The following is a 57,120-nucleotide window of genomic DNA, read 5'->3' on the forward strand; positions in this document are numbered from 1 at the left end:
ACTCGGAAGCAACGAGATCGCAAGCATGAGCGAATCCGCCACTCAGGAGAACGAATGACAGCTATCTGGTGAACAGGCTGTCTCAAAGGGGTTGACGCGTTCCGCAGCGACTTCTCCGACTTCCTGCAGGGCCATCTGAACTACCAGATCGAACACCACGTCTGGCCCGATCTGCCCCTGCTGAAGTATCGACAGGCTGCGCCACGCCTGAAGGCGATCTGCCGGCGGCACGGCGTGTCCTATGTCGAAGAGAGCGTGTTCAAGCGCTTCGGCAAGCTGTGGGCGATCCTGATGGGCGACAGCAGCATGCAGCGCACGGATACGCGGACGATCGCGCCGGGCTGACTACTGCGCCGACAGCGCAGCGGCCTCGAAGCCATTCGCGAACACCGCATCGCGCGGCTCCTCCGTTTGGAGTGGCGATCAGGGTCGGCCTGATCAGCTCGGCGCGGAAGGTAGGGGTGGGCAGACGCTTACCAACCCACAACGACTGCCGAGGGCCATGGCTCGGTGTAGACCAAAGGCCGACGCAGGCAGCGTGAGCAGCTTCACAGCCTGGCCGCCGCACTGTAAAAGCGGGGGGTGTTGCGCCCCGCGCCCTTGGCTGCGTAAAGCGCTTCGTCAGCGCTTGCAATCAAGGCTGCAGCTGTGAGCCCGTCGCTGGGGTACAGCGCAATGCCCACCGAAGCACCCACGCCCACCGCATGGCCGTCAATAGTTCGCGGTAGCCCCAGCTTCGTGACCACGCTCTGGGCCAAGACTTCCACCTGCCCACGTGTGCCGGGCTTGTCGAGCGCGATGACAGATTCGTCGCCACCCAAGCGCGCCACCGTGACCACCTGTCGCACCAAGCGCGGCAGGTCGGCAGCCACCGCCTTGAGCAACTGGTCGCCTACGTCGTGGTCCAGCTGGTCGTTCACGGTTTTGAAGCGATCCAGGTCCAGGAACATCACTGCCACGCTGGGGTCTTCGCGCAGGGTCTAACCCAGCAGTTGCGCCAGCAGCTCCAGCAGCAGCGTCCGGTTGGGCAGCTCGGTCAGCGGGTCGTGAAAGGCGAGGTGGCGCAGGCGCTCGTTGTGGCGCCAGCGTTCAGTGATGTCGCTGAACACCTAGACCTGCAGCTGCGGCACCGAGGGGCCAGCACTGATCACCGTCACCGCCTGCCAAGCCAGGTAAACACTCCCGTCCGGGCGCCTTGCCCAAGTCTCGCCTGCCCAGGGCCGTGGGTGTCCAGTTCATGCTGAAAGCGGGTCTGGAAGGCCTGATCGTGGCGGCCTGCGTCCAGCAGGCTTGCGGGCTGGCCGATCGCCTGCGCTGCGGTGTAGCCCACGATGGAAGTGAACGCCGGGTTCACCTACAAGATGAGGCCCTGCTCGTCGGTGACCATGATGGCTTCAGCGGTCCATCAAGGTCCTCGCGCTCGAAGCCTCCTTGGTAGTGCGGCGGATCGTTCAGAAAGCAAGGCGACGGCCCCACCAACACCAGTCGGCCAAACGGCTGCGGCCTAGCGATGGACGCCAACAGCCCCACGCTGCAGTTCACCGAATGACCGACAAAGGTAACGCCCGGCTGCAGCCCCAGGGCATCGCACACCTCCAGCACGTCCTGCGCGTAGCCATGCAGGGAGCCGTAGCGCTGGCTGTCAAATGCCGTCAGGTCAGACTGCCCACTTCCGACGTAGTCAAAAAGCACTTGGCGGTGACTGGGCGCAAAGGCTGGAGTGATGGCCGAGCACATCTGCTGGCTGCAGCCAAAGCCGTGGGCGAAGAGCAGCACCGGGACTTCGGAGCCTGGAACCTGGATGTTGTTGCGTTTGGCGGCGTTCATTGGGAGGCTCCCTGAAGCATAGGAAACGCAATCGTCCCTTCCTGGCTGTCTGTCGAGTAGGCGGCGGCCGAGCAAGCGCTGGCTTGCGCAAGAGTCGGACCAGCACGACTGCGATTTCGGCATCACGCGGGCGCTCAGCCTGGCCCCTCGTGGCCGTCTGTCACTGAATGCCGGGATCGGGCCAAGCGCGCGCCTGCGCAATCGTCGCCGCATCTGAGGGCTGTTGGTCTCGCAATTGGGGCGTGGCAGATCTTGCGACTACGGGGCCGTGGCCGGTGGCCCTCGCGCTGGGGGCCGGTCGTGCGCTTGCTCGTTGTCGCCTTCGGCGTTGTGGCCGTCGGAACGTCACGCGGCCACGGCGGGCGCCACCGAGGTGACCCCGGCGCTCTGAAGCCTGTCCAACCCCGGCTGCAGATGAGCTAGCGCCAGCTCCGCTGTCGCTTCCAGGCGCACTGCGCGACCCACAGTACCAAGACGTGCTCGGCACCCTGTTGGCGCCCACTGAAACCAGCGCTGCCGAACACTTGATCACCTGCGGCAAAGACCTGCTGGCCCTTCTCATGTCCTGCAGCAGCGGGAGGCGGAGATGACACCGTACGCAGCGATCGAACTGCGTTCCAACCACGGGATGCAGTCCGTCATCGACGAACAGGACCATGTTGTGTTCGAGCGGCGTTTGCCGAGCACCCTGGAGCCGGTCTTGCAGGCGCTTGCGCCCTTTCTGAAAGCGCTGAAGGCGCTGGCGGTGGAGTCCACCTGTAACGGGTACTGGCGGGTCGATGGCCTGTTGGACGCGGGCGTGGCTGTTCGGCTGGTGAACACCGCGGCGATTCCGCGTACGCGCACGTGAACACAGGCTGCAACGGTCAAGCCAAGAGCGGATCAGCAGGAAAAGTGAGAAGCCCGGGTCTCAGGAGGAGTCTCGTCGGCCCTGTTGGCACGGGCGGCGCAAGGGTGACCCCTCTGTGCACGCCTCCACCGGCAGCTGCCGTGGATGCCACGCGGATGAGCGAATCCGGAGGCACGCTGTCACTGCTCATGAATTCGTTGGATGGAAAGCGTCAATCTCACTTGTAGGGCAGAGAAGCGCAGCGCATCGACCCGCACGTCCCAGCCCGTGGATCATCGTGGCGGAACCCGAACGCTAACCGACCACTTCCGCCTGAAATCCGCCGAGTAAATGCGCCCACAGCCCCAACACCGCCAGAAAGTTCAGCGTGAATACCAGCCCGCGCAGGCGGACGTTGCCGGTGAAGACCTGCACGATGCTGTGCAGCAGGCGACCCGCGATGAACAGCCAGGCAAGCGTGAGCGCGGCGCTGGAGGCCACGGGCAGCAGAAGGCAGGCCAGATGGAAGAACAGCCGCCACTCGAACTGGTTCGACAAGTTGGCGCTGATACGCGGCTCCACCGTTGCGAACGGGTTCAAGCCGTCAGCACGACGACCGATGCCCCAGACCTTGGGCGCACGCACCACCGTCAACGCGGCGTAAAGCGCGGCAGCCAAGGCGACATGCGCGGCCATAGGCAGGATCAGTTCGTTCGTCATAAGGCGTTTGCTCCCAAGAACAACCCGGCGATCCTGGCCAACCATGCAAGCAGAAGCAGAAGCGCCAGAAGCACCACATGCCCGATCAGGGCGGGCTGCAGCAGGACGTAGTACGCGAGCTCCAGCGCTTCCGGAATCGACCGTTCGCGAAGGCTACTGCAAACAACGCCGCCAGCTCTGCTGCTGCCTCCGGCCCATAGACGACCCTGCCCATGACATGCAAAGAGGTAACGAAACTCACCTACCCTCCTGCTGCGCCCCATGCTGAAATGGCGACTTGAAGCGCGCAAGCCGACCTGCCAGCGCGCACGTTAGACAGGATGTCCCGACATGCGCCCCATTGCACTGGCAACGCCAGCCCTTTCGCTGGCCCTGTTTCTGTTCGCGCTGAGCGCAGCGCCTGCCTTCGCACAGACCGATGCACAGTCTGCGCCTTCCGCTGCGCCACCCACGATTGAGCTGCGGGCGGTCGAAGACGTCGCCCTGCCCGACCGACACAGCGCCAGCGCGTCCGTACTGGCGCCGAACGATGCGGTGATCGCGGCCGAAATCTCCGCGACGGTGTCCGAGGTGCAGATCGAAGCCGGCCGCAGCGTCGCCCGCGGCGAGCTGCTGGTGAGCCTGGACGAACGCGACGCGCGGCTTGCGCTGCAGCAGGCCGAAGCGCAGCTCACAGCGGCCCAGGCGCGGCTGACACTGGCGACCCAGCGCGCGCAGCGCGGACGCAGCCTGCGCGCCGATCGACACATCAGCGAAGACGAACTGCTCGCGCTTGAAACAGGCCTGGATGCCGGCGGGGCCGACGTCGCACTGGCCCGCGCAGGCCGTGATGCCGCCGCCCGCCAACTGGACAAATGCCGAGTGCGCGCGCCGTTCGATGGCGTAGTGCTGGAACGCCAGGCCCAGGTCGGCGCGCTGGCAGCGCCTGGCACCCCGCTGCTGCGACTGGTGTCCACTGCCGCGCCCGAAGTCGAAGCGCAGATACCGCCTGAGTTTGCGCAGGACCTCGCCTACGCTCTGGAGGTCCACTTCGAAACCCGCGGCCAGCGCCATGCGCTCGCCTTGGTCGCGCTGTCCCCGGTGCTGGAGCGCGCGGCGCGCACCCAGCTCGCGCGCTTCTCGTTCCAGAACCCCGCAGCGGCGGCCGGCAGCACCGGTCAGATCACGTGGACAGGCCCGCGCCTGTTGCTGCCCGCCGAACTGATGGTCAAGCGCAACGCCCAGCTCGGCGCGTTCATTGAGGAAGACGGTGTCGCACGCTTCGTCCTGGCGTCTGACGCGCAGGAAGGTCGCCCGTTCCGCCTGCAGCTGGCGCCGGGTACACGCGTGGTCAGCCGCGGCCAGCAGGGCCTGAACGACGGTGATGCGCTGCCGGCGGTGGAGCAATGAGCCTGCTGGAACGCCTGATCACCCACCATCCGCTGGCGAACATCGCTTTTGTGGTCGTGCTGGTGATGGGCGCATTGGCCTACGTTTCGATGCCACGCGAGCAGGACCCGGAGATCAACTTCAACTGGCTGAACATCAGCACCGCGCTGCCGGGCGCCTCAGCCGAGGATGTCGAAGCCAAGATCACCAATCCGCTGGAGGACGCGCTGCGCAATGTGCAGGACGTGCGCTGGGTGATCAGCAGCTCGCGCGAGGGCGTCAGCAACATCCTGGTGCGCTTCCGCGAGATCGACGAGCGCACGTTCGACAAGCGCGTCAACGATGTGCGTCGCGAGATCCAGAACAAAGCCAATGCCGAACTGCCGGTCGAGGCGCTCGACCCGGACATCCTGGAGATCACCTCGGCGAACGGGTTTCCCACCGCCATGGTGGTGCTGCGCGGCCAGGCCGATGACGAGCATCTGCGCTTCGCTGCCCGCAGCGTGCGCGAGGACATCGAGCGCATCAGCGGGGTTGACCGCGTGCTGGCGCTGGGCTTCCGCGACCCGGAGCTGCGCGTCGAGTTCGACCCCCAGCAGTTGGCGGCGCGTGGTGTGAACGCCGTGCAGCTGGCGGACGCCCTGCGCGGCTGGTTCCGCGACGTGTTCGCTGGCAAGCAGGACGCCAGCGATGCCGAATGGCTGGTGCGTGTGGCCGGTGCCGTGCCCGACGTGGAGCGCCTCGCGGGCTTTGAACTGCCGCTGGATGGCGGCAGCTCGGTGCGGCTCGACACCTTGGCCGAGGTGCGCCGGGTCAGCCAGCGCCCGCGCCAGCTGGTCGGCACCGACGGCCAGCCGGCGGTGCTGATGTCGATTACCAAGATCGGCGGCAGCAACACCCTGGAACTGGTCGACCGGCTGCGCGAGTACGTCGAGCGGAAGAACGCGGTGCTGGCCAGCACGGGGCTGTCGCTGGTGCTGAGCGACGACCAGTCGCTGCCGACCCGCGACGCGCTGGCGATCATGCAGGACAACGCTCTGGTCGGCCTGATCCTGGTGCTGGGGGTGTGCTGGCTGTTCCTCGGCTCGCGCATCTCGGCGATGGTGGCGCTGGGCGTGGTGTTCTCGATCGCTGGAACCTTCATTCTTCTGGATGTCACCGGCAACTCGCTCAACGTCTCGGTGCTGCTCGGCATCGTCATCGTGCTGGGCATGCTGGTCGACGACGCCGTGGTGGTGGTCGAAGCCATGTACTACCGCATGCAGCGCGGAACCGACGCACTTCAGGCCGCGCTCGAAAGCCTACGCGAGGTCGGACTGCCGGTGCTGGCCGCGGTGACCACCACCGTGGCGGCCTTCCTGCCGCTGATGCTGCTGCCGGGCATCCTTGGCCAGTTCATGTTCGTCATTCCCTTCGTGGTGACGGTGGGGCTGACGGTGAGCTTGATCGAGGCCGTGTGGATGCTGCCCGCACACGTCGTCGCATTGGGCCCCAAGGCACTCAGCGGCTCGCGCAGCCAGGCCTGGCGTGAGCGCTGGACGCATGCGCTGCGGGTCAAGTACACGCGTGCGCTGATCCACGTCATGCGCCGACCGGCGCGGTATCTCAGCGGTGCCTTCGCCCTGTTTCTCGGAACCATGGGTCTGATCGTGCTGGGCGCGGCCTTCAACAGCGGCCCGGTGCGCTTCAACTTCTTCGCCTTCGATCCGATCCGGCTGTTCTACGTCAACGTCGACCTGCCGCCGACCACGCCGATCGAGGAGAGCATCCAGCACACGCTGACGGTGGAGCAGATCGTGCGACGGCACCTGCGCGCGGGCGAGGCCCGCTCGGTGGTGTCGATGGCAGGCATCAAGTTCACCCCGGACGAAGCGGTGTTTGGCGATCGCTACGGCCAGATCGCGGTGTCGCTCAATCCCGCGACCGACGACTCGCGTCTGATCGACGACATCATCGAAGCCATGCGCGAGGACGTCGAGTCCGCCCCGGTGCCTGCAGCGCTGTCCTTCCTCAAGCTGAGCGGCGGCCCGCCCACCGGCAAAGCCATCAGCGTCAAGGTGCGCGCCGACGATCCCGCAGAGCTGGCGGCCGCCGCCGAGCGGGTGAAGCAGATCGTCAAGGGTATCGAGGGCGCACGCGACATCAGCGACGATGCCAGCCCCGGACGCAGCGAGCTGACCCTCGAAGTCGACGTGGCCGCCGCCCGCGAGGCCGGGCTGGACCCGGCCGCGGTGGCACGTCTGGTGCGGCTGCATGTCGACGGCGAAGTGGTGGCCGACCTGCGCGACCGCGGCGAGAAGGTCGAACTGCGCGTGCAGGCGCGGCCGCAGCGGCTGGATCGGGTCGAGGCCCTGTTGGCGCAGCCGGTGGCCTTGCCCGGCGGCGGCAGCACCGTCCTGGGCGCCCTGGTGAAGGCTGAGACGCGCACCAGTGCCGACCTGATCAAGCACTGGAACTTCCGCCGCGCGATCACCGTCGAGGCCGATCTCGATCTCGACCTGAACAATGCGGTGGCGGCGGCGCAGACCCTGCGCGAGCAATGGGAGACCGTGCGCGCGGAGTATCCGAACGCGGACCTCGACTTCTCCGGCCAGCTCGACGACATCAACGAATCGCTGGCGGCGATGGGGCCGCTGAGCCTGCTGGGCATCGGCCTGATCTATCTGATCCTGGCCGCACAGTTCCGCAGCTACTGGCAGCCCTTGCTGATCCTCGTCACCGTGCCCTTGGCCCTGGTCGGCGTGACCCTGGGCGTGGTCGTCTCGGGCAACCCCGTCTCGCTGTACACCCTGTACGGCGCCATCGCTCTGATCGGCATCTCGGTGAACGGTGCGATCGTACTGATCGATGCCGCCAACCAGCGCCGCGCCGCCGGCATGCGCACCCTGCATGCGGCCATCTACGCCGCGCGCCGCCGCGTGATCGCCATCGCGATGACCACCGGCACCACCATCGCCGGTCTGTTCTCGCTGGCCATGGGCTTTGCGGGCGAGAGCCTGCTGTGGGGCCCGGTGGCCTCGGCCATCGTCTGGGGTCTGGCCTTCTCCAGCGTGCTGACCCTGTTCGTGGTGCCGGTGCTGTACCGGCAGTTCATGAAGGGCCGGGCGCCGGGCACGATGGGCCTGGTTGAACCGGTGGCCATCGGAGGCTAGTTGGATTGCGCTGGACGGCTCGCGTAGTCCGCTCAGCGCACTCCCCGCGCACTGCTGTCGCACGCGGCGCCACCGCGACCGCAGTCCTCGGCGCCGCGCCGCAGAGCAGGCAAGTTCAAGCCGTGGCCTGTGCCAGCAGCCAGTCGACCATGGTCCGTGCCGCCGGCCGCAGCCGCCGGTGCTCCGCGTACACCACGTGATAGCTGTAGCGACCCGGCAGCTCCGGGCCGGGCAACTGAACCAGGCTGCGTTCCCTCAGCCAGGGACCGAGGATACTGGAGCGCGCCAGCGCTGCGCCGAGGCCCTGCTCGGCGGCTGCGAGCATGTCGGTGCTGTCGCTGAACACGTAGCGCTCGTCCAGCCCCGAAAGGCGCAGGCCGGCGATGCGGCACCAGTCGCGCCAGCCCTGTACGGCGAGGTCGGAGATCAAGGGCAGCCGCGCGACCTGCGCCGGAGTCTTGATGCCCTTGGCCATCGCTGGTGAAGCCACCGGGAACAGGCTGTCCTGCAGCAAGGGATGCGCGACCAGCCCCGGCCAACGGCCTGGCCCATAACGAATGCCGAAATCGGGCCCGCTGTCGTCGAAGCGGGTGAGTGCGCTGCCGGTGTCAATCGACAGTCGGACCTCCGGATGGGCGCGCGCGAACTCGGGCAGCCTCGGAATCAACCAGCTGGACGCGAACGAATGCAGGGTGGTGATGCGCACCGGCGCATCCGCCGCGCTGCTGCGCTTCAAGCCGCTGATCACCCCGTCGATGTCGGCGATCGCGCCGGAGGCGGCATCCGCCAGCTGACGCCCCTCGGCCGTGAGCCGCACGCCGCGTGCGTGGCGTCGGAACAGAGGCAGGCCCAGCCGCGCCTCCAGCCGACGCACATGGTGGCTGACTGCGCTGGCCGTGAGATGCAGCTCCTCGGCAGCATGGGCGAAGTTCTGATGGCGCGCGGCGGCCTCGAACGCGGCGAGTGCGGACAGCCAATCGCTGTGCAGGGCCATCTCAGTGCAGCGCCCTGTCGCGACACTCACCCGGCAGTCGCGGGCATCGGCATGCGGCGCCGTCGAGCACGCTGGGGTCGGCGATGCGTGTGGTGACGGCCCGCGCTACAGGAGAACTCGGCACCGCGATGCCGTGCGCCGGGCACATCTGATCCTGCAGATCGCGATTCATTCAAAACTCCATGAGGCTGACCGCCGGGCGGCTTAGCCACAAACAAGGCTTGTGGCTCGACCAAGCATAAATCGCTTGTGGCTTGGCACGCGGCGCGGACAATCCGGGATCGCTGCAGTGGTGCGAATCAGCGCTGTCCGAATCCGGCCAGCGCGCCGGTCTTCGGCCCGGCATGCTCCCGGCCACGCAGCGTGTTTGCGGCTCTCCCTCCCCCGAGTTCGCCCACCGAGTACGCCCATGTCCGTTTCCGCGAGTGCTGTTGCTGTGCCCGACGCTTCCACCGCCAGCGCACGCTGGCTGACCCCGGTCGAGCTCGGTGTGCTCGGTGCGATCTGGGGTGCGTCCTTCCTGTTCATGCGCGTCGCCGCCCCGCACTTCGGCGCTTTGGCCCTGGTCGAGATCCGGCTCGCCGCCGGTGCGCTGGTGCTGCTGCCCTTCCTGTGGCTGGCGCGAGCGAGGTTCCCGCTGCGCCTGTGGCCCTTGCTGGCCTTGATCGCTGCGATCAACTCGGCCGTACCGTTCACCTTGTTCGCGTGGGCAGCAGAGCGCGCGCCGGCCGGCATCGGTGCGATCACCAATGCCATGACCGTGCCCTTCACCGCCCTGGTCGGTTTTTTGTTCTTCAGCGAGAAGATCGGCACACGCCGTGCGCTGGCGCTGGCGGCAGGCTTCGTCGGCGTGCTGGTGCTGGCCAGTGGCCGCAGCGCCGGTGCAAGCGTCGGCATGGCCGCGGCAGCCGGCACGCTGGCGGCATTCATGTACGGCTTGGGCATCAATCTGGTGCGGCGGCATCTTTCGGGGCTGCCGCCCGCTGCAGTCGCCGCGGCCACGCTGAGCTGTGCGGCCCTGCTCGCCCTGCCCTTCGCCATCGCGACCTGGCCTGCGTCGAACCCGCCGCCGCTGGCCTGGGCCGCGGCGCTCGCGCTGGGCGTGCTGTGCACGGGTATCGCGATGGTCGGCTACTACCGGCTGATCGCCCGCATCGGGCCCAGCCGCGCTTCAACGGTGACCTACCTGGTTCCGCTGTTTGGCGTCAGCTGGGCCTGGTGGTTGCTGGATGAGCCGGTCACCCTGCCGATGGTTCTGGCGGGTGCGCTGATTCTGGGCAGCGTGGCGATCAGCCAGCGCGCGCCGCGCTGAGTGAACGCTAGGCACGTCGATCGCAAACCGCGATCGACGTACACATGGCGCACAGGCATGGCTTGGCGCGATGCGCGACCACATTGGTCAAATGAGTCCTGAGCGGACACGGCGGCGCAATGTCGCTCTGTTCGACGTGGCGGACCCGCAGGCCGAGCGCCGATAACGTTCAGGCACCGAACCGGATCACCACCCCGCTCAAGTGCCCGGCTGCACGTAGGGCACTTTGGCGAACAGCCGTCGCTCCCGGCCGCGGTCGTCTTCGACCACGCGCAGCGTGCTGTCGAAGATCAGCGCGGGGCGCGCGGGTACTTCGAACTTTGGCCACGTCGGCAGGCCAGCGTCGTTTGGGTCACCGCTGCGCGCGAACGCGATCAGCGCCGTGCTCATCGCATCGGCCAGGGCTTGCGCGGGTGCGCCGCCGTCGCGAGTCCAGTCATCAGCGGCGATGTTGTCGAACACCAGCGGGATGTCCAGCGTGTGCGGCGCGCCGTAGCGGCCTCCGTCCAGCGGCGATCGCCAGTGCAGGTAGTAGATCCAGGTCGGTGCGCCCTGTTCGGCGCGACGCTCGCTTGCAATCACCATTCCTTTCCACGAGCGCGCCGCTGTGGTTGCCGAGAAGAACACCTGGGCCGGCGTGTAGTCCGGATACCAGCGCCGATAGCGATTGACGATTCCGGCCGGGTCGAGCTCACCGATGAACGGCGCAACATGCCGCTGCAGTGCCACCGGCACACCGTCCCAGTCGAGTTCGAACAGGCCGGGCTCGGCGCGTCCGATCAGGCTGGTGGTCTCGTCGTGGGTGTTGCCGAGGACCATCGGCAGGGCCGCCGACTGCGGCGGGGCATCGGGCGTGAGCGGATCGCGCGGCAGGCTGCGGCCATCGACCACCGGCGTCCAGGTGCCACCGCGCATCGCTTGCATCAGCTCCAGCATCGACGCTGACTGCAGCACAGCGAGCGGATCTTCGGCGCTGCCAGTGGCCGCGCCCAGCCGCTGCAGCACTTCGCGCGCGGTCGCCACGGCATTGGCGCGGATGCGCCCGGTGATCTGCTGCCCGCTCATGGTCCACGCGCGGTGGAACAATCCCCGCGCCGCCGGCATCGCCATCAGGGTGGCGATCTTGGCGCCGCCACCGGACTGCCCGAACACAGTGATGTTGCCAGGGTCACCGCCGAAGGCCGCGATGTTGTCGCGCACCCACTGCAGGGCCAGTAGCAGATCGAGCTGGCCGACATTGCCGGAGTCGGCGTAGCGCGCGGGGTCCTGCACGCCGAGGTACAGATAGCCGAAACCGTTGAGGCGATGATTCACCGTCACTACAACCACATCGCCACGCCGACTGAGCCGGGCGCCGTCGTAGACCGGCTCATTGACGCTGCCGTTGGCATAGCCGCCACCGTGGAAATACACCAGCACCGGCCGCTGCGCACCCGCACCGATCGAGGGCGTCCACACGTTGAGACTGAGGCAGTCCTCGCTCATCTCGCTGAGGTCAGCTTCTCCATCGCCATTCAACACCTGCGGGCAGCGCGGCGCATGCGCCAGCGCTTCGCGCACGCCCGTCCACGCGGGCTCGGGCAGCGCTGGCTGGAACCGGCGTGGACGCGTGTCCTCGCCGTAGTGAATGCCGCGGAACGCCGCCACGCCTTCGGACTGCAGCCCCCGCAGGCGGCCGGCGACAGTGTCGACTTCGATGCTCGGCACGGCAGGCGCATCCTGAGCCGAGGCACCGCTGGCGAACATCACCAACAGCAGGCCGGCCAGGGCGCGCGCACGGTGCACGTTGAACAACAGGGGGGCTTGAGCGTGGCGCATGCAGACGGGCTCTTCGTGCGGGACCCGCAGCCTAGCGCGGGCTCGCAACCGCGCATACGGACCCCGATCACCGAAAGCGCGCGCGCCCGCATGGCAAACTCCAAGGCCACGAACCACCGAGCAGCACCGCATGCCCACCACCCTGCGCATCGACTTCGTTTCCGATATCGCCTGCCCCTGGTGCGCGGTCGGCCTGCACGCCCTGCAGATCGCGCTGATGCGGCTCGGTGATGCCGTCAGCACCGAGCTCCACTTCCAGCCCTTCGAGCTCAATCCGCAGATGGTCGCCGAGGGCGAAGACACCGAGGAGCATCTGGCGCGCAAGTATGGCGGCGGGCCCGAAAAGCGCGCGCAGATGCGCGAACTGCTGCGTCAGCGTGGCGCCGAGGTCGGCTTCGAGTTCCGGCTGGATCAGCGCTCACGCATCTACAACACCTTTGATGCCCATCGGCTGCTGCACTGGGCCGGCACCGAGTCAGCCGCTGGGCAATTGGCGCTGAAACAGGCCCTGCTGCGCGCGTACTTCACCGAAGGCAGAAACCCTTCTGATGCAGCAGTGCTGACCGACTGCGCGCACCAGGCAGGGCTCGATGCCGCCGCTGCTGCGCAGGTGCTGGCGCGTGGCGAGTATGCAGCGGACGTTCGCACGGCCGAGCAGCGCTTTCTGCAGCAGGGCATCCAATCAGTACCCGCGACGATCATCAATGGCCAGTACCTGATCTCGGGCGGCCAGCCTGCCGACGCTTATGAAGGCGCGCTGCGAGAAATCCTGGGCAAGAACTCCGGCGCCTGACACCTCTCGGCAATACTGCGCCCGCGACAAGTCCGACGCCTTTGGTTAGCCTGCCGACTCGATCCACTCGAATCTCGGACGCCCGCATGCTCGCCACCTCCCTGCTGCTCTCCGCCGCTCTTGGTGCCTCGATCGAAACCGCCGCGGTTGAACCGGTGCTGGTGGTCTGGCGCGAGCAGGCCGAACTGGGCGACATGGCCGACCTGCGCGGCGATGCACGCGCCCTGGCCGCGTGGGAACGGCTGCAGGAAGTGGCGACGAAGCAACACGCCCAGGCTGAGCAACTGGCCCGCACACACGACGGTCGCGTCCTGCGTCATTACACGGTGGTCAATGCCAGCCTGATGCAGCTGCCTCCGTCGGCTCGCCAAGCCCTGCGCGCTGACGCATCGGTTGCAGCCGTGGTGGCCGACCGCAGCTTCAAGCTGCAGCTGCCCGACACCGAAGCCGTCCCCGCCACGCTGACACCACAGGCGGTTGAAGCCAGCCTCACCCTGATCAAGGCGCCCGAGGTGTGGGCGCTGGGCCACCTGGGACAGGGGATCACGGTCGCCAGCGCCGACACCGGCGTGCAGTGGAACCACCCTGCCCTGATCAGCCAATACCGCGGCAACCAGGGCGGCAGCGTGACCCATGCCTACCACTGGCATGACGCCGTCCACGCCACCGGCAGCAGCTGTGGCGCTGATAGCGCCGTTCCCTGCGATGACAATTCGCACGGCAGCCACACCGTCGGCACCATGGTCGGTCTGGATGGCGTCAACCAGATCGGTGTCGCGCCACAGGCGCGCTGGATCGGCTGCCGCAACATGAATGCCGGCGACGGCTCGCCTTCGACCTATCTCGAGTGCATGGATTTCTTTCTGGCCCCGACCGACGCCAGCGGCCAGAACCCGCAGCCGCTGTTGGCGCCGCATGTGATCAACAACTCCTGGGGCTGCCCGCCCAGCGAAGGCTGCACCCCGGAACAAAGCGCCCTGCTGGAGACAGCGGTCAACACCCTGCGCGCTGCCGGCATTCTGTTCGTGGCCGCGGCTGGCAATTCCGGCTCGGCCTGCAGCTCAATCACCGATCCGCCGGCCTACTTCGCCGGCTCACTGACGGTGGCGAACGCGCGCATCGACAACACCATGAACGCGAGCAGCTCACGCGGGCCGATCACCGTTGACGGCAGCGGCCGCATGAAGCCCGACCTCAGCGCACCGGGCACCTCGATCCGCTCCAGCCTCAACAACGGTGGCTATGGCAACAAGACCGGCACCAGCATGGCGGCTCCGCACATCGCTGGCGTGGCCGCCCTGGTGATGTCAGCCGAGCCGTTCTACCAGCGCAATCCCGAAGCCCTGGAGCTGCTTCTGACCCAGGCCGTGGTGCCGATGACGCTGACCCAGACCTGCGGCGGTATCGCCCCGAGCGTCTACCCGAACCCCGTGGCCGGCTATGGCCGCATCGACGCGCTGCGGGCGATCGAGCTGATCCCGAGTCCGCTGCTGAGCGACGGATTCGAGGGTGAAGGCATCCGCTGAGTCGTGCGGTGCCGGCGCACGGGCTCCGCTTCCTGCCGCTGTTCTGGCAAGCTTTCCCGCTTTCCCCCGCTTTGAAGGACATCGTCATGGGTCGAGGCCCGAGCATTGAAGGTCGCAAGAACGCCGAGGACGCCCGCAAGGCGAAGATTTTCACCAAGCTGATCCGCGAGATCGCGATCGCCGCCCGCGGTGGTGCCGACCCCGCCATCAACTCGCGTCTGCGCCTCGGCATCGACAAGGCACTGGCCGCCAACATGACCAAGGACACCATCGAGCGCGCGGTCAAACGTGGCTCGGGTGCCGATGGCGCCGACAACATGGAGGAGATCCGCTACGAAGGCTATGGGCCCGGCGGCGTCGCCATCATCATCGACACCATGACCGACAACAGCGTGCGCACGGTTGCCGATGTTCGACACGCGCTGTCAAAGCACGGCGGCAACCTTGGCACCACCGGCTCGGTGGCGTTCCAGTTCCAGCGCCGCGGCGAGCTGATGTTCGACACCCCCGACAGCGCCGCCGAAGACCGCCTGATGGAAGTCGCGCTGGATGCGGGCGCCGATGATGTGCAGAGCGCGGATGGCCAGAGCACGGTGATCTGCGAGCCCAACAGCTTTGAATCGGTCAAGCAGGCGCTGGTCGCGGCCGGCCTGAAGCCGGTGCAGGCCGACATCCTGCTGGTGCCGGACAACCGCATCGAGGTCAGCGGCGAGGCGCTGGAAGATCTTCAGGACATGCTCGATCGTCTGGAATCGCTGGACGATGTGCAGGACGTTTTCCACAACGCGATCCTGCCGGAAGACTGAGCACGCAGCGGCGAAACGCGCGACACCGTGGCCAAATCACACCGCGGTAGCGCCGCTGCAATGCCGGCCGATCAGGGAGCACGATCGGGCCAACACAAACATGCTCAGGCGCGGATATCCAGCAGGTTGCCGAGCAGGCTGTCTTGAGTCTTCAACATTTTGAGATTCGCGGCGAAAGATTGCTTGGCCTCCAGGCTGTTGACCAAGTCGGTGGTCAGCCCATCGCCCTGCTGCACTTCGCTGGCGCGGCGCAGCTCGGCGCTCACGCCGCCGCCCATCTGCTCGCGGCTTTCGACCTCGAAACGCCGGAAACCGGTGCTTTCGCGATTGGCGATGTTGCTCGCACTGGCGGTCAGGCGTGCCTGCGCGGCGGCCATACCGGAGCGGGCGATACCGAAAATGTCGCTCATGAAGGCTTGCCCCTGCAGCGGGCGGACCTTCCGCCCTGAAGCACCATATCGACCGGCGCAGCGCGAACTGTAGGCTCGCGCCGCGCTTTTCGAGCACTCGGGATTCAGAGGCTGGTTTCGAACCCGTTGGCGAAGATCGCGTTTGGATCGGAGCGCAGGCCATTGAGCCGCAGCAGATTGCCATTGCTGCGCACCAAGTACAGCTCACCGGCTTCGTCCTCGCCAAAGCCGGTGATTCCCGAGCCAACGTTCTGCACCGCGCTGGCCGGGTGACTGAAGGTAGTGGAGCTGAGCTGGTTGGCCGCCCACACGTTGCCGCTGCAGAAGTCACCGTAGAAATAGCGGCCCGCGGCAGCGTTCACCGGCCCGCGGTAGCGGAAACCACCCGTGACCGAGCACTCATTGCCTGAGCGTGCGTAGTCGAACGCCGGTGGGGTGTAGGCGACCACGGCGGTCGGGCAACTGTTGGAAGTGGTGGAGGTGCCCTCACGACAGCGCCAGCCATAGTTGCGGCCGCCCACGCCCGAAGGTTCGAAGTTGATCTCTTCACGCGAACCCTGACCGACATCACCGATCCACAGATCGCCGGTGGCGCGATCAAAGCTGAACATCCACGGGTTGCGCAGGCCATAGGCCCAGACTTCGTCACAGGCTGCATCCAGCGCGCCGCCCACGCCGGGCTGGCTGGGGGGAATCGCATAGGCGGCCGCGTCGGTGGTGCGTGGCCGGCCGCACAGCTGGCCACTACCGACTGCCGTAGTTCCATCGATATCCAGCCGCACCATCTTGCCCAGCAGGGCGCGTGAATCGGCATTGCCGCCATTGCTGGTGAAGTTGGTGTCGACCGCGCAAGAGCCGGCATTGTTCAAGCTGGACGGCGCCAGGTTCTGCGCGCGCTCACAGGGGTCGTCTCCGCTCCCACCGTCGCCCAGGCCAAGGTACAGATAGCCGTCGGGACCGAAGCTGAGATGGCCGCCATTGTGGTTGGTGAAATCCTGATCGACCCGCAGCACCACCGTGCAGGTCGCGAGATCGGCCGGACTCAAGACATCCGCCGCCGGATTGGACGCGGTATAGCGCAGCAGCATGGTGTCGCCATTGACGTCGGTCATGCTGACGAACAGCCGCCCGTTATTGGCGAACATCGGATGAAAGGCGACGCCAAGCAGGCCGCGCTCACCGCCCGAAGTAAAGCCGACGGTGACGGCGCTGGCAGCGCCGGGATAGGTGCACTGGGTATTGCTGTTCAGCGTGAGGTAGCCAGGGGCTAGCAGGCTGCCGTTGCGCACGACGCGCACTATTCCTGGCAGCCCCTGCTGCTGGTTGCCCTGCTGGTTGACGAACAGCCGACCGCTGCCGTCACCCGCATGAGTCAGCCCGATCGGCGAGGTGAATCCTCCGAGGAACTGCTGGAACACCGGCGGATCCGGCGGGGTGCCGGCGAGGGCGAAGGGACTGCAGGCGAGCGCAAGTGCCCCGCTGATGCAGCGGCTGAGAACTGGATTCATGAGAGTGCTCCGCTGGAATGGATCGGCCTACGCCATGAAGCCGAGGTTTGGGCCGCCAATCGACAGCGGCGCGCCGGCCATGTACTGCAGGTTCGGGAAGATGGTAGCGCGGTCGGCATCCGACAAACCGTACCAGCGCGCGAGCGTCGCCGCGTACTGGTCGGCCGACAGCGTTGGAATGACCTGGCCCCAGCCTGCATCGTCCGGATTGCTGGCCGAGGCAAGCAGGCTGGGCATGCGCCCGTAGATGCGCTGGCCGTTGACCGCTCCACCGAACACCAGGTGATGCCCGCCCCAGCCGTGGTCGGTGCCGTCGCCGTTGATGCTGAGGGTGCGACCGAACTCCGAGGCGGTGAAGGTCGTCACCGAACTGCCCAGCCCCATTGATGCGTGATCGAGCACGTCATAGAAGGCCTTGACCGCCTGCGATAGCTGGCGCAGCAGGTCCGGGTGGTCTGCCAGCTGGCTGTTGTGGGTGTCGAACCCTCCCAGGCCGGCGTAGAAGAGCTGCCGGTTCATGGTCAGCGTGCCGCGGGCGCGGATCATCCGCGCGATCATCAGGAGCTGTGCCGCCAGACGTGGCAGCTCGACCAGACTGGACGGGTTCCACGCCAAGCCGAACGCATCCCAGAACGGGCGGAACATCACGTCATTGGCCGGTACGGTGGCGAGCGCAGCACTCACCTGCTCGCTGGTCTCGAGCGTGCGCAGGGTTTTGCCGGCGTAGGCGCGCTCGAACGGATGCGTCTGCTGCTGCCCCATCAGCCCGTTGAACGCGAGACAACGGCGGCGATTCCAGCCTTGGCCACCATCCGCGCAGTTCGGCGCACCGGTCTGGATGAAGCTCACCTGCTCCACGCCCTGCGAAGACATGAAGTAGGGCGCCACCTGCACACCGGACTGGAACACATTGTCGCCGTCCAGCGACACGTTCATCGACAGCACCTGATTCGGATTGCTGGCAGCGAAGATGTCGGCCAGACGCCCGCCCCAGCCGGTGCGGCTGGGATCATCCGCACGCGGCGACTGCCAAACGACGGTCTGGTCCGAGTGCGAGAACAGCTGCGGCGGAAGCATCGCCCCCGGCTGTTGGTAGGTCGGCTTGGTCATCGGCCGCACCAGCGGGCCGACGTTGGCAACGACCGCTGCACGCCCGCTGTTGAACATCTGCTGGGCGCCGGTCATCACCGGATGCAGACCGTACTGCCCACCGTCCAGCGGCGCCACACTCGGGTTGAGCGCCAGCAGCTGCGCCTGCGGCACGGCAAGCCCGCCGCGGCGAGCGCTGTAGTCGCTGTAGCGCGCGTCACGCGGCACCACCATGTTGAAGCAGTCGTTGCCGCCATGCAGATAGATGCACACCAGGGCGCGGTAGCCGCCGCCCAGCAGCTGCGGTGTGGCAGCCTGGGCCAACTCCAGTTTGCCGAGCATCGAGCCAAACGCGGCGCTTGCGGCCGTGGTCTTCAGCGCGCGGTGCAAAAATTCGCGACGGTGCAGGGTGCTCATATCACTTCTCCACCACGTATTCGGGCGATATCAGGATCAGCCACAGAGCGTCCTGCACGCGCTGCCTGCGTTGCTCGGCGTTGCTTGATCCCATCCCGTTCAGATGATTGATCAGCAGGGTACGCATCTGCGTACTCATGCGTCCGCCCATGAACAGCAGGCTGTAGCGATCGACCAGTGCAGCGCTGTCGTGGGCGATGGCACTATCGCGATTGAGATCAACCTTGACCGGATCCCAGGTGCCGGTATTGGAACCCTGCCAGGCCCAGAAGATCTTGGCGCCGATCTCATTGGTCATGCGGGTGATGTAGGTGTCAGTGGTGATCTGGAACTCCGGCGAGTACAGCCCGGCGCTGGCGATCTCGCCCGGCAGCTGGTAGCTCGGCAGGTAGAAATTGAACACGGTCGGCGAGCTCAGCACAGCTTGTGAGCCGTACTGGTCCGGCCCCTCGCGAATCGCGCCGTCGCTGGAGCGCGCATCCAGCGCCCGCCACAGCTGGGTGACCCGCAGAAGTGGCTCGCGCAGCTTGCCGAAGTGGGCCGGCGCCTGCGCCGGATTGCGTGCTTCGACGTCCATCAGGATGGCGCGCATGACGGCGCGCAAGTCGCCACGCACCCCGCTACCGTTGTTGTTGAAGGCCGCAGCAACCCGCCCTACATAGGCCGGCGACGGATTGCTGGTGGTGAAACGCTGGATCAGCAGGCGGCCCAGAAAGGGGCCGACGTTCGGGTGGTTGAACACATTGTCGAGCGCGGCCGTCATGTTGGCGCGCGCCTGCCCACCCGCAGGCAGCACGCCGCCAGATAGGCTGACGCCGGGGTAGTTCAGCAGCTGCTTGGTTCCCGCCGAGGCGTGATAGATCGAACCGAACTGGGTGCCCTCTCCCCAGGGCTTGAGCGGCTGCCGCCAACCTTGCTGCAGTCGCCAATCGGTGCCGCCGGGCCCGGGGCCGCAGTACAGCCAGTCCCACCAGTTGAAGTTGCCGGCGGTTTCAGTCGCGGCCGGCGGAATGCAGGTGCTCCAGTTCCAGCCGGTGAACACATGCGCGAAACCGCGGATGGTGTCCTGAGTGTAGGTCGGAATAGGCTGGATGCCCGGCGTGGACAAGTTGCCATCGACCACGCTGCCATCGGCATTCAGACGCACCAGGCCCACGCTGAACAGCTGCATGATCTCGCGGGCGTAGTTCTCGTCCGGGCGGATGTTCAGCAGCTCATCCGGCTTGCGGTTCTTGAACATCGACAGGTAATGACCCATCACCGGGTGCAGGGTGACGCTCTCCAGCAGGGTGCGGTAGTTGCCGAAGGCCGATGTGCTGAGCATGTCGTGGTAGTGGGCCAGCGCATTGGGATTGCCCTCGACCGCGCCGTTCTGATCCGACACCACCAGAATCTGCGACAGCGCGAACGCAAGCCGCTGGCGCAGCTGATCGTTACCGCTCAGCACATTGCGAAACCAGATGTCATTGCGCTTGTCCTGCCAGACCACACTCGGATCAACCTGCATCAGTTGATCGAGGTGCGGCAGCTGCAGCGAGGCGGGTGCGGCGAACTGCTGATTCAGCCAAGCCGTGTAGCCGAGTGTTCGCAGCCGGGTGATCTCCGGCAGGGTCGCTCCGAAGGTGGCTTGGTTCAGAAAACGCGCGGCTTCGGCATCGGTCAGCGGCCCTTCTGGCGGCGACTCGAAGCTATCGCGAAACACGGATTGGGCGGATACCGATCCAGCGCTGCCCAACACACAGGCGATCAGCAACAGACTGCGGACGAAACGTTTCGGGGCGACCATGGACGGCTCTAGCGACTAAGCGCAACATTGCAAACAATCTCAAAACAACCGCTGCGGTGTCCGTGCTCACTATCACGGAAAGCCTCTATGGTTCGCTGCCAGCCCAAGATCAGGCGAGCTTTCACCATGAATTCCGCACCATCCAACGCCATCACGGAACCTGCCAGCCGGAATTCGCGCTGCAGCAGCCTTGGCGCCTGCTGCGCATTCGCGCTGACAACGCTGCTGTCGCCGCTCACGGTGCTGGCGTTTTCACAGGGCGCGCCGATCTGCGAGGTCAACACGCTGCCGCTGATCGAAATGAGCCCGACACTGGCGAACCCCGCGCCGGAAGGCTGGACCCTGGTCATCGCAGAACGATTCGCCCTGGGCCGGCCGCTGTTGATCCAGCTGCGCAATACCGACCCGAACCGACGTGCGCGCGGCGTGCTGCTGTGGGCGAAGTCCGGCCCCGCTACCGGCGCGGGCAGTTTCGCCCTGCCGGGCAACGGACGCTGGCAGCACATTCCCGCGCCGGCCAACTGCGGACTGTGGGCGATCTCGCACACCGATAGCCAGCCGAAATCGCAGGCCGAACTCAGCTTCGAATGGGTGTCTGTCGACTACAGCTCGGCCATCCTGCGCGCCTTCATCATTGAAGACTGCAGCGCGCCGCAAGGCTGTCGCGATCAGCAGGCGCTGACGCCGATCACCCTGGTCCAACCGGCGCTGTTCTTTGACGGCTTCGAGCCACCGGCGGCGGCAGTCGCGGACCCGGATCCGGTTTGGCTGCCTCCTACCAGCCGCTCGCCAAATGCGCAGCGCACAGACTGATCCGCCATCAGACGCACCTGCCGCAGCGCGACACCGGCGCGGGCGACGCTGCCTCAGTAGCGCAGCACGGCGTTGAGCGGAGTCGTCGTTCCCCAACGCTGCCGACCGTTCAAGCCGGCGAGCTCGATCAGCACGCTGGCGCCGCGCAGCCGCGCACCGCTGCGAGCCACCAGCGCGGCTGCGGCGGCAAGCGTGCCGCCGGTGGCGAGCACATCGTCGACGATCACCACCTCGGCGCCACAGGCGAACGCGTCGGCGCGAATCTCCAGCCGATCCTGACCGTACTCCAGACTGTAGGGCTCGCTCAGCACCGGCCCCGGCAGTTTGCCGGGCTTGCGGATCGGGGCGAAACCACAGCCCAGCGACTGCGCCATCGCCGCGGCGAAAATGAAACCCCGTGATTCGACCCCGCAGAACACTGCAGGCGGCTGCTCGCGCCAAGGCGCCAGCAGGGCTTCAATCGCCCCGGCGAAACCGTCCGGGTCCGCCAGCAGCGGGCTGATATCGCGAAACAGAATCCCCGGCTTGGGGAAATCCGGAACGCTACATATCAATGCACGCAACGATGCACTCATGTGTCTTTTCCTCGCACAAGCGACGGCGCGCCACGCTGGCTGCCGATGAAAATGCCCAGGGCCGACAGCAGCAGCCCGGTCCAGTCGAGCAGATCGGTGACGCGTCCGAACAGCAGCACGTCGACCCCGAAGGCCAGCAGCGGCTGCAACAGCAGCAGCAGGCCGACCATCGACGCATCGAGGCGCGGCAGTGCGTAGGAGATCAGCAGCCAGCCCAGCACCTGCCCGAACAGGGCCAAGCCGAGCAGCGCGGCCCAGCTGCCGGCATCCGGGATCACGAAACTGCTGCCTTCGACCGCACCCGCCATCCCCAACATCAGCGCGCTCAGCAGCGAACACCAGCACAGCAGATACATCGAGCTGGCTGCGGGCACGCGTTGCTGGATACGACGGAAGCTCAACATGTAGACGGCATAGGCCAAGGCCGTCAGTACGCCCAACCACACACCCCACTGATAGCCAACTCCGACCGCGCTCCAGCTGCGGCCGACCAGCAGCCACAGGCCGGCAAACGCCAGCAGCACGCCGACCACGAACTGCGGGCGCAGGCGTTCGCGAAACAGCAGCACGCCCGCCAGCGCCATGAAGAACACCTGCAGGTTGCCGATCAAGGTCGCCAAGCCTGGCCCGATCAAGTGAATACTGCGATGCCACATCATCAAATCGATCGCAAACGCGAACGCCGGCAGCGACAGCGCGAGCACGATCGTCAGCCGCGGTCGCCACGGCGCACCAACGGCACGCAGCAGCATCAGCAGCATCAGCCCGCCGAACAGCATCCGATAGAAGGCCGATATGGTCGGCGCCACCTCGGCCAGGCGCACGAAAGCGCTGGTACTGCTGATCAAGACCGCCCCGCCGAGCATCGCCCAGGTGGCGCTTCGATCGGAGCGCGGCGGCGGCAGCACCGCGGCGCCGAGCGGCTCGGTCGGGCCCAAGCTCACTTGAGCGCTTCGTACTTGGTCAAGCGCGCAGGTTCGGCGACACCGGCGTCAATCCACGCCCGCAGCGCGGGCTGCGCCAGCATGTGTTCCACATAGGCCTGCGCCACCGGCGACAGCGGCGCGCCATAGCCACGGAAGCGCAGCACCACCGGCGCGAACATCGCATCGACGATGCCGAACTCCCCGCACAGGAATTCACCCTGCCCCGCAGCGGCCTGACGCAGCTGCGACCACAGCGCCTGCACGCGCTCGATATCGGCCGCAGCGGCTTCGCTCCAGCGATAGTTGTTGGGCTGGCGTGCGCAGTTCATCGGCAGCTCCTGGCGCAAGGCACCGAAGCTGGAGTGCATCTCGCAGGCGGCCGAACGTGCCAGCGCACGCAGGCTCGGATCCCGCGGCCAGCCGCGGCCGTCGAGGCAGGTGTCGTTGACGTACTCGCAGATCGCCAGCGAATCCCACACCACCCGGCCATCGTGATGCAGCACCGGCACGCGCTTGCTCGGCGACACCGCCGCCACCTCGGCCGCGAACTGCGGCGTGTCCAGCCATAGCACGCGGTCCTCGAAGGCCAGCCCGAACTGCTGCATCAGCAGCCACGGCCGCAGCGACCATGAGCTGTAGTTTTTGTTGCCGATGTACAGAACCGGTGCTGCGCTCATGGGGAACTCCTGCGGATGGGGAAATCGACGGCGACCGCACGCCTGCGTCGGCGCGGCCGCGTATATTCGCCGATCCAAACGACAGCGGGAGTGCCATTCGATGCTGCGACCCAAAGTGCTGATGCTCGCCTTCATCGCCGGCTTTCTCGCCACCCTGATCTTCCACCAGGGCGTGCTGGGCCTGCTCTACCTCGCCGGCCGCGTTGCGATGGCGCCGTGGAACCTTACCCCGGTGCCGCCTCTGGGCGTTCCGCAGGTGATCTCGCTGGCGTTCTGGGGCGGCCTGTGGGGCATCGCGCTTTGGGCGCTGATCCGCAGCCGCCGCGGCGTCAGCTACTGGGCGCTGGCGATCGCGCTCGGCGCCCTGCTGCCCAGCCTCGTCGCCTGGTTTGTGGTGTTTCCGCTGAAGGGCATTGCACTCAGCGCCACGCTCGTCTTCGGCGCGCTACTGCTGAACGGTGCATGGGGCTTGGGCGTGGGGTTGTATATGCGGCTGTTCAGGGCCTGACAGCCGGGAATGGGGAGTCGGGAATAGGGAATGGTCTGGCGCTGGCGCGCACAGTGCCCTCATGGCATCGGCTATCGAGCTGCTCGCTCCTGACGATTCCCGATTCCCGATTCCCGATTCCCCGCCCTGAATACGTATGCATGGGATTGTTATGCAGCGCACCACCTGCCTACGCTTCGGCCCGCAGGAACGAGCTGCGTTTGCCGTGACAATCGACCACCCAGGCGTGGTCAGCCCGGCAGCGTGATCGCCCTCCTGCCGCAGCCCGGCCGCTACAGCGCGCAGTAGACGCGTGGCCGGAACGCTGTGAGTGCCGACGTCCGCCCGCGCGGACGCGGCGGCCCATTGATTCGGGGAGGGAGATCCACATGAACCGTCAAACGACGGACGCCAGCATGCGTCCGCAGCTGCAAAGCTTTGCCCGCAATTTGCTGATCCGCAGCATTCGACGCACACGCCGCATCGCCGCCTGCCTGCCCGCGCTGGGTGTCGCGATGGGGCTGATCACTGCCAGTCTGCCGGCGCGTGCCGACGTGATCCTGCACGCCTTCAACTGGCGCTATGACACAGTTGAAGCGCGCGCCGCCGAGATCCAGAGCCTCGGCTACAAGGCCGTGCTGGTCGCCCCACCGCTGAAGTCATCCGGCAGCGCCTGGTGGGCGCGCTATCAGCCGCAGGACTACCGCTCGATCGACCACCCGCTGGGCAACCGCGAATCGTTCAGCCGCATGTCGACTGCGCTGCGGGCACGCGGCATCCGCGTCTACGCCGACATAATCCTCAACCACATGGCCAACGAGGCCTATCAGCGCGCCGACCTGAACTATCCGGGCCAGACGGTGCTGAACCAGTACGCCAGCAACACCAGCTATTGGAACAACCAGCGCCTGTTCGGCGACCTGCGCTACAACTTCCTGTCGCAGTCCGATTTCGGGCCGTCCAGCTGCATCAACAACTACAACGATGTCTGGCAGGTGCAGAACTGGCGGCTGTGCGGCGGTGGTGGTGATGTCGGCCTGCCCGACCTGCTCGGCAACAGCTATGTGATCGGCCAGCAGCGCGCCTACCTGCAGGCTCTGAAAGGTCTGGGCGTGACCGGTTTTCGCATCGATGCGGCCAAACACATGCCGCTGTCGCACATCAACAGCGTGCTGACGGCCGAGATCAAGTCGGGCGTGCACGTGTTCGGCGAGGTGATCACCAATGGCGGCGCTGGCGACGGCGAGTACAGCGGCTTTCTGCAGCCGTACTTGAACGGGACCGACCATGCCGCCTACGACTTCCCGCTGTTCGGCAGCATCCGCGGCGCCTTCAGCTTCAGCGGCAGCCTGAGCGCCCTGGTCAACCCGGCGGCGGTCGGTCAGGCGCTGCCGAACTCGCGCGCGGTGACCTTCACCGTCACCCACGATATCCCCAACAACGGCGGCTTCCGGTACCTGATCCTAGACCCCACCGACGAAAAGCTGGCCTATGCCTACGTGCTCGGCCGCGATGGCGGCAGCCCGCTGCTTTACTCGGACAACAACGAGAGCGGCGACAACCGCTGGGTGAATGCCTACAGCCGCGGCGATCTGGCGGCGATGATCCGTTTCCACAACGCGACCCAGGGCAGCGACATGCAGGTGCTGTCGCACAGCAACTGCCACATCCTGTTCCGCCGAGGCAGTCTCGGCATCGTCGGCATCAACAAATGCGGCAGCACGGTCAACACCAGCATCAACATGAACAACAGCGTGCTCTGGTGGTACGCCAACTATCGCGATGTTCTGGATGCGAACAGCGTCGTCAACATCGGCAGCAGCAGCTACACCTTCAGCCTGCCGGCGCGGCAGGCGCGGATGTGGTTGCGCTGAAAGCCGGGAATCGGGAATCGGGAATCGGGAATCGATGCTTCGCTTCCACAAGAGGACATGCCAGGGATTCCTGCTTCCGCCTCAACGGAGCGAGCCTTGAGCCCCTCTCCCGATGGGAGAGGGGTTGGGGAGAGGGTTCGGTCGGAGCGAGTACTCGACCCCAGACAGGCTCTTCAACTTCACTTCATCGGCATGTCTCAGCACCGCACTGGCGGGCGTCGATTTGAAGCCGGATTCCAAAGGCGACTTCGAGCACTGCCTCGTTGCTCGAAGTTGCCGGACCCTCTCCCCACACCCTCTGCCGCGGGGAGAGGGGCTATCGCGCACAACACCTGCCAGCACGGCAGAGCGTCCCATCCAAAGTTCGCCAAGGTCGACACGCACTGGATGCCTGACCGCACCCATCAGGAATCCCTCATGCCCATTCTTCGAGCACCCCGTATGCATCGTTCAATCGTCGCAGTCACCGCCGCCCTCGCCCTGATCACCGCCACCGGCCTGCATGCCCAAAGCACGCAACCAGATCGCATCACCCTGGTCGGCAGCCTGCAGCAGGCGATTGGTTGCAGCGAGAACTGGGCGCCGCCCTGCGAGGCCTCGGCGCTGGCCTTCGACGAAGAAGATGGCGTCTGGCAGCAGCGGTTTCCGCTAGCGGCCGGCAACTATGAGTACAAGGTCGCGCTCAACGGCAGCTGGGACCTGAACTTCGGCGCCGGCGGCGCGCCGGGTGGGGCCAATATCGCGCTGACACTGAACGACCCGGCTGCGGTGAAGTTCTACTTCCGCAGTGGCAGAAACGCCGTCGCCGATGACCGCAATCAGCTGATTCCGGTCGCGGTCGGCAACTTCCAGCAGGCGATCGGCTGCAGCAGCAACTGGGATCCCTCCTGCCTGCGCGGCTGGCTTGAAGACCCCGAGGACGACGGCAGCTACTCGCACCGGATCGCGCTGCCGGCCGGCAGCTTCGAGGCCAAGGTGGCGATGAACGAAAGCTGGGACATCAACTACGGCGCCGGCGGCACGCAGGGCGGCGCCAACATTCCGTTCGAAGTCGCTGGCGCCTGCACGCTGACCGAGTTCCGTTTCGATGGCCTCAGCAACGCGCTGAGCATCGCCCCCGCCAGCGCACCGCCACAGCCGGACAGCGTCACGATTGCAGGCAGCCTGCAGCAGGCGCTGGGCTGCGCCGACAACTGGAGCCCGGCCTGTGTCGACACCCAGCTGATCTATTCGGCGCAGAACGATCTGTGGCGCGGCGAGTTCAACCTGCCTGCAGGCAGCTACGAATACAAGGCCGCATTGAACGGCAGCTGGGACGAGAACTATGGCCTGAACGCCGAGCGCGGCGGCGCCAACATCCCGCTGAACCTGAGCAGCTCGGGCGCTGTGCGCTTCTACTTTTCGCCTGCCAGCAAGTGGGTCACCGACAGCCGCAGCGCGACCATCGCGGTCGCCGCCGGCAGCTTCCAGAGCGAACTTGGCTGCGCGGCCGACTGGCAGCCCGCCTGCCTGGCCAGCTGGCTGCAGGACCCGGACGGCGATGGCATATACACGCTTGATGCGCGGCTGCCCGCCGGTAGCTATGAGGCCAAGGTGGCCATCAACGAAGGCTGGGATGAGAACTACGGCGCGGGTGGCGCCGCCGGGGGTGCCAACATCGCCTTCGAGGTGCCCGAGGGCTGCGGCCTGACTTACTTCAGCTTCGTCAATGCCAGCAAGCTGCTGACCATCTCGAGCAGCGCCGTCGCGCCACGCGGTAGCTTGGCGGAAGCGCGCGCGCATTTTATCGATGCGCGAACGCTGGCCTGGAGCGGTGGCAACGACAGCGCCCGTTTTGCCCTGCATGCGGATGCTGAGGCCGGCCTGCGACTGGGCAGCGAGGGCGTCGAAGGCGGCCGCTCGATTGAACTGACCGTCGTCAGCGGCGGGCTGAGCGCAGCACAACGCGCGCGCTTCCCTCACCTGGCCGGCTACCGCGCGCTGCGCCTGCCGGAACTGCCGCGCGCCGAGCTGGCCGAACTGCTGCGTGGTCAGCTGGCCCTGGCCGCGCGCAGCGCCAGCGATCAACCGCTGGATGCGACCGCGGTGCAGATTCCCGGCGTGCTGGACGCGCTCTACACCACCGAGCGTCCGCTTGGGCCCGTGCTCAACAGCACCGGCGTCACCCTGAACCTTTGGGCGCCGACGGCGAAATCTGTTCACCTGCTGCTGTTCAACGACAGCGATCCGACCGCAACGCCCACCCGCCACAGCATGCAGTTCGATGCGGTCAGTGGCGTCTGGAGCGTCAGCGGCGCGCGAGCGTGGAATCGCAGGTTCTACCTGTACGAAGTCGAGGTGTATGCACCCAGCACCCGACGCATCGAAACCAATCGCGTCACCGACCCCTACAGCCTGAGCCTGGCGGCCGACAGCACGCTGTCGCAGATCGTTGACCTGAGCGAGGCCGCGCTGATGCCGCCGCTGTTCCGGCTGACCCCGAAACCCGTGCTCACCGCCCACGAAGACAGCCTGATCTACGAACTGCATGTGCGCGATTTCAGCATCGGCGACAGCGGCGTGCCGGCCAGCGAGCGCGGCACTTTCGCCGCGTTCGCGCGTCCGCAGTCGGACGGCATGCGCCATCTGCGCCGACTGGCCAAAGCCGGCTTCACCCACGTTCACCTGCTGCCTGCCTTCGACCAGGCCAATATCGCCGAGCGCCGCAGCGCTCAGCAGAGCGTGCCGTTTGCCACGCTCGACGCACTGCCGCCGGACTCGACCGATCAGCAGGCGCTGACCAGCGCGATTCGAGACGCCGATGGCTTCAACTGGGGCTACGACCCCTGGCACTACACAGTGCCGGAAGGCAGCTACGCGACCGATCCGGATGGCCCGACGCGCATCCGCGAATTCCGCCAGATGGTGCAGACACTGAACCTTTCCGGCCTGCGCGTGGTGATGGACGTGGTCTACAACCACACCAATGCGGCCGGCCAGAATGCGAAGTCGGTGCTCGACCGCGTGGTGCCCGGCTACTACCACCGTCTGAACAACGCCGGTTACGTCGAGCAGAGCAGCTGCTGTCCCAACACCGCCAGCGAGCACGCGATGATGGAGCGGCTGTTGATCGACTCGGTGCTGGTGTGGGCCAAGGCCTACCGGGTCGATGGCTTCCGCTTCGATCTGATGGGCCACCACAGCCGCGACAACCTGCTGAAGCTGCGCGCCGCGCTCGACGCGCTCACCCTGGCGCGCGACGGCATCGATGGCCGCAGCATCGTCCTGTACGGCGAAGGCTGGAATTTCGGCGAAGTCGCCAACAATGCGCGCTTCGTGCAGGCCACCCAGGCCAACCTCGCCGGCACCGGCATCGGCACCTTCAGCGATCGCTCGCGCGATGCCATCCGCGGCGGCAATCCGTTTGGCGATATCCGCGAGCAGGGTTTCATCTCAGGCCTGGCGCTGGCGCCGAATGGCTTCCAGGGCGGCGGCGAAGGCGCATTCGCCCAGCTGCGCCAGCTCAGCGACTGGGTGCGCATCGGCCTGGCCGGCGACCTTGCCGACTTCGAGCTGATCAACGCCCAGGGCCAACGGGTGCGCGCCGACGCCATCGACTACTTCGGCCAGCGTGCCGGCTACACCGGCGACCCGGCCGAGCACATCAAGTACATCGAGGCGCACGACAACGAGACCCTGTTCGACGTGCTGCAGATCAAGCTGGCTGCTGACACACCGCTGGCCGAGCGCGTGCGTGTACAGAACCTCGGCCACAGCCTGATGCTGCTCGGACAGGGCATTCCGTTCTTCCATGCAGGGCAGGAAATCCTGCGCTCGAAGTCGGGCGACCGCGACAGCTACAACAGCGGCGACTGGTTCAATGCCATCGACTGGACGCTCAATCGCAGTAACTGGGGCCGAGGCCTGCCGCCAGCGGACAAGAACGAAGCCGTGTGGCCGCTGCTGCGTCCCCTGCTGGCCAATCTTGGCCTGCGCCCGCAGCGCGCGCACATGCAGTCGACGCTGGACCATGTGATCGAGATGACTGCCGTACGCATGAGCTCGAAGCTGTTCCGGCTGCGCACGGCCGATTCGGTCAAGCGCCATCTCGAGTTCCACAACAGCGGCCCAGAGCAGACCCCGGGTCTGATCGTTCTGGAGCTGAAGGACGAAGCCGGTCTGACCGAGCGCCGCTGGCGGCGGATCGTCGGGCTGGTGAATGCACGTCCGCAAGCTGTCGACTACACCCTCCCGGCACTCGGCGGGCGCAGCATCGCCCTGCATCCGGTGCTGCGTCGCTCCAGCGACAGCCGCGTACGCGGTGCCGCCTTCCGCGCCATCGACGGTCGCTTCAGCCTGCCGGCGCGCACCGCAGCCGTGTTTGTCGAGCCACGCGCCGCAGCCGAGCAGCTCGTTCTGCTGCAGGCCGATGTGCGCGCTGGCCGCGACCTCGGCCAGATCCGCAGCAGCCGCGCAGCCGTCCTGCTCGATCTGCTGGACGTTGCTCGCCGCCATCTGGACGGGGAGCGCGGCATCGCCGCCCAAGCGACGCTGGTCACGTTCAGCAGCCTGGTGCTGGCCTCAGCGGGCTTTGGCGATATCGACGCCGACCTCGCGCGCACGCTGGTCGAGCACGCCGGCGTGCTGATGCAGTCGATCGATTGAGGCGTGGCGCGATTCCACTGATCGCCGGGCAACCGCACACACCGCGGCGCAGTGCCATCGGAACACGCGCAGGCTCAGCCCTCACACCGCCTGCCCCGCCGCGTGACCCGAGGCCCAGGCCCACTGGAAGTTGTAGCCGCCGAGCCAGCCGGTGACGTCCATCACCTCGCCGACGAAGTACAGGCCGGGGCAGAGTTTTGACTCCATCGTGCTGGACGACAGCTCGCGGGTGTCGACGCCACCGAGCGTGACTTCGGCGGTGCGGTAGCCCTCGGTGCCGCTGGCGATCAGCGGCCAGTTGTTCAGCGTTGTGCCGATCTGCTGCAGCTCCTTCGGATTGAACTGGCGCATCGGCCGGCTCTGGAAGGCGTCTTCGCACAGACGCTGGGCGAAGCGCTTCGGCAGCAGCTCGGACAGCAGCGTGCGCAGCTCGGCATCCGGGCGCTCAAGGCGCAGCGCCTGCAGCCGCGCTCCGGCATCCTCGCCGGGCAGCAGGTCCAGTCTCAGCGGCTCGCCAGCCTGCCAGTAGGACGAGATCTGCAGGATCGCCGGGCCGCTGATGCCGCGGTGGGTGATCAGCATCGAGTTGGAGAAACTCTGCCTGCCGGCGCTTGCCATGACCGGCAGAGCAACACCGGCCAGATCCTGCATGCGCTCGGCGTGGCTGCCGCTCAAGGTCAGCGGCACCAGCCCGGCGCGGGTCGGCAGCAGGCTGTGCCCAAACTGCCGGGCCAGCGCGTAGCCGAAGCCGGTCGCGCCCATGCTGGGGATCGACAGACCGCCGCTCGCAACCACCAGCGCCGGCGCGTCGAACACGCCCTGGCTGGTGCGCAGGCGAAAGCCGGCCGCGGTCTTCTCGACCGCCTCGATGCTGCAGCTGGTGCGGACCTCGACTCCGGCGGCCACGCATTCGTCGAGCAGCATCTTGACGATCTGCTTGGACGAGTCATCGCAGAACAGCTGGCCGAGTTCTTTCTCGTGGTAAGCGATGCCGTGGCGCTCGACCAGGGCGATGAAGTGCTCGGGCCGGTAGCGTGCCAGCGCCGACTTGCAGAAATGTGGGTTGGCGGAGAGGAAGTTCTCCGGCCGGGTGCCGGTATTGGTGAAGTTGCAGCGGCCGCCGCCGGACATCAGGATCTTCTTGCCGCAGCGGTTGGCGTGCTCGATCACCCGCACCCGCCGCCCGCGCTGGCCGGCAGTGAGGGCACAGAACAATCCGGCCGCACCGCCGCCGATCACCAGTACGTCGCTGCTCGCCGCTTCAGCCACGTTCGGCGATCGCCTGCAGAACGACCGGAGTCGCGTTGACGGTGTCGGTATCGCTCATCAGCTGCACCTCGCCCTCCTGGATCAGGCACTGCAGGCGCATGCCGCGAGCCAGCAAAGGCGCCATCGCCTCGGCGCAGCCGGGCGGCAATTCGATCACTTGCAGATTGCCGCAGCGGGCCAGCGCGCTGGCGTTCTTCTCCCACCACACCGAAAACGCGCGGCCGCTGTAGCCGACCAAGCTGACCTTGCGCGAACGCCCACAGGCGCGGCGGATGCGCGCCTCGTCGGGCTGGCCGAGCTCGATCCAGTGCTCGATCTCGCCGGTGAGGGAGCGCAGCCACAGATCGGGCTCGTCTTCGGCGCTCAGGCCACGGCCGAACTCCAGCCGCTCTTCGGCGAACAGGCCGAAGCTGAGCAGGCGCGCCATCAGCCGCGCATCGGTCTCGGACGGATGCTGGGCCAGGGTCAGGGTATGCGTTGCGTAGTAGTGCCGATCCAGATCCGACACCTGTAGCTCGGCGCGATAGACGGTGGCTTTGAGCGCCATGACAGGTCCAGTGCGTGGGGCCGCGCAGTTTAGGCGGATCTGCCGGCTCGCGCTGCGCCGCGGCCACGCTTCGGCGCATGCGTGCAAAGGACGACATCACGTACGCGGATGCGCCGTGCGGCTTCGATGGCGCGCGCCGCGTCACTCGCGCTTGTTGGCACAAGCGCAGCGCGGCCACCGCTGCGCGGGTAAAGCGATACCGCGCTGAATTCAGCTCAGCCCGGCGTAACGCATGTACGCGCCAACGATCTGCTCGCCCCACAGGAACTGCACCCAGCCGGCGGCGGCGAGGTAGGGGCCGAAGGGGATCGGCGTGGCTTTGTTGCGGCCTTTGAGGCTGAGCCAGATGCTGCCGACGATCGCGCCGATCACTGAAGACATCAGCAGAATCGGGATGATGCCGCTGGCGCCGCACCAGGCACCGAGCGCGGCCAGGAGTTTGAAGTCCCCGTAGCCCATGCCCTCCTTGCCCGTCAGCAGCTTGAAGCCCCAGTACACGCTCCACAGGCTCAGGTAGCCGGCGGCAGCACCCCAGATCGCCTGAGTCGGGTCCACAAACAAGGCGGAAATGCTCACCAGCAAGCCCAGCCACAGCAGCGGCAGGGTCAAATCATCCGGCAGCAGGGTGGTGCGCAGGTCGATACCGCTGGCCGCTACCAGCACCGCGGTGAAGGCCAGCGCCGCCAGCGCCTGCCAGCTCACCCCGAACTGCCAGACCACCACCGCAAACAGCAGGCCGGTGATCAGCTCCACCGCCGGGTACTGCAAGCTGATGCCAGTACCGCAGCCATGACAGCGGCCGCGCAGGGCCAGCCAGCTGAATACCGGGATGTTGTGCCAGGGCTTCAGCCCTACCCCGCATTTGGGGCAGTGCGAACCTTTCACCACGATGCCGGGCGGCGCCGAGCTGGGGTCTTCCGGCAGTTCGAGCACCTCGCGGGCGTCGCGCTTCCACTGCCATTCCATCCGCGGCGGCAAGCGCAGGATCACCACATTCAAAAAGCTGCCGACCAGCAGGCCAAGCACCGCGGCGCTGGAGATGGCCAGCGCCGGGTAGGCGATCAGGGCGTCGAGCACGGCGGCTTAAATCGCAGCGCCGAGCTTGAAGATGGGCAGGTACATACCCACCACCATGCCACCGACCAGCACGCCAATAATCACCATGATGAACGGCTCGAGCATGGTCGACAGCGAGTCGACGGCGTCATTGACCTCACGCTCGTAGAACTCGGCGATCTTGAACAACATGGTGTCCAGCGCGCCGGCTTCTTCACCGATCGCGGTCATCTGGAGCACCATATGCGGGAACAGGTTGACTTGGCGCATCGCCGTATTCAGCGGATAGCCCACCGCGATGTCCTGGCGCACGCGATTGACCGCATCGGTGTAGACGATATTGCCGGTGGCACCCGCCACGGTTTCCATCGCCTCGACCAGCGGCACGCCGGCCTTGAAGGTGGTGGCCAAGGTGCGCGCAAAGCGAGCGATCGCCGAGTTGTGCATGATCTGGCCGATCACGGGGAGTTTCAGCAGCAGTCGGTCCTTGAAGCGCGCAAAGGCCACCGATCGCTTGTTGGCTTGGAACAGGGCGATCGCGCCTCCTGCGATGAGACCGAAAATCGCCCACCAGTAGGCAGTAAAGAACTTTGACGCAGCGACAATCATCTGTGTGAATGCCGGCAGCTCCGCGCCAAAATTCGAGAACACCGTTTCAAACTGTGGCACAACAAAAATAAGCAGCAACGCGGACACGCCAAACGCCACTACGATGATAATGATCGGGTACAACAGGGCCTTCTTGATCTTCGCCTTCAGCGCTTCGGTGTTTTCCTTGTAGCTGGCAATCGTGTCCAGCACCGTGTCCAGCACACCGGCACCTTCGCCGGCCTTGACCAAGTTCTGGTACAGCTCATCAAACTGCGCCGGGTGACGCTTCAGTGCCTCGTGTAGCGTGCTGCCGCTTTCGATATTGCTGCGGATGTCGTCCAGCATGTCCTTCATGCGCGGATTGTTCTGGCCGCCGGCAATGATCTCGAAGCTCTGCACCAGCGGCACACCTGACTTCATCATGGTGGCGATCTGACGGCTGAAGATTGCGATGTCCTTCGCGCTGATGGTCTTGCCGGCGGAACCGAATAGTGGCTTGGCCTTAGGCTTGACATTGCCAGGCGTAATGCCCTGTCGGCGCAGATCGGCCTTCAGCAGATTGGCATTTTTGGCCAACTGCTCGCCCTTCATCACCGTGCCGCGCTTGTCCTTGCCGGTCCAAGTGAAGGTCTGCAGTTCGCTGCCCTTGCGTACGGGCAGGGGGCGAGCGTTGGGGCGCGCGGCGGTTTTGGTGGCTACGGCCATGGCTTAGTCCTTGGTGACGCGGTTGATTTCGGCGAGGCTGGTGACGCCGTTGCGCGCTTTTTTCAGCGCGCTCTTGCGCAGGTCGGGGATGCCTGAGGCCAGGGCCGCGGCGGCGATCTGCATCGCATTGCCGCCCTGCAGAATGATGGCCTGGATCTCTTCGGTCAGCGGCATCACCTGGTAGATGCCAGTGCGGCCCTTGTAGCCCTCGTTGCACTCATCGCAGCCCACCGCCTCGTACAGGGTGATGCCGGCATCGATCTCGGCCTCGCTGAAACCTTCGGCCAACAGGGCGGGTTTGGGCAAATTGATCGGCTTTTTGCAGTCGTGCAGGCGGCGCGCCAGGCGCTGGGCGATCACCAGGCTCACCGAGCTGATGATGTTGTAGGGCGCGATGCCCATGTTCATCAAACGGCTGACGGTTTGCGGGGCGTCATTGGTGTGCAGGGTGCTGAGCACCATATGGCCAGTCTGCGCCGCCTTGACCGCGATCTCAGCGGTTTCGAGGTCGCGGATTTCGCCGACCATGATCACGTCCGGGTCCTGGCGCAGAAAGCTGCGCAGGGCGGCGGCGAAGGTCATGCCGCGCTTGTTGTTCTGCTGCACCTGGTTGATGCCCGGCACGCGGATCTCGACCGGGTCTTCCACCGTGCTGATATTGCGACCTTCGGTGTTGAGGATATTCAGCGCGGTGTACAGCGAGACTGTCTTTCCCGAACCCGTCGGGCCGGTCACCAGCACCATGCCGTAAGGCTTGTCGATTGCGTCCAGGAACAGTTTCTTCTGGTCGTCCTCGTAGCCGAGCTTGTCGATGCCCAGCTTGGCCGCGCTGCCATCCAAGATGCGCAGCACGATCTTTTCGCCGAACAGGGTCGGGCAAGTGCTGACGCGAAAGTCCATCGACTTGGTCTTGGAAAGATTGAGCTTGATACGGCCGTCCTGCGGCACGCGCCGCTCGGCGATATCCAAGGCCGACATCACCTTCAGGCGGGAGGAAATCCGCGGGCTCAGTTTCACCGGCGGCTTGGCGATGGTCTTGAGAATGCCGTCCATGCGGAAGCGCACGCGGTACTCGGCCTCGTAGGGCTCGAAGTGGATATCCGAGGCGCCGCGCTTGATCGCATCCACCAGCATCTTGTTGACGAAGCGCACCACTGGGGTATCGTCGCCGCGGGCATCCACGCCGCCGGCCGCATCGCCCTCATCGCTGGTGTCGCCGAGCTCGAGGTTCTCCAGCCCTTCGGAATCCTCCATATCGCCAACGCTGGCGTCCGCCGCCGACAGCGCATTCTCGATCGCGCGGTCCAGCGCATCCTGCGCAACCAAGATAGGCTCAACGGTCAGATTGGCAGCGAACTTGATCTCGTCCAGGCCGCGGGTATTGGTGGGGTCGGCGATGCCCACAAACAGCCGATTGCCGCGCTTGTACAGCGGCAGGGCGCGGTGCTGGGTGATCAGCTTTTCATCGATCAAGCGCACTGGCATCTGCGCGCTGTCCATGGCTTGCACATCGACCAGGGGCATGCCGAACTCGACCGCCTGCGCCGCCGCGATCTGGTTGCCGCTGACCAGGCCGCGCGCGGCCAGCCAGACCGCCATCGGCTGCTTGTCCTTACCGGACGTTTCCTCGATGCCCTTGCGCGCGTCGGCCTCGCCCAAGTGACCGTCCTGCACCAGGCGGCGGGCGATACCGGTAATCCCCACCAGGTTGACGGTGGCCGGACCATTCATGCGGGGCTGCTCCGAGGCTTATGCGTGTCTGAACAGGACTTTACCGCATGCTCTTACCGAAACACAGCACATAAGTCGCGGCGAACAGCCGGTTCCGCGAAGAGTGTCACGAAATGCAACGCCAGGATTCCCGGCAAGCTTGCGCCTGAACTATGCCCAGGCGCGGAACCGAGTCGAGCAAAACATCAGATCGTGGAAGAAATACGGCCTCAGCGACACTCGGCAGGTACATGCTGGGCGGCGCCCGCCGTCAGCACGCATTCCCAGATAATGTTCTGGGCCACGCCTATCGAAGGCCGGAAATCGAGAGTGACACTACCGGCCCTGGGCGTCGTGCCGATGGTGACGATGCCGTTCGCGCACGTGTAGGTCGCCACGTTATCGGTCGAAGGCGGGGTGATCTGCACGCCATCGCAAGCGCGCGCGTCGAGAATGTTGTTGTTCTGGATATTTTCGGTCACGGTCGTCTTGGCGTGCGACGCCAAGGTGACGGCTTCGGCCACCCGCGCCCGTATGGTGTAGTCCTGGTACGCAGGCAAGGCAATCGCCGCCAGGATGCCGATGATCGCGACCACAATCATCAGCTCGATCAAGGTGAATCCGGTGTTCTTGTTCACGTTCAGCCCCCTTGAACGCAAAGACGGCGGCTAGATTTCTAACCGCCGTCCGCAGAATCGCACTTCAGCCGTGGCCCCGTACCGGCCAGCCTTGCCCGAAGCCTATCGGCTGCTTAGCGGCACTCGGCCGGGACATGCTGGGGCTGACCGGCCGTCTGCGCGCAAGCCCACGTTGTCCCGACAGCGCCAACGCCAAGAGCCGGCGTAAACGTGAGCGTCACGCCGCCGGCCGCCGCAGTGGTGCCCACGGTGATCACGCCAGTGGCGTCTGCGCAGCCAAAGGTGGCCACGTTCACGGTTGCCGGCGCGGTCACGTCAACACCAGCGCATGAACCGGCGCCGATGACGCCGCCCGCATTGGCGATGTTCTCGCCGACAGTCGCCTTGGCGCCCGAGGCCAGCACAGCCGCCTCAGAGACGCGGGCGCGGATGGTGTAGTCCTGGTAAGCCGGCAGCGCGATGGCGGCCAGGATGCCAATGATGGCGACGACGATCATCAGTTCGATCAGGGTAAAGCCGCTCTGCTTCTTCATGGTGTATCTCCCGGGAAAACAAGTTGAGTTGGGGTGCTTCAGTTTCACGCCGCGCCGGACTGGCTTCTCGCCGAATCCTTGGCCCTTCGAGCCAGCACTGCGTTGCGTGCAGAGAGGTTAAAGCAGCAAGCGTGCCAACCTTTGCCGTGATGCGGATGGATCTAAATTACCATTAAAATTCAATGGTTTGCTTAGATCCCCAACACCAAAACTTCGGCAGGTTGTTACGCTCGCGAAACGATTGTGTCGGTGCTCACGATGCTCCGGGGTGCAGTCAATCGGCATCCGGGACTACGCGGCGAATTGTGACGCAAATTGTCAGAAGGCGGCCAGCAGCTCCGGCGGCGAACTGCAAACTCAAGGATGGGAGGGATCGATGTATCGGCGCGGCAGCCCGGTTTCGGGGTCCAGCTCCAGCAGCATGTCTCCACGTACCGACATGAACGGCACCAGCCGCGCCTCAGGCGAAGCGCTCAGTGCTTCAGCGACCCTCTCGATCCGATCGGGGTTGAAGAAGCTGTCGAAAGCCTGCAGCTCGCCCGGCGTGCGCGCCCGCGCCAGCACCTCCCGCGCAGCGGCAGGCAACTCAACATAGAACTGCGGCCGGCGGCTGGTCGGCCCGCCCTCCAGCGCCTCGAAAAACTCCTCCTGACCTTCGGCCTTGCGCAAGCCCACCAAAACTGGGCCGAACATCGGCAGCCGCTGAAACTGGGGCAGCGTCGCCTTGGCCAGATCTGCCGCATCGACCTCGTTGGCGAAAACCAGCTCATAGCGATCGATGGCGGCGACGATAAACACCGGTCGGCTTGTCCAGACGGTCCACAGGCCGCCGCCAAGAAACAGCAGCTGCAGCAACGCGATTACCGCGAGGTCGAAACGCAGGGATTTCTTGCCTGCCTTGAACACGATCAAGGTCAACAACGGGCCGACAATGATGTCGATCCCCGCCACTAGGCCGAACAGGGTGTCGGCCTTGGCAAAGCCCAGCAGATGCGGCGGATACCACAGGTAGAACAGGCCGAAAGCCAAGCCGCCGATGATCAGCAGGCTGATGGCAAGATGGATCGCAAAAGCTCGCCAGCGACTCATGGGTGGTCTCGGTGAGAGGGGTGGAAAAGCGTACGACAAGTCGATGATTCTGGGCAGCTGGGTCGGGGGTTTTCGACCTTTCCCGCCCGCCCGCTAGCGCAACAACTGCTGCGGCATTTGGTGCACGATCGTGTCGACCCTCCCCGGCCGATCGGACCGACACTCGCGTGCCGACCGAGCCGCCGCGCTCGACACTGCAGGCGCACTCGCAGCTAACGCAGTTGTCGCAAGTACGCGCAGCACGCTGATTGCCATGGGCACACACGGGAGCACACGTGGCCGGAATCACCAGGGCAGCATTGCTGAAGGCCCACCGCGCCTATGCGCCGCTGAACGGCTTCGCGTAGGGCCGCGCGCTTGACGCACGCCGTGGCGGCGATGGCGAATGCGGTGCGCATGCAGGCGACTCGGCGACGGCTGGAGGTGGACATCAACACCGGGCTGGCCCTGCATCGCTAAGCCGCGAATACACAGATCTGCGGCTTGAACTTGTCGCCGGAGATGCTGGCGCGAGCGCGAGCGCGGCTGCGCATTCTGTAGCGCCAGCCAGGCGAGATCAGCCTGCTGTGTGCCGATGCAGAGCAACTGCCGTTCGACGACGACAGCTTTGACTGCGTCACCCTGCCCTATGTGCTTTCGGTGACTCCCAACCCACAGGCCTTGCTCGCTGAGGTGCGGCGAGCGTGTTGTCCCGGAGGGCACATCTTTGTCCTGAATCATTTCAGTGGCGCCCGTGGCTGGCGCTGGGCCGAGCGGTTGTTGGCACCTCTGGCCGATCGGGTCGGTTTCCGCTACAGCCTGTCTATGGAGCAAACCCTGGCATGCAGCGCGTGGACCTTGCTGGAAGTGCAGAGTGCGAATCTGAGGGGCATGTCGAAACCGGTGGTGCTACGGAATTCGCCGAGCTGACCTCTTGGTGGATTGAAAGCCCGGCCACTACCAACAAACCTCGGCCACCCTACTTTGTCACTACCTCACGATGCATCGGCGCCAGCTTGGCGAGCAGCTTGTTCTGTGCCGCAAACGGCACGCCACGGGAATCCATGGCCTCCTGCAGGATCTCCACCAAGGCATTGAATTCGCCGCGGCGGATGTCCAGGCCCTGGTGTGACTCGGCCATGCTGCGCCCGCTGTAAACGCAGTCGCCGCCGAGGATCACGCAGAACTGCTCAACCAGCTGTTGCTTCACGCGCGTTTGGTCGGAGAACTCGAAGAACTCGCGGGTGCGGGCGTCATCCAGCAGGCGGGCCATGAACTCGTCCATCAGCACGGTGAGGCCATCAACCCCACCGAACTCATCGAGCACGGGGCGCAGCTCCGGGTGTGCCGGTGCAGGATTCGCCTGGGCGTGCACGGCAGACGGCGCGAGAACGCTGGCTGCGGCAGCGAATACCGCCAGCAGAGCAATGCTACGAATGTTCATCGGATGTCCTTTATCAGAAGCCGAACTGCAGGCTGGCGTACCAGCCGCGCTGGTCGTCTGCGATCACGATGTTGCCGAGGTCGACATAGGCCAGCGTCAGTGAGGCGTGCTTGCTCGGCGCCCAGGCCAGGAATACATCCCATGCCGCGTCTTCATCGGCGATGCCGAGGTTGTCGGGCTTGCTGCGGAACTCCGCGCCAAGCGCAAGATTGCGGCTGAGCAGGCTCGCGATGCTGCCCTCGAACTGCAGGCTGCGGCTGCTGCGCTGGTCGCCACCGAAACCGAGAATGCCGAACTGGTTGGCGCGGGTGTAGCGGAGGTTGCCGTTCACCAGCAGGCTGCTGCCGAGGTAGAGCTTGGTGGCGGAGAGATAGAAGTCGATGTCGTCGTGGCGATCCGCGCCCACAAAAGCGAGCACGTCCGGCTGGTCGTTGCGCTTGTGCTGAGCGCCAAATGAGACTTGCGGCAGCCAGCTGTCCTGCTCGTACACGGCGTCGCCGAACAGCTTGATCTTCAGGCCAACCGTGTCCTGGTTGAAGCTGAAGCCGCGGCCGACGCCAAGCGCTGCACCCACCGCCTGGGTGTCGAACTCCTGCCGGCTGATGCTGAGCTCAACCCGATCGTAGAAGCCGACCAGGGCGCCATAGCTGTCGAGGCTGTAGTCGGAGACATCGACGCGGGTGTAGTAGGCATTGGCGCCGATCTGATCGCGCGTGCCGTAGCCGCCGATCAAGGCCCAGGGCGTCAGCCCGCCGCCGCCACTGCCTTCAAGCTGCGATACGCCGCCGGTGAGCAGGAGTTTGCCGCTGCGGTTGGGTGCGCGCTCCTGCGCAAGAGAGGGCGATAGCGCGAACATGAGCGCGGCTGCGAGCCCGATGCGCCGGTAGTCACTGCGGAACCTGGTGTGCATGAAGTCCCCCTCTTTCAATCCGTGGCTGAGCAGGCAAGCAGGCTGTGTGCCCGCACCAGCGTGTGCTACCAACTACGAAGCGATGGGCGCGGATGGATGCAAAGTCCAACCGTCTCGGTGATCCGCCGGATTGTGGGAAACGGAAACCGGGTCGGCCACCAGGTTTGCGCTGAACGCCGGCGGCCACGCTCACAGCGATTGGCGCCAGCGAGCGAAGGCACCCAGAGCACTTGGCCGATGGCCCTGGATACGTCCAGGCCCAACAAGCGAAACGGCGAACCCTTGGGCTCGCCGTCCGTGTACTTCCTCAAACCTGCGCCGGAACTTCTACTGCCAACAGTTCGTGCCGCTGCTGTGGGTTCGAGTGCCAGCTTGATTCAGGCCAAGAGCGCCGCAGGAGTCTGAAACCTGTCCGCCTTGGGGTTCTGATGCAATGGTGAAAGCGACGCGCGAAGCCACGTTGATCACGTAGGTATAGCGATCTGTCGCCGCCTGCTGGCAGCGGGCACCCCCGCCGACGTAAGTTCCATTAGCGGTGTTGAAGCGCTCCATGCACTGCGACATTTCCAGCATGGCCGCCTGCGCGGTGGCGCGGCGCGATTTGCGGATCTGCTCGTTGTAGGCCGGTAAGGCGATGGCGGCCAGAATGGCCACAACCAACACGACGATCATGACCTCGATGAGAGTGAAGCCCGACTGCAGTCGGCGATACGGCTGTATGTGCATGGTGGTCCCCGGTTTTGATGGATTGGAACACGGCAAGGCCAGGCAATGCCCGGCCTTGCGTCACCAAATCACTGCAGCTGTCGCCAGGCTTGGCGTCCGCAGTCGATCTCTTTCAAGCGCGCGTAGCCTTCGCCCAGGATGAGGCCGATGTCATTGCGGCAACCCGGCGCGGGGGTCGGATTGACCAGATTGCCTGAGCCATCGCGGTCCTGGACAGGCCTATCAATACCCTCACGAGCACCATCGCTGGGCGGGCGTACCGCCACGGGCGGCGAAGCTACCGGCGCACCTTCGACAGCGATCACAGCACCACCGCAGTTCGAGCAGCTGCCGCCCGCAATATTGCCGTCGGGCGCGCCGGTCAGAAGATCAACCACGTAGGCGCGACTCACACCACCCGGATTACAGATGTCACCCTGCGGCAGGTAGGTGGTGAATACCACATTGCCAAGAAGCACTCTTGGCCTACCAAGCACCCGCTCACCATTACCGGCTGAGCCGACGGTCAAATCCATGAACCAGCCCCGCTGGGATTGCCAATCGACCGGCGTATCACTGATCGTACGGAACACGCGACTATCAATCGTGGTTTCTCCCAGGGTCTGCTGCTGCAGCTGACCGCGGCCGGAAATGGAAGAGCTGTCGTTCTTGTCCCACAAGCCATAGAAGCTCTGAACCTGAGAGGTAGGCCCAGCCTGATTGTCGCCAACCTCGAAGTACTTGCCCGTACCAAACACCACCAGCTGACCGCTGATGTGATGCAAGCCCGCAGACACGGTTCCGGTAATCGGCTGACGGGCGCCGGCGGAGTCGCGTGCGATAAACAACGGGTTGCCGCCGTTTGCAACTTCAACAGCGTTCCCCTCGACGTTGAACTTCCATACGTTGCCGTGAAGATCACCGCCGTAAAGAGTGTCTGCCTTGCCGTTGAAATCCGTATCAATCGGTGTGATCGAGGTGAGCCCATTGGGGTCAGCGAAGCTGCCAGCACCCACTTCGACCGCCTGGCTAATGGCGCCAGTGCCTGCGTTCAGCACGAACAGCCGGGCGCGATGGTCGTCGCTGTTGGGACCATTGCCGACCAGGGCCACCCATGCGCCACCCTCGAGCAGAGCGGCGCGCGGCGCGTGCATCACGTTGCCGAGGCCCGCATTCTGGAATTCCCATTTGAAGTTGCTAGCGCTGAAGCCACTGGCTGCATTGGTGACATCAAGAGCCATCACTGAACGCCCGCCGGCGCCGTTGTTCGAGAACAAATAGGTAGCCCACGCTCCGCCTACCCGCACATCCGCCTGGTTCGGCGAACCGTCAACGAAATACCGATGCGAGTAGGTACGCTTCGGGAGCTCCTTCAGCCTTGGGAGCACTGAATTCGGGATCACGCTGAACAGGATTTGGCCACCGGTAGCGGAAGAATTGATGGCGTGCAGCATGCCGTCGTTCGCCCCAACGAACAGCACCGGAGTACGCGAACGCTTGGCCGTGATGTACGCACCGTAGCTGCCAGGGCCGGTGGAACCGCCACCTTCCGCAGGTGCAAGCTGTGCATACGGAAAGCTGGCTGCAGTCGTGAGCTCGGGCTGGGAGTTCAGAATATCGCCCAGCTTACTGCGCCGATTGCGCAGATTGCCCCCGTTTGCGACTTCGCGCGACTGATCACCGCGCACGTAATCGATTACATCGGGGACCGTGACGCCAGCACCGTAAGCCGTGAAATCGCCAGCCCCGATCTGCAGCAGCGACTGTGCATTGGTCGCCCCGCCTAAACCAGCGGTGGTGAAATTGACCAGACTGCCGCCGACGGAAGCAAAGATCTGCCGGGAGCCAGGTGCAACCGGCTGCAGAAGCGACGCTGCGCTCCAGACGGCGGGGCTGGCCAGCGCACCGCTTGGGGTCAACCGATAGGCCTTCAGGTCGCCCGTCCAGTCGTCGGAGAAATACTCCGGCACGTAGACCAGAAAGCCGTCACCGGTACGCGAGCCCGAAGCGGCAACACCGCCGGCCGGGCGCGCACGGCTGCTGACCTCGAGCAAAACGTCGCGCATGGCTTGGGTGATTCGCTCCGGCGATGTCGCATTGATGTATCGGCCACGCGAGTTGATCGCGCCATGCCAGATGTCATCCACGGTGGACGGTTGATCGTTCTCGCGGGCGGGCCAAGCCGGCGGATTGCTGTAGCCCTCGGTCCAGTCATTTGGGTCGATCGCGTGAGTCACGCCGAATGAATTACCCTTCGCGCCCAAGGTGACGCCATAGAAATTCATGTGGGGGAACTCCTGACAATCCACCCAAGGGTCGGGCGTGCCATTGCAAGCCGCAGACACCCGAATGCCTGCCTGGTTGGCAAACCCGGGCTGCAGGGAATTCAGGTAGTACTTTGCAGTGATGTCCGCCAGCGTATCGGAGTTTCCATCCGAGAATGGCGCGCCCATTGCCTGGTCGAGATTGCCCACCGCCGGGCCGTCCTGATTGGAGTAGCCGTCTGTAAAGAGCATTCCACCGTTGACCTGGCAGGCACCACCATCGGCCTCGTTGAGGAAGGGCTCCGGAGGGTTGACAGCGTTGGCCGCAGCAGGCGCACGCATGAACTGCGTGCCCAGATGATCGACCGCCTGTCGATTCGGCGTGGAGCCGCTGGCCGGGAGATTCAGCAGCGAATTGTTGTAGAGATTGTTCCGGGCGGCCTGGATCTCAAGATCATTCATTACCACGTCAGCGCGGTTGTTGATCCGGAAGAACCCCACCCGCATGAAGGTGACATCGGCCAGTGCGCGCGTCATGCCAGAGATCATCGCGCGGTTGCGATTACCGTAGAAGGTGTACCAGTTGGCGAAATTCTGCATCTGCTCGTTGTACACAGCCGCTGACGAATAATTGGCCGAGCGGATCTCGTAGCGATTCAGGTTGCAGCCGGTTCCGCAAGCATCAATGGCCAGAACACGGGTCGCGACGTTGTAGCCTGCCGGAGCGGGTGCATCGGCGGGCAGGTAGAAAGTCGGCATGTAGTTGCGCAGACCGACGCGGCAACCACTGTAGGTCGCATCCGTAATCGTCAGCGCCGTAGTCAGCGTCACCCAAGTATCGCGTTGCATGCGGTCAGCGCCCAGACCACCGCAGGAGTCGACTCGGTTGTTGTTGCCAGGGTCGAGCGAGCTTTCGTACCGGCCGCCCACGACATCGTTGTAATCGCCATCCCCGTTCAGACGGCGCAGAGCGAATCGATAGTACTCAGTGCCCGCGGGCAGAGTCGCACCGACCGGCACGGTGAACATCTCGTTGACGTGATTGATCCGCCCCGCCGATTGCCGCTGGATGTGGAACGTGGCGCAATTGGCCAATGTTCGGGTGCTGGTGATCGTCAGCCACGTGCCATTGCTGGACGCTGGCAGGCTGATATCTCCTGCGCTGGTTGCACAGGTCTGAACGGCGTTTTCAACGTTGCGGACCTGCCAGCCGGCCTGGAGTGTAACCGGGGAGCCGTTGGTCGCACTGAAGGCAAAAGGAAAACCGCCTTCGTTGATGGTCAGATACTCGTTATCTGCATCGTCTATCTGATCGTAGGTATTCGTGGTGAGATTGAAGCGCGGACTCGCGTTGCGTGGATCCTGACGCGCATCGGAAGGCGTGGAATTCGCATACTCGGTGCCATCACCACTCTTCCAGGGGCGGTAGGTGACCTCAGGGTCGTACCAGCTGCTGTTGTACTTTGGAGCGCGGGCGAACCCGAAGCTGTCCAACGGCGGGATTGCCAATCGGTTGACGTCCAATGGACTACTCACCGAGGGCATCAGGCCATGAAATCCGCCCAGCGAGGATGGATCGCTCTGGGTGCGCAGTCGCCAGCCGCCGGAACCATCTGCGACGAAAAAGGATCCAGACGGGCGGTGCCAGAAGCCCTGGCCGTCGCGCCCGGGGAACAAGGTTTCAAACTTCATCGAGCCTGAATCGTCCACGGCCATGATGAAAGATGGCTTCACAGGCTGCTGCACGTACAGGGGGTACTGCGCGATATTGAAGTCGGCGTTGGCAGGTGCAGAGGCGGCGGCAAGCAGAACGAGCGCACCGACCTGAAGACCGCTTGAGATTCGTTGAATAAACATGACTGTCTCCGGTCAGGTCAGGGAACAAAAGTGGCTTGAACTACAGCCCACGAACTGGCGTCGGCATCTACGCGCGCATCGGACTCAGAGGCGCTGAGCAGGAAATAGGCGCACTGGGATGCGTCCTGGGCGGCTATTTCAAGAGAGCCACCGACCCCGCCGCCTCGGCTCGCCTCGCCCTTGCTCAGATTGAGGGTATGCACCGCGGCAGCTGTGGGTCGCTCGACTGACGACACCCAAGCAGGCTGCACTGAACCGGAATCGACGGTCGGACATTCTGTCGTGACTGCATCTGCCCGCAACGTGCGCTCGGCGATGCGCAAGCGTTCTTCGGCGCCCTCAAAAGCGCGAATGTCGGACCAATAGGCCTGAACCATCTTTTCCTGCAGTCCAGTGACCTGAGCAGCGGAGAGTGCCAGCAAGGTCAGCAGAATCAGGAACATCATCGACACGAAAAGGGCGGCGCCCTGCTGGCGGTTGGCGGCGCTACCGCGCACGTTAGTTCTACGGACGGACATATTCAGTTCCTCACGCGGTTGCGCAGGGTGATGACGGTTTCGTAGACCTGACGCACACGGTTGTCATCGTTATCTATGAGAAACGCGGTGTCAGCTGCGCGAAACAGTGGCGACGCATCATCGCGGATAGCCGCAGCTGGCGCGGGACTACGCATGAGCAAGCCCACGCGCACATTGACTACCTGCTGCCAAGCCAGTGCAGGAGTGGCAGGTGGAGCCAAGCCACCGACGGTAGAAGCGACACGGTACTCGTCCAGCACGTCGTCACGCGTATTGACCGTTGGAGTGATCACTCCAGTGTCGACGCCATAGACCAACTGCATCGACTCGACGCCCTCGACCAAGGTTACCGGCGCAGACAAGAGACCAGCAGATCCCACTTCAAGGCGTCGTTGCCGCAGTGCGGGCTCGTTGGTGGCACCGTCAATTCCGACGTAGTAAACAACGTACTCGTAGCGGTACACGGCGGTCGCGGGGGATGCGTAGCCGTCCTCTGCTGCGCTCCAATTCACCAGATTCAAGCCCCCTTGGCCAACCGGTACGACCGCGCCGGCTCCTTGTGCTTGAAAAAGCGAAACCTGCCTGCAGTTGCTGATGCCGTAGATTCCGCGAGGCTCAAAGAACGGGATGTCTGCCGCGTTGGTGATTGACATCGTATTGGCGGCGATATTCATGACGGCGCTGCGAACTGCATCACCACTCAGGTAGCGCAGGACGATCACATCGCTGCCGGCAATCGCGTCGGCGGCTACGGCACCCAATGCGCCCGGCAGGGCGGGCGAGTACGATCCTGGCCCGCCCGAAGCTGCAACGCCACCCGAAAGATCAACCGTTTCGCCCGGAGCGCTGCCGTTGTACTCGAATCCGTCGAGTGGCCAATCAAGTCGGAGCGCGTACGGTGCGGCAGCGAAGTTACTGCTCGGGTTGGCACTGTGCAGGTAAAGCCGCGGCAAAAGCGGCGCTTGGCGGATGTACCCGCGCTCATTCATGCAGCCCATGTGACCTACCATGCGAAGATCCCGGCGCAGAAAATCCACCGCGAATCTCGAGTTTTCCTGAACACGGGAACCGCCCTCGGCGGTCGAGAAGGCAGCTCGGCTGGCACCGAAGATCTGCGCGAGGCCGAGCAGCAGTACTACGCCTATTCCCATAGCGACCATCAGCTCGATCAATGAGAGACCGACCTGACGCTTCGCTTTGGCGCGCCTGCGGTGGACTAGTGGTTTGTTCACTGGCGACTTCCTCAAAGCTCGGTATTCAAGGTGAACAAGGTTTCGCTGGGATCCGTGCAACCGGCAGAGCGAACAGGCTCCTGGCTTCGATCGTCGTTCCAGCAAACGTCTACCACCAAGGTCAGCCGACGTGCAGCTGCGGGACCGATTGGAGTGAGTCTGGCGCGCACGCGGCCGTCTGGGAGGGCCCTGCAGGCTCGGTCAGCGATGCGGCGATCGTCGCAGTTCAACGCATCGGAACCGCCATAGCACGAGTAACTCGGCGCCGAAGCGATATCACAGGCAGGGGCCGTGAAGTTCGCCTGGGAGAGAATGCCGACTTTACTGTTACTGCCGCGCGCGGTGTAGGAGCGCATCAGATCCACGTATTCGTAGGCGACGTTCGCGGCTTGGGTGCGATGCGACGCGCTCTGAGTGTTGCGCAGAGAGACCGCAAGCAGGGTAGCCATGCCCAACAGGCCTACAGACAGCACCAAGACCGCGACCATCACTTCGATGATCGAGACACCCCGCGCGGTGCGGGGCCTAGAGAGCAATGCTCTGACTGCCATGTCAGCACACTCCTTTGGCAACACCTACCGACCCGATTGCATTGACGGTCAGGGTACGCAGAAATGGCTTGCCCGCTACGCACCCGGTGGGTTGCATTTCCATCACGGCGTTGCCTTCGGCGACGGTCGGCTGCACACGACGGCCTCTACCATCGAATGCGATGAGGTTGGTCCCAAGCATCTGGTCTTTACTGTTCATCTCGCCGCGACCCCGAAGCTCATCGGGCTGCATGCTGCCATTACGATTCACATCCACCCAGATGATCCATCCGTTGGCCCAGCTGCCACCGCAGGCGGTCTGGGCTGCGTTGGCTGCGCAGATTGTGCCGCCGGCATTGGCCTGAAGCCCGGCGGTACGCGCCAGATTGATGCCGGCGATCACTTCGTTGGTTTGCGCCGCCATGCGGTTGCGCTGGATAGCATCGTTGAAGCTCGGCAACGCGATGGTGGTGACGATCGCGGCGATCGCCACCACGATCATCAGCTCAGTCAGCGTAAAACCCAGTTCGGTGCGGGATCGGGACGGTGCCATGGGACGCTCCGGTTTACTTGAGCGCAACAGTATCGCGGACTTGGCGCGATGTTGTGCTCCCACGGACGGCCGGTAGCGCGGTCCCGACCAGCGTCCGCGCGGCGTCAGGCCTGCGTTGCTGCAGCGCCTGAGGCCCGCGTGACGGCTGGCCTTTGGCTCACTCCGCGCTGATCTCGGCGTCTGATTTGACCTGGCGGACCACCTCGGGGGTGATCTTCAGGATCGAGTGCCGCAGTTCACGCGAGAGGATGATGCGGGCGTCCTTGGCCCAGGCTTCGAGGCGCTCGTCGAAGGCGAGTTTGCTGTTCTCGCCGAGCCTGACGAAGCCGAGTTCGCGCAGTTTGCCGATGAAGCCGCGGAACAGGCTGCGGTCGAAGAACTCCGGTGCGGCCTGCGAGAACAGCAGGGACAGCCGCTGCGCGGTGAGCTGGCAGAAGTTCTCGAGCTCGCCGGTCGAAAGCACGCCCGAGCCATTCTTCACCAGTACGGCGATGGCGATGTAGTAGCGCTCGAAGGCCTGCTGCAGGCCGTGCGCGACCACGCGCAGCTGGAACACTTCGTCGGTCTGGCCCGGGCCGCGCTGGATCGCGCCGGATTCGTCCAGGCTGAACAGGCCGCGCTCGATCAGCAGATCGATGGTGGCCTCGATGCGCTGGGCGAATTCGTCCTCCTCCCACGGCAGGAACAGTTCCTCCTGCACGAACGGGTACAGCAGGCGCCCGAGGCGGAGCACACCGCTGCGGCTCATGCGGCGGTTGTTCTGGAAGCAGCAGGCCACCCACGAAGCGGCAGCGAACAGGTGGACGACGTTGTTGCGGTAATAGGTCTGCAGCACGGCGATGTCGCCGGGGAAGCGCAACACGTCACCCAAGGGATGGCTGACGCGCTCCAGCACGTTGACGCCTTCGCCGTACTTGATGATTTCGGCGGGGCTTTGCGGCGTCACGGTGACGCGGCCGGAGAACGGCAGCCGCTCAAGCAGCGCCTTCATCAGATCGAGCGCGGACAGCAGATCGGATTCGGCCATCGCCTGTTTCGGTGTCGCCAACAAGCACAGCGCCAGCAGGTTGACCGGGTTCACATCGGCCGCCTGGTTGATGTGACGATGGATCTGTACCGAGAGATCCTCCACCGCGGCATTCAGCCAAGCGGGCTTTTCGTCGGGCTGGGTCTCGAAGCGGCGCCAATCGGCATCGTGGCTGTCGAGCACCTGGTTGAGAAAGATCGGCTCGCCGAAGTTCACCGCGACTTTGCCGTAGCGCTTGCGCAACACGCCGCCGAAGGCGCGCAGCAGGCCGAGCAGGGATTCTTTCTCTTTTGGCGCGCCGCTAAGCTCGGCGATGTAGCTCTTGCCTTCCATCACCTTCTCGTAGCCGATGTAGACCGGCTGGAACACCACCGGCCGGCGTGGCTGGCGCAGGAAGGCGCGCAGGGTCATCACCAACATGCCGGCCTTGGGCTCCAGCAGACGGCCGGTGCGCGAGCGTCCGCCTTCGATGAAGTACTCGATCGACACGCCGCGGGTGATCAGGCTGGCGACGTATTCGCTGAACACGGCCGAATACAGCGGGTTGGCCTTGAAGCTGCGGCGCAGAAAGAACGCGCCGCCGCGGCGCAGGATCGGCCCGACGATCGGCAGGTTCAGATTGACGCCGGCGGCGATGTGCGGCGGCACGATGCCGTTGACGTACAGCAGGTACGACAGCAGCAGGTAGTCGATATGGCTGCGGTGGCAGGGCACGTAGATAACTTCATGCCCAGGTGCGACCTGCTTCAGGGTGTCGAAGTGGTGCACGGTGACGCCGTCGTAGAGCTTGTTCCAGAACGGCGTGAGCATGAACGAGGCCGAGCGCACCGCCGGGTGCGAGTAGTCGGCGGCGATCTCCAGCGCATATCGACGCGCCTTGCCGCGGGTCTGCTCGATGCTGCTGTTGCTGCGCCGGGCCTGGTCGGCAATCGCGGCACTGACGCTTTCAGACGCCAGCACGCCGTCGACCAAGGTGCGCTTGTGCGACAGATCGGGGCCGATGACGGCGGTGCGGACGCGGCTGAAATGTGCACGCAGCACGCGCGACACCTTGCGCACGGTGCGCTCGCGCGGCAGGCCTTCTGACAGCGCCTCACGCAGCGATACCGCGGGCGCGAACTGGACGATGGTGCCGCGCCCGTTCAGCAGCACCGACAGCGCGCGACGGAAGCGGCCGACCATGGCCCAGTTCTCCGAGAACAGCACGCGGAACCAGCCGCTTTCGCGGTCCGGCGCGCGGCCGACGAAGATCGACACCGGCACGATCTGCACGTCGATATCCGGGTTCAGCTCCAGCGCTTCGACCAGGCGCGCCAAGCTGGCGGAATGTGTGCGCGAGCGCGGCCGGCCGAACCAGGTGCTTTGGCGACGCGACAGCGCCACCAGCGCACGCTCGCCGCCGAAGGCGGAGTTCCCGCAGATCGGCAGCAGCGGCGACGGCAGGCCGGCTTCTGCGCAGGCGCGGGTCAGGATGGCGTTGTTGGTCAGGCCGTAGCGCTCGATCACATAGCAGACCGGCAGCTCCGGCCGGATGAGTTGATCGACAGGCGTGGACGGTTCTCGGCGGATCGAGACCCACGGGCGCAGAAGGCGGCCGAGTAGGCGCATCAACAGGGGTTCGGAGGCAGCTTTTTCGCTCATGGGCGGATTATGGCTGAAAGGCTGAGTTGCGCCCCGGGCGAGGCCGATGAAACCCGCAGGCCGCGAGAGCGGAGCATGCCGGTGCCGGTGCGGGTTGCAGGGAGTTCGCGCAGGTTCAGGCCCAAGCGCGCTGTGTGCGGCCAGGGTTCCGTCCGCGCGGAGACGCCTGTTCCCCAAGGCCTGACCAGAAACGCAAAGGGCGGCCCGTGGGCCGCCCTTTGCTGGCGTTGTGACCTTTCAATGGCGGCCCTCTCCAGCGGCGCCACTGCGGCCAAGCGCGATCAGTTGGTCGCTTCTTCTTCTTCGTCGTCGATCACAGCCGGTTCTTCGGTTTCTTCGGCTTCTTCGCCAGCTGCGTCGGTTTCGGCAGCCGGGGCAACCGGATCAGCCGGGGCTTCAACCAGCGCATCGGAGACGGCCTTGATGGTGTCCTTGCTGTACCAGCGATCGCCTTCGCGGATCATGTCCTGCTCGCTGGTCAGATCCTGCCCCAGCAGGCTGTAGGTCGTGCCGACGCGTGCAGTGTCGCCCTGCTCGGTCAACACCGACGGTTTGACGCTGCCGAGGGTGGCATTGACGTCCATGCCGTAGACAGCCAGCACGTCCTTGGCGCCACCGAAGGCGATACCGGCCTTGGCCAGGGCTTCGTCAAACGACAGCGCATTGACCTGCTCCAGGCTCTTGAGGTCGAGCGTGCGTGCGGCGGCGACCGCCTTGGCGATCGCGCTCTTGGCCAGCTCACGGTCGGTCAGCTTGACCGTCGACAGCCAGTTGCCGACAGCGTCCACCACCTGGGTGGCCTGGCGCTTCTGGTCTTCGGTCAGGTCGGTGTTCTGCTGGATGCCCTGCACGGCGAAGCCGCGGCCCATGCCGATCATCATCGGCAGCTGCGGGGCCATTTCGGCTTCGAACTGCACCAGCGCGGGCTCAAGCTCGGCCATCAGCGCGTCTTCGGCGCCGTCGGCGGTCAGCTTGGTCATCATCTCCGCGAACTCGGCGGCTTCGCCGGCCTCGGGCGGAGTGCGCTCGCGGCTGTCGAACTTTGCCTTGACCTCGTTGTAGCGGGCCTCAGGCAGCGACAGCTGCACGAATTGCTGGATGTTGTTGTCGCGAAGGGCGTCGGCAGCAGCCTTGACGGCGGCGTCCGGGGTGGCAGTGGCCTTGGCTGCGTCAGCCGGGCTTCCGCTCTCGCTGCCACAGGCAACCAGGCCGAGTGAGAACAGGCCAGCGGCCGCCAGGGATACGAATCGATTCATGTGTGAACTCCGGGTGGAAAGCGGCGGAACTCTAGCATGCCGCTTGAACTTCGAATCAGAACGCCCAACACGCCTGTGCTAACCGGCGCACAGTCGCGCGGGACGCGTGCGCAAGCTGAATCGGCGCAGCGCCGGCACCGCGCGCCGATGCTATGTTCCCGCGCATGCCAACCGATACATCCATGCAAGCCGCCCATCTCCAGCCTGACTCGCGGGCGCTGCGCCTTGCGGGCGAGTGGACGCTGGCGCAGGCCAATCAGCTTGCCACCGAGATCGAACGCCTGCGGCCGGTGGACAGCGCCCTGCCGTTCGATGCCAGCGGCCTGACCCGGCTCGACACCGCCGGCGCGGTTCTGCTGCTGCGCCTGCTCAAAGCCTGCGGGCGCGAGGGTGTGCTGGATTCGGTCTCCGGTTTGCGCAGCGCCGACACCGCCTTGCTGCAGCTGTTGATCGAGCGCGGCGCGGGCCCGGCCACGCCGATCCCGCGACCGCACGGCTTTACTGCGCTGCTGGCGCGAATGGGCGCTGCGCTGGAGAGCTTCTGGATCAACGCGCGCCAGCTGGTCGGCTTTATCGGCCTGACTCTGCTGACGCTGTCGAAGGTGCTGACCGGCAAGCGCCGCCTGCGCCTGACCGCGACGGTCTTCCACATGGAGCAATCCGGGCTGGATGCGGTGCCGATCGTGGCCCTGCTCAGCTTTCTGGTGGGCGCGGTGGTGGCCTTCCTCGGCGCCACGGTACTGCGCGATTTCGGCGCGTCGATCTTTACCGTCGAGCTGGTGGCGTACTCCTTTCTGCGCGAGTTCGGCGTGCTGCTGACCGCGATCCTGTTGGCCGGGCGCTCGGGCAGTGCGTTCACCGCCCAGATCGGTTCGATGAAGAGCCGCGAAGAACTCGATGCGATCCGCGCGCTGGGCCTGGATGTGATCGAGCTGCTGGTGCTGCCGCGGCTGCTGGCCCTGCTGCTGATGCTGCCGCTGCTGGCTTTCATCGGCATGATCAGCGGCCTGGTCGGCGGCGCCCTGGTCGGCGCGGCGGCGCTCGACATCAGCACCGGCATGTTCATCAGCCGGCTGTACGAGATGACCGAGATCCGGCATTTCTGGGTCGGCATGATCAAGGCGCCGATTTTCGCCTTCGTGATCGCCGTGGTGGGCTGCCTGGAGGGCATGAAAGTGGCGGGTAGCGCTGAGTCGGTGGGCCGACACACCACCTCGGCCGTGGTGCAGTCGATCTTTCTGGTGATCGTGCTCGACGCGCTGTTCGCGATCTTCTTCATGGAGCTCGGCGTATGACCAGACCAGATCGCGAGGCTGTCATCGAAGTGCGCGGGCTGCGTTCGGTGTTCGGCAGCCAGGTGGTGCACGAAAGCCTCGACCTCGACCTATACCGCGGTGAAGTGCTCGGCGTGATCGGCGGTTCGGGTGCCGGCAAGTCGGTGCTGCTGCGCTCGATCGTCGGCCTGAAAGACCCCGATGGCGGCAGCGTGCGCCTGTTCGGCGATGAAACCACCCATCTCGACGAACAGGCCCGGCGGCCGTACGAGCGGCGCTTCGGCCTGCTGTTCCAGGACGGAGCGCTGTTCTCGTCCTTGACCGTGCTCGAGAACGTCAAGGTGCCGCTGCTGGAGTACTACAACCTGCCGCCCGATCTGCTTGACGAGCTGGCCCTGCTGAAGATCCGCCTGACCGGCCTGCCCGCCGATGCGGCGCACAAGTACCCAAGCCAGCTGTCCGGCGGCATGCGCAAACGTGCCGGGTTGGCGCGGGCGCTGGCGCTGGATCCGGAAATCCTGTTCCTCGATGAGCCGACGTCCGGCCTGGACCCGATCGGCGCGGCCGCTTTCGATACCTTGATCCGCACCTTGAGCGACGCGCTCGGCTTCAGCGTGTTCCTGGTCACCCACGATCTCGACAGCCTGTATGCCATCTGCGACCGCGTCGCGGTGTTGGCCGACGGCCGCGTGCTGGTCGCCGACTCGATCGATGTGGTCGAAGCGAACCCGCACCCGTGGATACGCGCATGCTTCACCGGGCCGCGCGGACGCAGCGCGCGGGCGCAGTCTGCGCTTACGACACCTCAGCTGGCCGGCCCCGACGCGGCCGCCACTGCTGAACCTTCAAGGATCTGACCCATGGAAACCCGCGCCAGCCATGTGCTCATCGGCAGCTTCGCCCTGCTGATGCTCGTGCTCGCATTTCTGTTCGTGCTGTGGCTCGGCAAGCTGTCGCTGGACCGCGAATGGGCTTACTACGACGTGGTGTTCACCGAAGCGGTCACCGGCCTCACCGTCGGCTCGGCGGTGCAGTACAGCGGCATCCAGGTCGGCGAGGTGCGACGTCTGCAGCTGGCGCCGGATGACCCCAGCCAGGTGATCGCGCGCATCCGCGTCGGGGGCGACACCCCGATCAAGACCGATACCACCGCCAAGCTGACCTTCACCGGCCTGACCGGGGTGGCGATCATCCAGCTCGGCGGCGGCAGCGCCGAGTCGCAGCACCTGATCGGCGAGAACGGCGAAACGCCGAAGATCGTCGCCGAAGATTCGGCACTGGCGAAACTGATGTCCTCCGGCGAGGACATCATTCTGAACGTGAATCAGATGCTGCAGCGGGTATCCAACCTGCTCAGCGAGGACAACATCAACAAGGTCGCCGCGACGATCGACCATGTCGAATCGCTGAGCGCCAGCCTCGCCGCGCGCGGTGACGGCATCGGCAGCGCCATCGACGACCTCGCTGCGGCCGGGCAATCCCTGCGCACTGCACTGGCGCAGACCGAACAACTGATGACGCGGCTGGACTCGATCGCCAATCGCACCGATGCACTGCTGGCAGGCGACGCGCAGGCTTTGCTGGAAAGCGCGCGCCAGAGTCTGGAATCGGCGCGGCGGCTGGCGGATTCCTCCAACGATCTGGTGGTCGGCAACCGCGAATCGATCCGCATCTTCAGTCAGCAGGGCCTGTCGCAGATGGGCCCGGCGATGGCCGAACTTCGGCAAACCCTGGCAAGCCTGCGCGAGTTGAGCGAACGCCTGGAGGCCGACCCCACGCGTTTCCTGCTCGGCCAGGATCAGCCCAAGGAGTACGACCCCAAATGACTGCCTACCGATCCTGCGCGACCACATCAGGCCCGCTGCAGTCGGCACTGCGCTGCGCCCTGCTGCTCGGCACGCTGACGCTGGCCGCCTGTTCACTGCCCAAGGCGCGCGAGGGCGAGATGCGCCTGCACACCCTGCAGCTCAGCCTGCCCGCCAGCGCGCAGCCGGCGCTCGGTCGCCAGCTGCTGGTGGAGCTGCCGACGGCAGCCGCACCGATCAACAGCGATCGCGTCGCCGTGCGCGTTGGCGAGAGCGAATACGGCGTTCTGCGCGGCCTGCGCTGGAGCGAGCCCGCGCCGCAGCTGTGGCAAAGCCTGCTGGTGCGCGCCATCGAAGACGATGGCCGTCTGAGCGCCGGTCGCGACCGCGACAGCCTGTTCGGCGATGAGCGCCTGCTCGGCGAACTGCGTGCCTTCGAGTACCTGCGCGACAGCGGCCACGTGCGCATCCACTACCACGCCAAACGCGTTGACGCCGCCCAGCGTGTTGTGGCCAGCCGCAGCTTCACCGCAGAAGTCGCGGTGGGCAGCAGCGAACCGGCAGCAGTGATCGCCGGCTTTCATGCCGCGGCACGCCAGTTGGTACCTGCACTGCTTGAGTGGCTGACGACGCACTGATCGCACACAGCGAGGCCGGTTCGATCAGCTGGCGACTCGCGCCTCTGGCGACCGCGCTGCGTCTGCAGCGACCACGCCCGGCTCGGAGTAGCCCGAGCCAGGCCGTCGATGCGTCATTGATTCAACCGCCACTGGTCCCAGCGCGTCGTACGCTGGGACCAGGTGGGGAGGATTCCGACTGAGCGCTTTGCGTCAGACGCGCGTGCCCCGGCGAGACATCAGCGACGCGACCCTCATTCGCCCAGCAGGCCTCGGCGCGAACGCAGCACACCCCAGCCCAAGGCGAGCATGCCGAGCATCAGCGCCAGCAGCGTAGCGGGGTCATTGGTCGGAACCTGGACCACCGGCGGCAACAGGATGCCGACCAGGACGCTGTCCTGGTCATCTTCGATATCGATGCGGTTGTCGGGCACCGAATCGATATCCCGAATCGGCTGACCGCCGTCGTCATCCGCGCCGGTGATCTCGGCCACATTGCGCATCGAGCCGCTCTGTCGGAGCCCCATGCGCAGGCTGATCGGCAGATCGATGCTCGCGCCCGGCTGCAGCGGCCCGGCGATCACCCGGGTGGCCGAACGCCCACCAGCGGCCAGGGTCCAGTCACCGCTTTCCAGGGTGAAGCCGTCCGGGAAGCGATCGGTGATCTCCACCGCATAGGCCGGCAGGGTGCCTTCGTTGCGCACGGTGATCACGTAGTTCACCACCTGGTTCGGCCGCACCTGGCTCGCCTGGCCGGGTGCCAGCCGCTTGCTCAAGGCCAGATCGAAGTTCTGCACCAGGCCGAAGTCGACGGTCGGGTTGGTGTTGAAGTCCGGGGGGCCGGGTTTGACTTCAGCAACCAGAGTGACCGGCGGGCTGCGCGTCAGCGGGCCGGCCTCAAAGCCGTTGTCGTCGTTGTCGACGTCATTGTCCGGGTCCACGCCAGCCGCGCAGCTGCCGGTCTGGGTGTGTGGGAAGCCAGAACCGGTGCTGCCGAGATGGGTGCTGGGGCGCTCGAT

The 57,120-nt window shown here is 65.4% G+C and carries 50 protein-coding genes and 1 pseudogene (1 of these 51 only partly in view); 17 read left to right on the top strand and 34 right to left on the bottom strand.

Translation table 11 applies throughout. The features are described from left to right. Positions 1-114: 114 nt before the first annotated feature. Positions 115-345 (top strand): annotated as a pseudogene (locus ACIQ7H_RS03295) (fatty acid desaturase); the annotation flags it as partial. Between the two features lie 203 nt (positions 346-548). On the opposite strand, the gene ACIQ7H_RS03300 reads toward ACIQ7H_RS03295, so the two are convergent. The 4 genes from ACIQ7H_RS03300 to ACIQ7H_RS03315 are packed head-to-tail and all read right to left on the bottom strand — an operon-like array spanning position 549 to position 1,827. After that, on the bottom strand, positions 549-977 hold the full coding sequence (locus ACIQ7H_RS03300) for a diguanylate cyclase domain-containing protein (protein ID WP_395788519.1): 429 nt from the start codon (positions 975-977) through the stop codon (positions 549-551). Between the two features lie 3 nt (positions 978-980). Further along, positions 981-1,109 (bottom strand): hypothetical protein, encoded by a 129-nt coding sequence (locus tag ACIQ7H_RS03305; RefSeq protein WP_395788360.1) that lies wholly within the window; start codon positions 1,107-1,109, stop codon positions 981-983. A 44-nt stretch (positions 1,110-1,153) separates the two neighbouring features. Beyond that, entirely contained in the window at positions 1,154-1,354 is a 201-nt protein-coding gene (locus ACIQ7H_RS03310; RefSeq protein ID WP_395788362.1) for a hypothetical protein, read from the bottom strand. Continuing rightward, positions 1,351-1,827 (bottom strand): alpha/beta fold hydrolase, encoded by a 477-nt coding sequence (locus ACIQ7H_RS03315; RefSeq protein WP_395788364.1) that lies wholly within the window; start codon positions 1,825-1,827, stop codon positions 1,351-1,353. Before ACIQ7H_RS03315 ends, ACIQ7H_RS03310 begins: the two co-directional genes overlap by 4 nt. A gap of 586 nt (positions 1,828-2,413) precedes the next feature. On the opposite strand from ACIQ7H_RS03315, the gene ACIQ7H_RS03320 reads away from it, so the two are divergent. Beyond that, positions 2,414-2,677 (top strand): hypothetical protein, encoded by a 264-nt coding sequence (locus tag ACIQ7H_RS03320; protein ID WP_395788366.1) that lies wholly within the window; start codon positions 2,414-2,416, stop codon positions 2,675-2,677. A 294-nt stretch (positions 2,678-2,971) separates the two neighbouring features. On the opposite strand, the gene ACIQ7H_RS03325 is transcribed toward ACIQ7H_RS03320, so the two are convergent. Continuing rightward, positions 2,972-3,376, bottom strand: coding sequence for an MAPEG family protein (locus ACIQ7H_RS03325; protein WP_395788368.1), 405 nt, complete (start codon positions 3,374-3,376; stop codon positions 2,972-2,974). A gap of 330 nt (positions 3,377-3,706) precedes the next feature. Here ACIQ7H_RS03325 and ACIQ7H_RS03330 point away from each other — a divergent pair, with 330 nt between their 5' ends. Then, positions 3,707-4,765 carry an efflux RND transporter periplasmic adaptor subunit gene (locus ACIQ7H_RS03330; RefSeq protein ID WP_395788370.1) on the top strand — a complete coding sequence of 353 codons (1,059 nt, stop codon included), beginning with the start codon at positions 3,707-3,709 and terminating at the stop codon, positions 4,763-4,765. Further along, positions 4,762-7,896 (top strand): efflux RND transporter permease subunit, encoded by a 3,135-nt coding sequence (locus tag ACIQ7H_RS03335; RefSeq protein ID WP_395788372.1) that lies wholly within the window; start codon positions 4,762-4,764, stop codon positions 7,894-7,896. The genes ACIQ7H_RS03330 and ACIQ7H_RS03335 overlap by 4 nt, the downstream gene beginning before the upstream one ends. A 115-nt stretch (positions 7,897-8,011) precedes the next feature. On the opposite strand, the gene ACIQ7H_RS03340 is transcribed toward ACIQ7H_RS03335, so the two are convergent. After that, complete coding sequence (locus tag ACIQ7H_RS03340; RefSeq protein ID WP_395788374.1) at positions 8,012-8,890, bottom strand: LysR substrate-binding domain-containing protein; 879 nt, start codon at positions 8,888-8,890, stop codon at positions 8,012-8,014. A 1-nt stretch (position 8,891) separates the two neighbouring features. After that, entirely contained in the window at positions 8,892-9,062 is a 171-nt protein-coding gene (locus ACIQ7H_RS03345; protein WP_395788376.1) for a hypothetical protein, read from the bottom strand. 237 nt (positions 9,063-9,299) lie between these two features. Here ACIQ7H_RS03345 and ACIQ7H_RS03350 point away from each other — a divergent pair, with 237 nt between their 5' ends. Next, positions 9,300-10,202, top strand: a complete 903-nt coding sequence (locus tag ACIQ7H_RS03350) for a DMT family transporter (RefSeq protein WP_395788378.1) — start codon at positions 9,300-9,302, stop codon at positions 10,200-10,202. Between the two features lie 198 nt (positions 10,203-10,400). Here the strand turns inward: ACIQ7H_RS03350 and ACIQ7H_RS03355 are convergent, their stop codons facing one another. Continuing rightward, complete coding sequence (locus ACIQ7H_RS03355) at positions 10,401-12,020, bottom strand: carboxylesterase/lipase family protein (RefSeq protein WP_395788380.1); 1,620 nt, start codon at positions 12,018-12,020, stop codon at positions 10,401-10,403. Positions 12,021-12,150: 130 nt separating this feature from the next. Here ACIQ7H_RS03355 and ACIQ7H_RS03360 point away from each other — a divergent pair, with 130 nt between their 5' ends. The 3 genes from ACIQ7H_RS03360 to ACIQ7H_RS03370 all read left to right on the top strand — a co-directional run bounded on the left by ACIQ7H_RS03360 (position 12,151) and on the right by ACIQ7H_RS03370 (position 15,145). Next, a complete protein-coding gene (locus tag ACIQ7H_RS03360; protein ID WP_395788382.1) occupies positions 12,151-12,813 on the top strand; it encodes a DsbA family oxidoreductase in 663 nt (220 codons plus the stop codon). A gap of 86 nt (positions 12,814-12,899) precedes the next feature. Further along, positions 12,900-14,339 carry a S8 family serine peptidase gene (locus tag ACIQ7H_RS03365; RefSeq protein WP_395788384.1) on the top strand — a complete coding sequence of 480 codons (1,440 nt, stop codon included), beginning with the start codon at positions 12,900-12,902 and terminating at the stop codon, positions 14,337-14,339. A gap of 86 nt (positions 14,340-14,425) precedes the next feature. Further along, entirely contained in the window at positions 14,426-15,145 is a 720-nt protein-coding gene (locus tag ACIQ7H_RS03370) for a YebC/PmpR family DNA-binding transcriptional regulator (protein WP_395788386.1), read from the top strand. Between the two features lie 104 nt (positions 15,146-15,249). On the opposite strand, the gene ACIQ7H_RS03375 is transcribed toward ACIQ7H_RS03370, so the two are convergent. From ACIQ7H_RS03375 to ACIQ7H_RS03390, 4 genes are all read right to left on the bottom strand, one after another. Further along, positions 15,250-15,555, bottom strand: coding sequence for a flagellar basal body rod C-terminal domain-containing protein (locus ACIQ7H_RS03375; protein WP_395788388.1), 306 nt, complete (start codon positions 15,553-15,555; stop codon positions 15,250-15,252). Between the two features lie 104 nt (positions 15,556-15,659). After that, positions 15,660-17,063: a PQQ-dependent sugar dehydrogenase gene (locus ACIQ7H_RS03380; RefSeq protein ID WP_395788390.1), complete on the bottom strand. Its 1,404-nt coding sequence runs from the start codon at positions 17,061-17,063 to the stop codon at positions 15,660-15,662. 27 nt (positions 17,064-17,090) lie between these two features. Next, positions 17,091-18,569 (bottom strand): DUF1501 domain-containing protein, encoded by a 1,479-nt coding sequence (locus ACIQ7H_RS03385; RefSeq protein ID WP_395788392.1) that lies wholly within the window; start codon positions 18,567-18,569, stop codon positions 17,091-17,093. A 1-nt stretch (position 18,570) separates the two neighbouring features. Beyond that, the gene (locus ACIQ7H_RS03390) at positions 18,571-20,355 is read right to left on the bottom strand and encodes a DUF1800 family protein (protein ID WP_395788394.1); all 1,785 of its coding nucleotides are present in this window, start codon (positions 20,353-20,355) and stop codon (positions 18,571-18,573) included. A 126-nt stretch (positions 20,356-20,481) separates the two neighbouring features. Between ACIQ7H_RS03390 and ACIQ7H_RS03395 the strand changes: the two genes are divergently transcribed. Beyond that, entirely contained in the window at positions 20,482-21,168 is a 687-nt protein-coding gene (locus ACIQ7H_RS03395; protein WP_395788396.1) for a hypothetical protein, read from the top strand. A 53-nt stretch (positions 21,169-21,221) separates the two neighbouring features. On the opposite strand, the gene ACIQ7H_RS03400 is transcribed toward ACIQ7H_RS03395, so the two are convergent. The 3 genes from ACIQ7H_RS03400 to ACIQ7H_RS03410 are packed head-to-tail and all read right to left on the bottom strand — an operon-like array spanning position 21,222 to position 23,346. After that, a complete protein-coding gene (locus tag ACIQ7H_RS03400; RefSeq protein WP_395788398.1) occupies positions 21,222-21,743 on the bottom strand; it encodes an adenine phosphoribosyltransferase in 522 nt (173 codons plus the stop codon). Beyond that, on the bottom strand, positions 21,740-22,687 hold the full coding sequence (locus tag ACIQ7H_RS03405; RefSeq protein ID WP_395788400.1) for a DMT family transporter: 948 nt from the start codon (positions 22,685-22,687) through the stop codon (positions 21,740-21,742). The genes ACIQ7H_RS03400 and ACIQ7H_RS03405 overlap by 4 nt, the downstream gene beginning before the upstream one ends. Then, the gene (locus ACIQ7H_RS03410) at positions 22,684-23,346 is read right to left on the bottom strand and encodes a glutathione S-transferase family protein (RefSeq protein WP_395788402.1); all 663 of its coding nucleotides are present in this window, start codon (positions 23,344-23,346) and stop codon (positions 22,684-22,686) included. Before ACIQ7H_RS03410 ends, ACIQ7H_RS03405 begins: the two co-directional genes overlap by 4 nt. Before the next feature lie 100 nt (positions 23,347-23,446). Between ACIQ7H_RS03410 and ACIQ7H_RS03415 the strand changes: the two genes are divergently transcribed. From ACIQ7H_RS03415 to pulA, 3 genes are all read left to right on the top strand, one after another. Beyond that, the gene (locus ACIQ7H_RS03415; protein WP_395788404.1) at positions 23,447-23,854 is read left to right on the top strand and encodes a hypothetical protein; all 408 of its coding nucleotides are present in this window, start codon (positions 23,447-23,449) and stop codon (positions 23,852-23,854) included. A gap of 482 nt (positions 23,855-24,336) precedes the next feature. Beyond that, complete coding sequence (locus ACIQ7H_RS03420; protein WP_395788521.1) at positions 24,337-25,707, top strand: alpha-amylase family protein; 1,371 nt, start codon at positions 24,337-24,339, stop codon at positions 25,705-25,707. A gap of 441 nt (positions 25,708-26,148) precedes the next feature. Continuing rightward, positions 26,149-30,351 carry a pullulanase-type alpha-1,6-glucosidase gene (gene pulA / locus ACIQ7H_RS03425; RefSeq protein WP_395788406.1) on the top strand — a complete coding sequence of 1,401 codons (4,203 nt, stop codon included), beginning with the start codon at positions 26,149-26,151 and terminating at the stop codon, positions 30,349-30,351. Between the two features lie 81 nt (positions 30,352-30,432). Here the strand turns inward: pulA and ACIQ7H_RS03430 are convergent, their stop codons facing one another. The 8 genes from ACIQ7H_RS03430 to ACIQ7H_RS03465 all read right to left on the bottom strand — a co-directional run bounded on the left by ACIQ7H_RS03430 (position 30,433) and on the right by ACIQ7H_RS03465 (position 38,489). Next, on the bottom strand, positions 30,433-31,620 hold the full coding sequence (locus ACIQ7H_RS03430; protein WP_395788408.1) for an NAD(P)/FAD-dependent oxidoreductase: 1,188 nt from the start codon (positions 31,618-31,620) through the stop codon (positions 30,433-30,435). Further along, a complete protein-coding gene (locus ACIQ7H_RS03435) occupies positions 31,613-32,167 on the bottom strand; it encodes a YaeQ family protein (protein WP_395788410.1) in 555 nt (184 codons plus the stop codon). The genes ACIQ7H_RS03430 and ACIQ7H_RS03435 overlap by 8 nt, the downstream gene beginning before the upstream one ends. Positions 32,168-32,377: 210 nt before the next feature. Further along, positions 32,378-33,244, bottom strand: a complete 867-nt coding sequence (locus ACIQ7H_RS03440) for a prepilin peptidase (RefSeq protein ID WP_395788412.1) — start codon at positions 33,242-33,244, stop codon at positions 32,378-32,380. Positions 33,245-33,250: 6 nt separating this feature from the next. Further along, positions 33,251-34,519 carry a type II secretion system F family protein gene (locus ACIQ7H_RS03445; RefSeq protein WP_395788414.1) on the bottom strand — a complete coding sequence of 423 codons (1,269 nt, stop codon included), beginning with the start codon at positions 34,517-34,519 and terminating at the stop codon, positions 33,251-33,253. Positions 34,520-34,522: 3 nt separating this feature from the next. Next, on the bottom strand, positions 34,523-36,250 hold the full coding sequence (gene pilB, locus ACIQ7H_RS03450; protein WP_395788416.1) for a type IV-A pilus assembly ATPase PilB: 1,728 nt from the start codon (positions 36,248-36,250) through the stop codon (positions 34,523-34,525). Between the two features lie 209 nt (positions 36,251-36,459). Beyond that, positions 36,460-36,867, bottom strand: a complete 408-nt coding sequence (locus ACIQ7H_RS03455; RefSeq protein ID WP_395788418.1) for a prepilin-type N-terminal cleavage/methylation domain-containing protein — start codon at positions 36,865-36,867, stop codon at positions 36,460-36,462. A gap of 113 nt (positions 36,868-36,980) precedes the next feature. Next, positions 36,981-37,400 carry a pilin gene (locus ACIQ7H_RS03460; RefSeq protein WP_395788420.1) on the bottom strand — a complete coding sequence of 140 codons (420 nt, stop codon included), beginning with the start codon at positions 37,398-37,400 and terminating at the stop codon, positions 36,981-36,983. 357 nt (positions 37,401-37,757) lie between these two features. After that, a complete protein-coding gene (locus ACIQ7H_RS03465) occupies positions 37,758-38,489 on the bottom strand; it encodes a hypothetical protein (protein ID WP_395788422.1) in 732 nt (243 codons plus the stop codon). 564 nt (positions 38,490-39,053) lie between these two features. On the opposite strand from ACIQ7H_RS03465, the gene ACIQ7H_RS03470 reads away from it, so the two are divergent. Next, on the top strand, positions 39,054-39,398 hold the full coding sequence (locus ACIQ7H_RS03470) for a class I SAM-dependent methyltransferase (RefSeq protein ID WP_395788523.1): 345 nt from the start codon (positions 39,054-39,056) through the stop codon (positions 39,396-39,398). A 49-nt stretch (positions 39,399-39,447) separates the two neighbouring features. On the opposite strand, the gene ACIQ7H_RS03475 is transcribed toward ACIQ7H_RS03470, so the two are convergent. The 10 genes from ACIQ7H_RS03475 to ACIQ7H_RS03520 all read right to left on the bottom strand — a co-directional run bounded on the left by ACIQ7H_RS03475 (position 39,448) and on the right by ACIQ7H_RS03520 (position 52,405). Then, on the bottom strand, positions 39,448-39,912 hold the full coding sequence (locus tag ACIQ7H_RS03475) for a group 1 truncated hemoglobin (RefSeq protein ID WP_395788424.1): 465 nt from the start codon (positions 39,910-39,912) through the stop codon (positions 39,448-39,450). A 13-nt stretch (positions 39,913-39,925) separates the two neighbouring features. Beyond that, entirely contained in the window at positions 39,926-40,822 is an 897-nt protein-coding gene (locus ACIQ7H_RS03480) for a DUF3034 family protein (RefSeq protein WP_395788426.1), read from the bottom strand. A 327-nt stretch (positions 40,823-41,149) separates the two neighbouring features. After that, the gene (locus tag ACIQ7H_RS03485; RefSeq protein WP_395788428.1) at positions 41,150-41,548 is read right to left on the bottom strand and encodes a type IV pilin protein; all 399 of its coding nucleotides are present in this window, start codon (positions 41,546-41,548) and stop codon (positions 41,150-41,152) included. A 68-nt stretch (positions 41,549-41,616) separates the two neighbouring features. Continuing rightward, complete coding sequence (locus ACIQ7H_RS03490) at positions 41,617-45,648, bottom strand: pilus assembly protein (RefSeq protein WP_395788430.1); 4,032 nt, start codon at positions 45,646-45,648, stop codon at positions 41,617-41,619. 17 nt (positions 45,649-45,665) lie between these two features. Beyond that, entirely contained in the window at positions 45,666-46,166 is a 501-nt protein-coding gene (locus ACIQ7H_RS03495) for a PilX N-terminal domain-containing pilus assembly protein (protein WP_395788432.1), read from the bottom strand. 2 nt (positions 46,167-46,168) lie between these two features. After that, entirely contained in the window at positions 46,169-47,398 is a 1,230-nt protein-coding gene (locus tag ACIQ7H_RS03500; protein WP_395788434.1) for a PilW family protein, read from the bottom strand. 11 nt (positions 47,399-47,409) lie between these two features. Further along, positions 47,410-47,949: a type IV pilus modification protein PilV gene (pilV, locus tag ACIQ7H_RS03505; RefSeq protein WP_395788436.1), complete on the bottom strand. Its 540-nt coding sequence runs from the start codon at positions 47,947-47,949 to the stop codon at positions 47,410-47,412. A 1-nt stretch (position 47,950) separates the two neighbouring features. Beyond that, entirely contained in the window at positions 47,951-48,481 is a 531-nt protein-coding gene (locus ACIQ7H_RS03510; RefSeq protein ID WP_395788438.1) for a GspH/FimT family pseudopilin, read from the bottom strand. Between the two features lie 157 nt (positions 48,482-48,638). Then, complete coding sequence (plsB, locus tag ACIQ7H_RS03515) at positions 48,639-51,293, bottom strand: glycerol-3-phosphate 1-O-acyltransferase PlsB (RefSeq protein ID WP_395788525.1); 2,655 nt, start codon at positions 51,291-51,293, stop codon at positions 48,639-48,641. Between the two features lie 137 nt (positions 51,294-51,430). Continuing rightward, entirely contained in the window at positions 51,431-52,405 is a 975-nt protein-coding gene (locus ACIQ7H_RS03520; RefSeq protein ID WP_395788440.1) for a hypothetical protein, read from the bottom strand. A 182-nt stretch (positions 52,406-52,587) separates the two neighbouring features. Here ACIQ7H_RS03520 and ACIQ7H_RS03525 point away from each other — a divergent pair, with 182 nt between their 5' ends. From ACIQ7H_RS03525 to ACIQ7H_RS03540, 4 genes are read left to right on the top strand one after another with little or no spacing between them, the layout of a single operon-like run. Continuing rightward, positions 52,588-53,700 (top strand): ABC transporter permease, encoded by a 1,113-nt coding sequence (locus ACIQ7H_RS03525; RefSeq protein ID WP_395788442.1) that lies wholly within the window; start codon positions 52,588-52,590, stop codon positions 53,698-53,700. After that, positions 53,697-54,536, top strand: a complete 840-nt coding sequence (locus ACIQ7H_RS03530; protein ID WP_395788444.1) for an ABC transporter ATP-binding protein — start codon at positions 53,697-53,699, stop codon at positions 54,534-54,536. Before ACIQ7H_RS03525 ends, ACIQ7H_RS03530 begins: the two co-directional genes overlap by 4 nt. Before the next feature lie 3 nt (positions 54,537-54,539). Beyond that, on the top strand, positions 54,540-55,505 hold the full coding sequence (locus tag ACIQ7H_RS03535) for an MlaD family protein (protein WP_395788446.1): 966 nt from the start codon (positions 54,540-54,542) through the stop codon (positions 55,503-55,505). After that, positions 55,502-56,122: an ABC-type transport auxiliary lipoprotein family protein gene (locus ACIQ7H_RS03540; protein WP_395788448.1), complete on the top strand. Its 621-nt coding sequence runs from the start codon at positions 55,502-55,504 to the stop codon at positions 56,120-56,122. The genes ACIQ7H_RS03535 and ACIQ7H_RS03540 overlap by 4 nt, the downstream gene beginning before the upstream one ends. Before the next feature lie 233 nt (positions 56,123-56,355). Here ACIQ7H_RS03540 and ACIQ7H_RS03545 read toward each other — a convergent pair whose 3' ends face one another. Further along, a protein-coding gene (locus tag ACIQ7H_RS03545) for a GEVED domain-containing protein (RefSeq protein WP_395788450.1) crosses the window boundary here: on the bottom strand, positions 56,356-57,120 show its 3' portion. It continues 6,432 nt past the right edge of the window; the window shows 765 of its 7,197 coding nt (coding positions 6,433-7,197); its start codon lies beyond the right edge, outside the window; its stop codon occupies positions 56,356-56,358.

The sequence above is a fragment of the Aquimonas sp. genome, assembly GCF_044377145.1.
Lineage (GTDB): Bacteria > Pseudomonadota > Gammaproteobacteria > Xanthomonadales > Xanthomonadaceae > Aquimonas.

Excerpts from the sequence above, each read along its gene's own strand:
- ACIQ7H_RS03385 (WP_395788392.1), bottom strand. The coding sequence starts at position 18,569 with ATGAGCACCCTGCACCGTCGCGAATTTTTGCACCGCGCGCTGAAGACC.
- ACIQ7H_RS03365 (WP_395788384.1), top strand. The coding sequence starts at position 12,900 with ATGCTCGCCACCTCCCTGCTGCTCTCCGCCGCTCTTGGTGCCTCGATC.
- ACIQ7H_RS03445 (WP_395788414.1), bottom strand. The coding sequence starts at position 34,519 with ATGGCCGTAGCCACCAAAACCGCCGCGCGCCCCAACGCTCGCCCCCTG.
- ACIQ7H_RS03435 (WP_395788410.1), bottom strand. The coding sequence starts at position 32,167 with ATGGCGCTCAAAGCCACCGTCTATCGCGCCGAGCTACAGGTGTCGGAT.
- ACIQ7H_RS03490 (WP_395788430.1), bottom strand. The coding sequence starts at position 45,648 with ATGTTTATTCAACGAATCTCAAGCGGTCTTCAGGTCGGTGCGCTCGTT.
- ACIQ7H_RS03355 (WP_395788380.1), bottom strand. The coding sequence starts at position 12,020 with ATGCGCCACGCTCAAGCCCCCCTGTTGTTCAACGTGCACCGTGCGCGC.
- ACIQ7H_RS03315 (WP_395788364.1), bottom strand. The coding sequence starts at position 1,827 with ATGAACGCCGCCAAACGCAACAACATCCAGGTTCCAGGCTCCGAAGTC.
- ACIQ7H_RS03475 (WP_395788424.1), bottom strand. The coding sequence starts at position 39,912 with ATGAACATTCGTAGCATTGCTCTGCTGGCGGTATTCGCTGCCGCAGCC.
- ACIQ7H_RS03340 (WP_395788374.1), bottom strand. The coding sequence starts at position 8,890 with ATGGCCCTGCACAGCGATTGGCTGTCCGCACTCGCCGCGTTCGAGGCC.
- ACIQ7H_RS03510 (WP_395788438.1), bottom strand. The coding sequence starts at position 48,481 with ATGGCACCGTCCCGATCCCGCACCGAACTGGGTTTTACGCTGACTGAG.
- ACIQ7H_RS03465 (WP_395788422.1), bottom strand. The coding sequence starts at position 38,489 with ATGAGTCGCTGGCGAGCTTTTGCGATCCATCTTGCCATCAGCCTGCTG.
- ACIQ7H_RS03375 (WP_395788388.1), bottom strand. The coding sequence starts at position 15,555 with ATGAGCGACATTTTCGGTATCGCCCGCTCCGGTATGGCCGCCGCGCAG.
- ACIQ7H_RS03540 (WP_395788448.1), top strand. The coding sequence starts at position 55,502 with ATGACTGCCTACCGATCCTGCGCGACCACATCAGGCCCGCTGCAGTCG.
- ACIQ7H_RS03330 (WP_395788370.1), top strand. The coding sequence starts at position 3,707 with ATGCGCCCCATTGCACTGGCAACGCCAGCCCTTTCGCTGGCCCTGTTT.
- ACIQ7H_RS03390 (WP_395788394.1), bottom strand. The coding sequence starts at position 20,355 with ATGGTCGCCCCGAAACGTTTCGTCCGCAGTCTGTTGCTGATCGCCTGT.
- ACIQ7H_RS03345 (WP_395788376.1), bottom strand. The coding sequence starts at position 9,062 with ATGAATCGCGATCTGCAGGATCAGATGTGCCCGGCGCACGGCATCGCG.
- ACIQ7H_RS03320 (WP_395788366.1), top strand. The coding sequence starts at position 2,414 with ATGACACCGTACGCAGCGATCGAACTGCGTTCCAACCACGGGATGCAG.
- ACIQ7H_RS03325 (WP_395788368.1), bottom strand. The coding sequence starts at position 3,376 with ATGACGAACGAACTGATCCTGCCTATGGCCGCGCATGTCGCCTTGGCT.
- ACIQ7H_RS03460 (WP_395788420.1), bottom strand. The coding sequence starts at position 37,400 with ATGAAGAAGCAGAGCGGCTTTACCCTGATCGAACTGATGATCGTCGTC.
- ACIQ7H_RS03415 (WP_395788404.1), top strand. The coding sequence starts at position 23,447 with ATGCTGCGACCCAAAGTGCTGATGCTCGCCTTCATCGCCGGCTTTCTC.
- ACIQ7H_RS03350 (WP_395788378.1), top strand. The coding sequence starts at position 9,300 with ATGTCCGTTTCCGCGAGTGCTGTTGCTGTGCCCGACGCTTCCACCGCC.
- ACIQ7H_RS03370 (WP_395788386.1), top strand. The coding sequence starts at position 14,426 with ATGGGTCGAGGCCCGAGCATTGAAGGTCGCAAGAACGCCGAGGACGCC.
- pilV (WP_395788436.1), bottom strand. The coding sequence starts at position 47,949 with ATGGCAGTCAGAGCATTGCTCTCTAGGCCCCGCACCGCGCGGGGTGTC.
- ACIQ7H_RS03380 (WP_395788390.1), bottom strand. The coding sequence starts at position 17,063 with ATGAATCCAGTTCTCAGCCGCTGCATCAGCGGGGCACTTGCGCTCGCC.
- ACIQ7H_RS03395 (WP_395788396.1), top strand. The coding sequence starts at position 20,482 with ATGAATTCCGCACCATCCAACGCCATCACGGAACCTGCCAGCCGGAAT.
- ACIQ7H_RS03335 (WP_395788372.1), top strand. The coding sequence starts at position 4,762 with ATGAGCCTGCTGGAACGCCTGATCACCCACCATCCGCTGGCGAACATC.
- ACIQ7H_RS03485 (WP_395788428.1), bottom strand. The coding sequence starts at position 41,548 with ATGCACATACAGCCGTATCGCCGACTGCAGTCGGGCTTCACTCTCATC.
- ACIQ7H_RS03530 (WP_395788444.1), top strand. The coding sequence starts at position 53,697 with ATGACCAGACCAGATCGCGAGGCTGTCATCGAAGTGCGCGGGCTGCGT.
- ACIQ7H_RS03495 (WP_395788432.1), bottom strand. The coding sequence starts at position 46,166 with ATGTCCGTCCGTAGAACTAACGTGCGCGGTAGCGCCGCCAACCGCCAG.
- pilB (WP_395788416.1), bottom strand. The coding sequence starts at position 36,250 with ATGAATGGTCCGGCCACCGTCAACCTGGTGGGGATTACCGGTATCGCC.
- ACIQ7H_RS03400 (WP_395788398.1), bottom strand. The coding sequence starts at position 21,743 with ATGAGTGCATCGTTGCGTGCATTGATATGTAGCGTTCCGGATTTCCCC.
- ACIQ7H_RS03410 (WP_395788402.1), bottom strand. The coding sequence starts at position 23,346 with ATGAGCGCAGCACCGGTTCTGTACATCGGCAACAAAAACTACAGCTCA.
- ACIQ7H_RS03525 (WP_395788442.1), top strand. The coding sequence starts at position 52,588 with ATGCAAGCCGCCCATCTCCAGCCTGACTCGCGGGCGCTGCGCCTTGCG.
- ACIQ7H_RS03360 (WP_395788382.1), top strand. The coding sequence starts at position 12,151 with ATGCCCACCACCCTGCGCATCGACTTCGTTTCCGATATCGCCTGCCCC.
- ACIQ7H_RS03480 (WP_395788426.1), bottom strand. The coding sequence starts at position 40,822 with ATGCACACCAGGTTCCGCAGTGACTACCGGCGCATCGGGCTCGCAGCC.
- ACIQ7H_RS03520 (WP_395788440.1), bottom strand. The coding sequence starts at position 52,405 with ATGAATCGATTCGTATCCCTGGCGGCCGCTGGCCTGTTCTCACTCGGC.
- ACIQ7H_RS03535 (WP_395788446.1), top strand. The coding sequence starts at position 54,540 with ATGGAAACCCGCGCCAGCCATGTGCTCATCGGCAGCTTCGCCCTGCTG.
- pulA (WP_395788406.1), top strand. The coding sequence starts at position 26,149 with ATGCATCGTTCAATCGTCGCAGTCACCGCCGCCCTCGCCCTGATCACC.